Source organism: Pseudomonas sp. FW305-96 (genome assembly GCF_058783825.1).
Window position 1 is genome coordinate 1 of the sequence record NZ_JBYSYW010000019.1, and the last position, 57,475, is coordinate 57,475.

The 57,475-nt window shown below is 64.1% G+C and carries 50 protein-coding genes (1 of these 50 cut by a window edge); 35 read left to right on the forward strand and 15 right to left on the reverse strand.

Annotated elements, in window-relative coordinates; all coding sequences use genetic code 11:
* Positions 1–613: TetR/AcrR family transcriptional regulator (locus AC3WL2_RS15505; protein WP_102719676.1), on the reverse strand; the 613-nt coding region annotated here is incomplete at its 3' end.
* Between the two features lie 172 nt (positions 614–785).
* Here AC3WL2_RS15505 and AC3WL2_RS15510 point away from each other — a divergent pair.
* Together AC3WL2_RS15510 and AC3WL2_RS15515 are read left to right on the forward strand one after the other, a co-directional pair.
* Complete coding sequence (locus AC3WL2_RS15510) at positions 786–1,886, forward strand: efflux RND transporter periplasmic adaptor subunit (RefSeq protein ID WP_102684037.1); 1,101 nt, start codon at positions 786–788, stop codon at positions 1,884–1,886.
* 6 nt (positions 1,887–1,892) lie between these two features.
* Complete coding sequence (locus AC3WL2_RS15515) at positions 1,893–4,958, forward strand: efflux RND transporter permease subunit (RefSeq protein ID WP_102684038.1); 3,066 nt, start codon at positions 1,893–1,895, stop codon at positions 4,956–4,958.
* A 130-nt stretch (positions 4,959–5,088) separates the two neighbouring features.
* Here AC3WL2_RS15515 and AC3WL2_RS15520 read toward each other — a convergent pair whose 3' ends face one another.
* A complete protein-coding gene (locus AC3WL2_RS15520) occupies positions 5,089–5,775 on the reverse strand; it encodes a DUF4197 domain-containing protein (RefSeq protein WP_023631317.1) in 687 nt (228 codons plus the stop codon).
* A gap of 64 nt (positions 5,776–5,839) precedes the next feature.
* Complete coding sequence (gene plsB, locus AC3WL2_RS15525; protein ID WP_102684039.1) at positions 5,840–8,329, reverse strand: glycerol-3-phosphate 1-O-acyltransferase PlsB; 2,490 nt, start codon at positions 8,327–8,329, stop codon at positions 5,840–5,842.
* Between the two features lie 228 nt (positions 8,330–8,557).
* Between plsB and AC3WL2_RS15530 the strand changes: the two genes are divergently transcribed.
* The gene (locus tag AC3WL2_RS15530) at positions 8,558–8,767 is read left to right on the forward strand and encodes a cold-shock protein (RefSeq protein ID WP_011535295.1); all 210 of its coding nucleotides are present in this window, start codon (positions 8,558–8,560) and stop codon (positions 8,765–8,767) included.
* 64 nt (positions 8,768–8,831) lie between these two features.
* Here the strand turns inward: AC3WL2_RS15530 and AC3WL2_RS15535 are convergent, their stop codons facing one another.
* From AC3WL2_RS15535 to AC3WL2_RS15550, 4 genes are all read right to left on the reverse strand, one after another.
* Complete coding sequence (locus AC3WL2_RS15535; protein WP_102684040.1) at positions 8,832–9,209, reverse strand: hypothetical protein; 378 nt, start codon at positions 9,207–9,209, stop codon at positions 8,832–8,834.
* 17 nt (positions 9,210–9,226) lie between these two features.
* Positions 9,227–10,039 (reverse strand): putative RNA methyltransferase, encoded by an 813-nt coding sequence (locus tag AC3WL2_RS15540; protein ID WP_102684041.1) that lies wholly within the window; start codon positions 10,037–10,039, stop codon positions 9,227–9,229.
* Positions 10,039–11,190, reverse strand: coding sequence for a succinyl-diaminopimelate desuccinylase (gene dapE, locus AC3WL2_RS15545; RefSeq protein WP_102684042.1), 1,152 nt, complete (start codon positions 11,188–11,190; stop codon positions 10,039–10,041). Before dapE ends, AC3WL2_RS15540 begins: the two co-directional genes overlap by 1 nt.
* Before the next feature lie 114 nt (positions 11,191–11,304).
* A complete protein-coding gene (locus AC3WL2_RS15550; RefSeq protein ID WP_102684043.1) occupies positions 11,305–13,896 on the reverse strand; it encodes a glycosyltransferase in 2,592 nt (863 codons plus the stop codon).
* Between the two features lie 288 nt (positions 13,897–14,184).
* Here AC3WL2_RS15550 and tcdA point away from each other — a divergent pair, with 288 nt between their 5' ends.
* Positions 14,185–14,994 carry a tRNA cyclic N6-threonylcarbamoyladenosine(37) synthase TcdA gene (tcdA, locus tag AC3WL2_RS15555; protein WP_038706694.1) on the forward strand — a complete coding sequence of 270 codons (810 nt, stop codon included), beginning with the start codon at positions 14,185–14,187 and terminating at the stop codon, positions 14,992–14,994.
* A 19-nt stretch (positions 14,995–15,013) separates the two neighbouring features.
* Here tcdA and AC3WL2_RS15560 read toward each other — a convergent pair whose 3' ends face one another.
* The 4 genes from AC3WL2_RS15560 to AC3WL2_RS15575 all read right to left on the reverse strand — a co-directional run bounded on the left by AC3WL2_RS15560 (position 15,014) and on the right by AC3WL2_RS15575 (position 18,131).
* The gene (locus AC3WL2_RS15560; protein ID WP_102684044.1) at positions 15,014–15,424 is read right to left on the reverse strand and encodes a SufE family protein; all 411 of its coding nucleotides are present in this window, start codon (positions 15,422–15,424) and stop codon (positions 15,014–15,016) included.
* Positions 15,421–16,626: a cysteine desulfurase gene (locus AC3WL2_RS15565; protein ID WP_102684045.1), complete on the reverse strand. Its 1,206-nt coding sequence runs from the start codon at positions 16,624–16,626 to the stop codon at positions 15,421–15,423. Before AC3WL2_RS15565 ends, AC3WL2_RS15560 begins: the two co-directional genes overlap by 4 nt.
* 80 nt (positions 16,627–16,706) lie before the next feature.
* Entirely contained in the window at positions 16,707–17,741 is a 1,035-nt protein-coding gene (gene dapD, locus AC3WL2_RS15570) for a 2,3,4,5-tetrahydropyridine-2,6-dicarboxylate N-succinyltransferase (protein ID WP_102684046.1), read from the reverse strand.
* A 42-nt stretch (positions 17,742–17,783) separates the two neighbouring features.
* Entirely contained in the window at positions 17,784–18,131 is a 348-nt protein-coding gene (locus AC3WL2_RS15575) for an ArsC family reductase (protein WP_023631566.1), read from the reverse strand.
* Positions 18,132–18,414: 283 nt separating this feature from the next.
* Between AC3WL2_RS15575 and AC3WL2_RS15580 the strand changes: the two genes are divergently transcribed.
* Positions 18,415–20,061 carry a Na+/H+ antiporter gene (locus AC3WL2_RS15580; protein ID WP_102684047.1) on the forward strand — a complete coding sequence of 549 codons (1,647 nt, stop codon included), beginning with the start codon at positions 18,415–18,417 and terminating at the stop codon, positions 20,059–20,061.
* Positions 20,062–20,094: 33 nt separating this feature from the next.
* Here the strand turns inward: AC3WL2_RS15580 and dapC are convergent, their stop codons facing one another.
* From dapC to map, 3 genes are read right to left on the reverse strand one after another with little or no spacing between them, the layout of a single operon-like run.
* A complete protein-coding gene (gene dapC / locus AC3WL2_RS15585) occupies positions 20,095–21,291 on the reverse strand; it encodes a succinyldiaminopimelate transaminase (protein ID WP_102684048.1) in 1,197 nt (398 codons plus the stop codon).
* A 21-nt stretch (positions 21,292–21,312) separates the two neighbouring features.
* Positions 21,313–24,012: a [protein-PII] uridylyltransferase gene (locus tag AC3WL2_RS15590; RefSeq protein WP_102684049.1), complete on the reverse strand. Its 2,700-nt coding sequence runs from the start codon at positions 24,010–24,012 to the stop codon at positions 21,313–21,315.
* Positions 24,013–24,037: 25 nt separating this feature from the next.
* Positions 24,038–24,820 carry a type I methionyl aminopeptidase gene (gene map / locus AC3WL2_RS15595; RefSeq protein WP_094011637.1) on the reverse strand — a complete coding sequence of 261 codons (783 nt, stop codon included), beginning with the start codon at positions 24,818–24,820 and terminating at the stop codon, positions 24,038–24,040.
* Between the two features lie 347 nt (positions 24,821–25,167).
* Here map and rpsB point away from each other — a divergent pair, with 347 nt between their 5' ends.
* From rpsB to ispD, 23 genes are all read left to right on the forward strand, one after another.
* On the forward strand, positions 25,168–25,905 hold the full coding sequence (rpsB, locus tag AC3WL2_RS15600) for a 30S ribosomal protein S2 (RefSeq protein WP_023629884.1): 738 nt from the start codon (positions 25,168–25,170) through the stop codon (positions 25,903–25,905).
* A gap of 186 nt (positions 25,906–26,091) precedes the next feature.
* Complete coding sequence (gene tsf, locus AC3WL2_RS15605) at positions 26,092–26,955, forward strand: translation elongation factor Ts (protein ID WP_102684050.1); 864 nt, start codon at positions 26,092–26,094, stop codon at positions 26,953–26,955.
* 177 nt (positions 26,956–27,132) lie between these two features.
* Positions 27,133–27,876 carry a UMP kinase gene (gene pyrH / locus AC3WL2_RS15610; RefSeq protein ID WP_028690676.1) on the forward strand — a complete coding sequence of 248 codons (744 nt, stop codon included), beginning with the start codon at positions 27,133–27,135 and terminating at the stop codon, positions 27,874–27,876.
* Complete coding sequence (gene frr, locus AC3WL2_RS15615; RefSeq protein ID WP_046854394.1) at positions 27,873–28,430, forward strand: ribosome recycling factor; 558 nt, start codon at positions 27,873–27,875, stop codon at positions 28,428–28,430. Before pyrH ends, frr begins: the two co-directional genes overlap by 4 nt.
* 16 nt (positions 28,431–28,446) lie before the next feature.
* Positions 28,447–29,202 carry a polyprenyl diphosphate synthase gene (gene uppS, locus AC3WL2_RS15620; protein WP_102684051.1) on the forward strand — a complete coding sequence of 252 codons (756 nt, stop codon included), beginning with the start codon at positions 28,447–28,449 and terminating at the stop codon, positions 29,200–29,202.
* Positions 29,202–30,017 carry a phosphatidate cytidylyltransferase gene (locus AC3WL2_RS15625; protein ID WP_038706689.1) on the forward strand — a complete coding sequence of 272 codons (816 nt, stop codon included), beginning with the start codon at positions 29,202–29,204 and terminating at the stop codon, positions 30,015–30,017. Before uppS ends, AC3WL2_RS15625 begins: the two co-directional genes overlap by 1 nt.
* Entirely contained in the window at positions 30,014–31,204 is a 1,191-nt protein-coding gene (gene ispC, locus AC3WL2_RS15630) for a 1-deoxy-D-xylulose-5-phosphate reductoisomerase (RefSeq protein WP_102684052.1), read from the forward strand. The genes AC3WL2_RS15625 and ispC overlap by 4 nt, the downstream gene beginning before the upstream one ends.
* 42 nt (positions 31,205–31,246) lie before the next feature.
* Entirely contained in the window at positions 31,247–32,599 is a 1,353-nt protein-coding gene (gene rseP / locus AC3WL2_RS15635; RefSeq protein WP_102684053.1) for an RIP metalloprotease RseP, read from the forward strand.
* Positions 32,600–32,674: 75 nt separating this feature from the next.
* Positions 32,675–35,023 carry an outer membrane protein assembly factor BamA gene (bamA, locus tag AC3WL2_RS15640; protein ID WP_102684054.1) on the forward strand — a complete coding sequence of 783 codons (2,349 nt, stop codon included), beginning with the start codon at positions 32,675–32,677 and terminating at the stop codon, positions 35,021–35,023.
* A gap of 44 nt (positions 35,024–35,067) precedes the next feature.
* Positions 35,068–35,571 (forward strand): OmpH/Skp family outer membrane protein, encoded by a 504-nt coding sequence (locus AC3WL2_RS15645; protein ID WP_023629834.1) that lies wholly within the window; start codon positions 35,068–35,070, stop codon positions 35,569–35,571.
* 1 nt (position 35,572) lies between these two features.
* Positions 35,573–36,628 carry a UDP-3-O-(3-hydroxymyristoyl)glucosamine N-acyltransferase gene (gene lpxD / locus AC3WL2_RS15650; RefSeq protein WP_102684055.1) on the forward strand — a complete coding sequence of 352 codons (1,056 nt, stop codon included), beginning with the start codon at positions 35,573–35,575 and terminating at the stop codon, positions 36,626–36,628.
* Between the two features lie 112 nt (positions 36,629–36,740).
* A complete protein-coding gene (gene fabZ, locus AC3WL2_RS15655) occupies positions 36,741–37,181 on the forward strand; it encodes a 3-hydroxyacyl-ACP dehydratase FabZ (RefSeq protein WP_011535269.1) in 441 nt (146 codons plus the stop codon).
* Complete coding sequence (lpxA, locus tag AC3WL2_RS15660; RefSeq protein ID WP_102684056.1) at positions 37,178–37,954, forward strand: acyl-ACP--UDP-N-acetylglucosamine O-acyltransferase; 777 nt, start codon at positions 37,178–37,180, stop codon at positions 37,952–37,954. Before fabZ ends, lpxA begins: the two co-directional genes overlap by 4 nt.
* Before the next feature lies 1 nt (position 37,955).
* Complete coding sequence (gene lpxB / locus AC3WL2_RS15665; protein ID WP_046854401.1) at positions 37,956–39,083, forward strand: lipid-A-disaccharide synthase; 1,128 nt, start codon at positions 37,956–37,958, stop codon at positions 39,081–39,083.
* 1 nt (position 39,084) lies between these two features.
* A complete protein-coding gene (rnhB, locus tag AC3WL2_RS15670; protein ID WP_102684057.1) occupies positions 39,085–39,708 on the forward strand; it encodes a ribonuclease HII in 624 nt (207 codons plus the stop codon).
* A gap of 83 nt (positions 39,709–39,791) precedes the next feature.
* Positions 39,792–43,316 (forward strand): DNA polymerase III subunit alpha, encoded by a 3,525-nt coding sequence (dnaE, locus tag AC3WL2_RS15675; protein WP_102684058.1) that lies wholly within the window; start codon positions 39,792–39,794, stop codon positions 43,314–43,316.
* 105 nt (positions 43,317–43,421) lie between these two features.
* Positions 43,422–44,369, forward strand: a complete 948-nt coding sequence (locus tag AC3WL2_RS15680) for an acetyl-CoA carboxylase carboxyltransferase subunit alpha (RefSeq protein WP_023628729.1) — start codon at positions 43,422–43,424, stop codon at positions 44,367–44,369.
* 139 nt (positions 44,370–44,508) lie between these two features.
* The gene (gene tilS / locus AC3WL2_RS15685) at positions 44,509–45,804 is read left to right on the forward strand and encodes a tRNA lysidine(34) synthetase TilS (protein ID WP_102684059.1); all 1,296 of its coding nucleotides are present in this window, start codon (positions 44,509–44,511) and stop codon (positions 45,802–45,804) included.
* 270 nt (positions 45,805–46,074) lie between these two features.
* Positions 46,075–47,703 carry a CTP synthase gene (pyrG, locus tag AC3WL2_RS15690; RefSeq protein ID WP_046854404.1) on the forward strand — a complete coding sequence of 543 codons (1,629 nt, stop codon included), beginning with the start codon at positions 46,075–46,077 and terminating at the stop codon, positions 47,701–47,703.
* A 3-nt stretch (positions 47,704–47,706) separates the two neighbouring features.
* Positions 47,707–48,552 (forward strand): 3-deoxy-8-phosphooctulonate synthase, encoded by an 846-nt coding sequence (kdsA, locus tag AC3WL2_RS15695; RefSeq protein ID WP_102684060.1) that lies wholly within the window; start codon positions 47,707–47,709, stop codon positions 48,550–48,552.
* A gap of 153 nt (positions 48,553–48,705) precedes the next feature.
* A complete protein-coding gene (gene eno / locus AC3WL2_RS15700; protein WP_027920020.1) occupies positions 48,706–49,995 on the forward strand; it encodes a phosphopyruvate hydratase in 1,290 nt (429 codons plus the stop codon).
* 157 nt (positions 49,996–50,152) lie between these two features.
* Positions 50,153–50,434 (forward strand): cell division protein FtsB, encoded by a 282-nt coding sequence (gene ftsB / locus AC3WL2_RS15705; RefSeq protein ID WP_011535259.1) that lies wholly within the window; start codon positions 50,153–50,155, stop codon positions 50,432–50,434.
* Positions 50,431–51,138: a 2-C-methyl-D-erythritol 4-phosphate cytidylyltransferase gene (gene ispD, locus AC3WL2_RS15710; protein WP_046854406.1), complete on the forward strand. Its 708-nt coding sequence runs from the start codon at positions 50,431–50,433 to the stop codon at positions 51,136–51,138. The genes ftsB and ispD overlap by 4 nt, the downstream gene beginning before the upstream one ends.
* A gap of 87 nt (positions 51,139–51,225) precedes the next feature.
* Here the strand turns inward: ispD and AC3WL2_RS15715 are convergent, their stop codons facing one another.
* Positions 51,226–52,140: a LysR substrate-binding domain-containing protein gene (locus AC3WL2_RS15715; protein ID WP_102684061.1), complete on the reverse strand. Its 915-nt coding sequence runs from the start codon at positions 52,138–52,140 to the stop codon at positions 51,226–51,228.
* A 110-nt stretch (positions 52,141–52,250) separates the two neighbouring features.
* On the opposite strand from AC3WL2_RS15715, the gene AC3WL2_RS15720 reads away from it, so the two are divergent.
* The 7 genes from AC3WL2_RS15720 to AC3WL2_RS15750 all read left to right on the forward strand — a co-directional run.
* Complete coding sequence (locus AC3WL2_RS15720) at positions 52,251–53,363, forward strand: S-(hydroxymethyl)glutathione dehydrogenase/class III alcohol dehydrogenase (protein ID WP_016712915.1); 1,113 nt, start codon at positions 52,251–52,253, stop codon at positions 53,361–53,363.
* A gap of 10 nt (positions 53,364–53,373) precedes the next feature.
* Entirely contained in the window at positions 53,374–54,222 is an 849-nt protein-coding gene (gene fghA, locus AC3WL2_RS15725; protein WP_102684062.1) for an S-formylglutathione hydrolase, read from the forward strand.
* Positions 54,223–54,299: 77 nt separating this feature from the next.
* On the forward strand, positions 54,300–54,773 hold the full coding sequence (gene ispF / locus AC3WL2_RS15730; RefSeq protein WP_102684063.1) for a 2-C-methyl-D-erythritol 2,4-cyclodiphosphate synthase: 474 nt from the start codon (positions 54,300–54,302) through the stop codon (positions 54,771–54,773).
* Complete coding sequence (truD, locus tag AC3WL2_RS15735; RefSeq protein WP_102684064.1) at positions 54,770–55,828, forward strand: tRNA pseudouridine(13) synthase TruD; 1,059 nt, start codon at positions 54,770–54,772, stop codon at positions 55,826–55,828. The genes ispF and truD overlap by 4 nt, the downstream gene beginning before the upstream one ends.
* Positions 55,816–56,565 carry a 5'/3'-nucleotidase SurE gene (surE, locus tag AC3WL2_RS15740; RefSeq protein ID WP_046854410.1) on the forward strand — a complete coding sequence of 250 codons (750 nt, stop codon included), beginning with the start codon at positions 55,816–55,818 and terminating at the stop codon, positions 56,563–56,565. Before truD ends, surE begins: the two co-directional genes overlap by 13 nt.
* Positions 56,566–56,603: 38 nt before the next feature.
* Positions 56,604–57,242 carry a protein-L-isoaspartate(D-aspartate) O-methyltransferase gene (locus AC3WL2_RS15745; RefSeq protein ID WP_173862447.1) on the forward strand — a complete coding sequence of 213 codons (639 nt, stop codon included), beginning with the start codon at positions 56,604–56,606 and terminating at the stop codon, positions 57,240–57,242.
* A gap of 184 nt (positions 57,243–57,426) precedes the next feature.
* On the forward strand, positions 57,427–57,475 hold the 5' end (the start) of the coding sequence (locus AC3WL2_RS15750; RefSeq protein WP_102684066.1) for a peptidoglycan DD-metalloendopeptidase family protein. It continues 806 nt past the right edge of the window; 49 of the gene's 855 nt are visible here — the first part of the coding sequence; it begins with the start codon at positions 57,427–57,429; the stop codon falls past the right edge of the window.

Below are 57,475 nucleotides of genomic sequence, written 5' to 3' on the forward strand. Positions count from 1 at the left end.
CCACCGCCTCCCGCACATGCGCCTCAGCCTCATCCCCCTCCAGCGCCGGCGAGCACCCCAGCAGCAACCGATAATCCGGCGCCCCCTTCACCAGGCAGAAGAAATGCTCCGCCGCCTGCCACGGGTTGTCGATCCGCAACAGCCCGCGCTGGTCGACACAACGCAGCAACGCCTCCATCCCGCTCATCACCCGCTTGGGCCCCGCCGCATAGAAATACTGGCCAAACCCCGGATCCTGGCTACCCAGGGCAAAGATCAGGCGGCTCAGCTTGACGGCCTCGTCACTGCTGATCAAAGCCTGGAAACCACGGGCAATGTTCAGCAGCACATCTTCCACCGCCGCGCCTTCGGGATACTCGAACATCAGGTCGGGCAACTGGTTCTGGCAGGTGGCCATGACCGCCGCGCCGAACAGCGTCTGCTTGTCGGTGAAATGGCTGTAGACGGTGAGTTTCGAAACACCTGCCGCCGCAGCGACCGCATCCATGCTGGTGTTGGCATAGCCAAGGCTGAGAAACAGGCGCTTGGCGGCTTCGAGGATGGCCTCGCGCTTGGCCAGGTCCTTGGGCCGGCCGGGGCCGATGGGTGCGTCGTTGGACATGAGGGACCGCATTCTCTGTGAAAGGGGCACATCTTACCGGGTCCGGGGGCGGTCGGCTGCAGCGTACGTCGCACCACTAAATATCGATTTTCTCTGAAGCGCCCGCTTCCCCGACCCGATTCGCTGACTTAATATACTCGCCAGTATAAATATTCGATGCGCCCTCTGCCAAAGGTCATTCATCATGTTGCGTCGTGCGTTGTCCCTCGCCCTGCCGGCCTTTGCCGTGCTGCTGCTCACCGCCTGCGGCCAGGAGGCCGCGCCACCCGCCGCGCCGCGTCCGGCACTGGTGGTCCAACCCCAGCCGGCCGGGGCATCCGCCGACAGCTACCCGGGCGAGGTGCGGGCGCGTTTCGAGCCTGAACTGGCGTTCCGTATCGGAGGCAAGGTCAGCAAACGCCTGGTGGAGGAGGGGCAGCGGGTCAAGGCCGAGCAGCCGCTGGCCGAACTCGACCCGCAGGACGTGCGCCTGCAACTGGAGGCCAATCGCGCCCAGCTGGCGGCGGCCGAGGCCAACCTGGCGCTGGTACGCGCCGAGCGCGACCGCTACCAGAAACTGCTGGATCGGCAGATGGTCAGCCATTCCCAGTTCGACAATGCCGAGAACCTCTACCGCGCTGGCATGGCCCGCCTGAAGCAGGCCAAGGCCGAGTACGAGGTGGCGGGCAACCAGGCCGAGTACGCCGTGCTGCGCGCCCCCCAGGCCGGCGTGATCGCCAAGCGCCAGGTCGAGGTGGGCCAGGTGGTGGCGGCAGGGCAGACCGTGTTCACGCTGGCCGCCGATGGTGAGCGCGAAGTAGCCATCGGCCTGCCGGAGCAGCAGTTCGCCCGCTTCGCCGTCGGGCAGACGGTCAGCGTCGAGCTGTGGTCGCACCCGAACCAGCGTTTCGAAGGGCGGATCCGCGAGCTTTCCCCGGCGGCGGACCCGCGTTCGCGCACCTTCGCCGCGCGCATCGCCTTTACCTCCAACGCCACCCCGGCCGAATTGGGCCAGAGCGCGCGGGTGTTCATCGACCACGCCGAACGCTCGCCGCTGGCGGTGCCGCTGTCGGCGGTGACCGCCGAAGCGGGGCAGGCCTATGTCTGGCGGGTTGGCAAGGACAACCGCCTGGAGCGCGCCGCTGTGCGTCTGGGTGCCTATGGCGCGGACAGCGTGCCGGTGCTCGAAGGCCTGCAAGCCAGTGATTGGGTGGTGGCAGCAGGCGGCCATGTGCTGCGCGAGGGGCAACAGGTGCGGCCTGTGGACCGCAGCAACCGTGAAGTAAACCTGGCGGCCAAGGAGTAAGTCCCGATGGGTTTCAACCTTTCCGCCTGGGCGCTGCGCAATCGCCAGATCGTGTTGTTCCTGATGATCCTGTTGGCAGCAATTGGTGCCATGTCCTACACCAAGCTGGGGCAGAGCGAGGATCCGCCCTTCACCTTCAAGGCCATGGTCATCCGTACCCTGTGGCCAGGCGCGACCGCCGAGGAGGTGTCGCGCCAGGTCACCGAGCGTATCGAGAAGAAACTGATGGAGACCGGCGAGTACGAGAAGATCGTCTCGTTCTCCCGGCCCGGTGAGTCCCAGGTCACGTTCATGGCCCGTGACGCGATGCATTCCAAGGATATCCCCGAGCTGTGGTACCAGATCCGCAAGAAGGTCGCGGACATCAAGCACACCCTGCCCCCCGAGGCGCAGGGGCCATTCTTCAACGACGAGTTCGGCACCACCTTCGGCAATATCTACGCCCTGACCGGCGCCGGCTTCGACTACGCGGTGCTCAAGGACTACGCCGACCGTATCCAGATCCAGCTGCAGCGGGTCAAGGACGTGGGCAAGGTGGAGCTCATCGGCCTGCAGGACGAGAAGATCTGGATCGAACTGTCCAACGTCAAGCTGGCCACCCTCGGGGTGCCGCTCGCCGCCGTGCAGCAGGCGCTGCGCGAACAGAACGCGGTGAGTACCGCGGGTTTCTTCGAAACCTCGAGCGAGCGCCTGCAACTGAGGGTCAGCGGGCGCTTCGACAGCGTCGAGCAGATTCGCCAGTTTCCTATCCGCATTGGTGATCGCACCTTCCGCATCGGTGACGTCGCCGAGGTGCAGCGCGGTTTTAACGACCCACCCGCGCCGCGCATGCGCTTCATGGGCGAGGACGCCATCGGGCTGGCGGTGTCGATGAAGGACGGCGGCGACATCCTGGTGCTTGGCAAGGCTCTGGAAGGCGAGTTCGCCCGCCTGGCGCAGAGCCTGCCGGCAGGCATGGAACTGCGCAAGGTGTCCGACCAGCCGGCGGCGGTAAAGGCCGGGGTCGGTGAGTTCGTGCAGGTGCTGGTCGAGGCCCTGGCCATCGTCCTGCTGGTGAGTTTTTTCTCGCTGGGCCTGCGCACCGGCCTGGTAGTGGCGCTGGCGATCCCGCTGGTGCTGGCCATGACCTTTGCCGCCATGCACTACTTCGGCATCGGCCTGCACAAGATCTCGCTGGGAGCGCTGGTGCTGGCACTGGGCCTGCTGGTCGACGATGCGATCATCGCGGTGGAGATGATGGCGATCAAGATGGAGCAGGGCTACGACCGGCTCAAGGCTGCGAGCTACGCCTGGACCAGCACGGCGTTCCCGATGCTCACCGGCACCCTGATCACCGCGGCGGGCTTCCTGCCGATCGCCACGGCGGCGTCGAGCACAGGGGAATACACCCGTTCGATCTTCCAGGTGGTGACCATTGCCTTGCTCACGTCCTGGGTAGCAGCGGTGGTGTTCGTGCCTTACCTGGGCGAGCGCCTGCTGCCGGACCTGGCCAAGCTCCACGCCGCTCGCCACGGCGCCGACGGGCACGCCCCCGATCCCTATGCGACACCGTTCTACCAGCGTGTCCGACGCGTGGTGGAGTGGTGCGTGCGGCGGCGCAAGACGGTGATTGTGCTGACCATCGCCGCGTTCGTCGGCAGTATCCTGCTGTTCCGCTTCGTGCCGCAGCAGTTCTTCCCCGCGTCCGGGCGGCCGGAGCTGATGGTCGATCTGAAACTGACCGAAGGCGCTTCGCTGAACAACACCGCCGAGCGGGTCAAGCAGTTGGAGGCCTTGCTCAAGCAGCAGGACGGTATCGCCAACTATGTCGCCTATATCGGCACCGGTTCACCGCGTTTCTACCTGCCGCTGGACCAGCAACTGCCGGCGGCGAGCTTTGCCCAGTTCGTGGTGCTGGCCAAGTCGCTGGAGGACCGTGAGCGCCTGCGCAGCTGGTTGATTGGAACCCTGGACCAGCAGTTCCCCGACCTGCGTTCGCGGGTCACGCGCCTGGAAAACGGCCCGCCCGTAGGTTATCCGGTGCAGTTCCGTGTCACCGGCGAACATATCGAAAAGGTTCGCGCCCTGGCCCGCGAGGTGGCGGCCAAAGTGCGTGAGAACCCGCACGTGGTCAACGTGCACCTGGACTGGGAAGAGCCGAGCAAGGCGGTGTACCTGGATATCGACCAGGACCGTGCCCGGGCGCTGGGCGTGAGCACCGCGCACCTGTCGAGCTTCTTGCAGAGTTCGCTGACCGGCAGCAACGTCAGCCAGTACCGCGAAGACAACGAGCTGATCGAGATTCTCCTGCGTGGTACGCCAGAGGAGCGCCGTGAGCTGGGCAACCTGGGCAGCCTGGCGGTGCCCACCGACAACGGCCAGAGCGTGGCCCTGTCGCAGGTGGCGACCCTGGAATACGGCTTCGAGGAAGGCATCATCTGGCACCGCAACCGCCTGCCTACGGTCACCGTGCGCGCCGATATCTACGACAAGGAACAGCCGGCGACCTTGATCAAGCAGATCCAGCCGACGCTGGCACAGATCAAGGGCGAGCTGCCTGATGGCTACTTGCTCGAAGTGGGCGGCACGGTGGAAGACTCCGAGCGTGGCCAGCGTTCGGTGAACGCCGGCATGCCGCTGTTCATCGTGGTGGTGCTGAGCCTGCTGATGATCCAGCTGCGCAGTTTCTCGCGGATGTTCATGGTGTTCCTCACCGCGCCCCTCGGGCTGATTGGCGTGACCCTGTTCCTGCTGGTGTTCCGCCAGCCGTTCGGGTTCGTCGCCATGCTCGGGACCATCGCCCTGGCCGGCATGATCATGCGCAACTCGGTGATCCTGGTGGACCAGATCGAACAGGACATCGCCGGGGGGATGGAGCGTTGGCAGGCGATCATCGAGGCCACGGTGCGGCGCTTCCGGCCGATCGTGCTGACCGCGCTGGCGGCGGTGCTGGCGATGATTCCGTTGTCGAGGAGTGTGTTCTACGGGCCGATGGCGGTAGCGATCATGGGTGGATTGATCGTCGCCACGGTGCTGACCCTGCTATTCCTGCCAGCGTTGTATGCGGCGTGGTTCAGGGTCAGGAAAAACTGAGGAACGAGCGGGAGGGCTTTGCCCTCCTATCGCCGGCAAGCCGGCTCCCACACGAGTTGCGCAGTATCTGTGGGAGCTGGCTTGCCGGCGATAGGGCTACACAGCAGCCCCACTGGTTTTCAGCTCAACATCACAGCGCGCCGAACACCTTCTTGGCCAGGCTGGTAGCCGCACCGGCCGGGTTCTGGCGAATGCTTTCTTCCTGCTTGCCGATCATTTCGAACAAGCCGTCCAGCGCCTTCTCGGTCACATAGTTCTCGATATTGGCGTCATCCTTGATCAGGCCCAGGCCTTTGGCCTGCCCGGCAAAGCTGTTGTACTGCTGGGCCAGGCCGACCTTGTCGGTGGCCTGCTTGACGATCGGCAGGAACTTGGCGCGGATCTGCTCGCGGCTGCTCTTGTTCAGGTACTGGGTGGCCGAATCCTGGCCGCCGCTGAGGATGCCCTTGGCGTCGGTCACGGTCATCTTCTTCACCGCGTCCACCAGGATCGCCTGGGCTTGCGGCACGGCAGCCTCGGCGGCCTTGTTCATGCTGGTTTCCAGGGCATCGACCTGGTCACCCTTGCCGAACATCTTCATGGCTTTGGCCGCTTTGCCGAGGTTGCCCGGCAGCTCGATGCGCACGTCCGGGTTGTTGCTGAAGCCGCCGGGGGTGCTCAGTTGCTTGACGGCGATCTGCGCGCCTTGGGTAAGGGCGTCCTTCAGGCCGCCGGAGGCGTCGCTCTGGGACAGGTCGCCGAGCGACAGGGCCAGGGCGCTGGCCGACAACAGCAGGCCGGCGCACAGAGTGGTGAAGCGCAGGGAGGAGCGGATCATGGGGCTTTCCTTATGGGCAGAATGGAACAGGTTCAGCGTATCGTTCAGGCCGTGATCGGGCCAGTCAGGCAAGCGCGGCAGGTTCCGGTGTTTCATCGCGGTGCAAGGCCACCTGGCGGATCGACAGGCGCAGCTCCGCCGACAGCACGCGCTTGGCCACGCCTTCGGCCAGTTCGGCGAGCTTGTCGTGGTAGCCCAGCTTGCCGGTGCTGTCGGGTCGCAAGACCCCTTCGCGTACCAGCGTCTGGATGAAGTGGCGGAACAGAGTCTTGTCGAAGAACTCGGGCGCATTCAAGCCATGCAGGATCGACAGGCGCTGGGCCATCATCACGCACAGCTCCTCCAGTTCCTCGGCGCTCAGCGTGTGCTGGCCGCTGTTGAGCAGCAGCGAAGTGGCCATGTAGAAGCGCTGCAGGGTCTGGGTGATGGTGCGCGCCAGCAGCGTCAGCAGCACGAACTGCCGCGAGCTGGGCGCGGGGCGCATGTAGATGTCTTGCTCCTTGCGCAGCAGCCCCTGTTCGACCAGCGCCGCCAGCCACTGGTCGATCACCTCGTCCAGTTGCTCGGGCGTCCAGCGCAGGAACAGTTCGGCCTGTAGGTACGGATACAGCGCTCGCACGTACTGGCCCAGCAGTTCGCGGCTCATGCGCGAGCTGCTGAGGAAGAAGCTCGCCAGCAGCCCCGGCAGGGCGAAGATGTGCAGTACGTTGTTGCGGTAGTAGGTCATCAGTACCGCGTTGGCTTCGTCCAGGTAGAGGATGCGACCCAGCGCATCCTTCTGCTCGGCCAGCAGGTCCATGCCCAGTACGTGCTCGATAAGTGCCTTGCCGTCACCCTCGGGCAGGGTGGTGTGCGGCGAGTAGGGCACCTGGCGCAGCAGGGCCAGGTACAGGTCGAGCACGCGGGTCAGGGCTCGTTCGTCCAGGGCCAGGCGGCTGGTCGACAACAGGGCCAGCGCCACCAGGTTGACCGGGTTGATTGCCGCAGCCTCGTTGAGGTGGCGGGCAACCGTTTCGCCCAGGCGGGTGGTGGTTTCGTTGAGCCAGTCCGGGCGGAACTGCGGGCCCAGCGCCTGTTCGCGCCAGCCGGGTTGCTGCTGGTCGAGGAAGCTGTTCAGGCGGATCGGCTCGCCGAAGTTGACGTATACCTGGCCGAAGCGCTGCTTGAGCGCGCCGATGACCTTGAAGATGTCGAAGATCGATTCCTTCTTCTTGCTGGCGCCGCGCAGCTCGCCCAGGTAGGTGCGGCCTTCGAGCACCCGCTCGTAGCCGATGTACACCGGCACGAAGACGATCGGCGTGCGCGAGGAGCGCAGGAAGCTGCGCAGGGTGATTGCCAGCATGCCGGTGCGCGGCTGCAGCATGCGCCCGGTGCGCGAACGCCCGCCTTCGACGAAGTACTCCACCGGGAAGCCCTTGGTGAACAGGGTGTGCAGGTATTCGTTGAACACGGCGGTGTACAGCGGGTTGCCCTTGAACGTGCGGCGCATGAAGAACGCCCCGCCGCGGCGCAGCAGGCCGCCGATCACCGGCATGTTGAGGTTGATGCCGGCGGCGATGTGCGGCGGCGTCAGGCCGTTGCGGAACAGCAGGTAGGACAGCAGCAGGTAGTCGATGTGGCTGCGGTGGCAGGGCACGTAGATCACTTCGTGGCCGGGGGCGATACCCTGCACCTGCTCGATGTGGTTGACCTTGATGCCGTCGTAGATCTTGTTCCAGAACCAGCTCAGCACCACTTCAAGGAAGCGGATCGCGGTGTAGGTATAGTCCGAGGCGATCTCATTGCCATAGTGCAGCCCCTTGGCCTCGGCCTTGGCGTAGGGGATTTTCTCGCGGTCGGCCTCGTCGCTGATCGCCTGGCGCACCAACGGGTCGTGCACCAGCCCTTTGACCAGGTTGCGCCGGTGCGAGATGTCTGGCCCGATGACCGCGGTCTTCAGGTTGCGAAAATGCACGCGCATCATGCGTTGGGCCATGCGCACGGTGCGCTCGTGGCCCTTGTTGTGCTGCACCAGCTCGCGCAGGTGGATTGGCGCGGAGAACTGCACCCGGGTCTTGCGCCCGAGGATCAGCACGCTGAGCAGCCGGCGCAGGCGGCCGGTGACCGCCCAGCTGTCGGCGAACAGCAGTTTCCACGGGCTCGACTCGCTGGCCGGGGTCTGGCCCCAGAACACGCTGACCGGAATGATCTGCGCGTCTTCCTCGGCGTGCTGGCTGATCGCCGCGACCAGGCGTTCGAGGGTGGGCGGCGCGCCACGCTTGTCCTGGCGGCCGAGCCAGTCGGGGTCGGGGGTCAGGTAGAAGAATGCCGCGGGCTCCTGCAAGGGGCCGACGGCCACCGGCAGCACCGGGCGTGGCAGCCCTGCCTTGGTGCATTCGTGGTCAACCACGGCCAGGTCGGTCAGCGAAGGCGAGGAGAGGGCGTAGAACACCGGTCGGCTGCGGTCGAGCTTGAGTGTCAGCGAGGACTGGTTGATGGTTTCGGAGCGCACCCACAGGTAGAGAACGCGACGCAGGGCGCCGAAGATGAGGCGGCGCAGGGGAGAACGGGTCATGGGGTGGGCCCTGGGTGGAAGTTGCAGTGTCTTTTCAGCACGTTAGTCTGCCGTATCTGCGTAAGTTCAGCAAAATTCCGCCAAAAATGACCCTGTCATGAATTTTTTTTGTTCCCTGTCATATACTCGGCCTGCCGCTTGCAGGATATTCGCGCAAGCTGCGTCGGCACGGGCGGTGAGCCCATGCCAGCAAGGCGATCTTCAAAATAAAAATCCGGAGTAGTTCAGATGTCGTCTCGTGAGACTGGGAATGTGAAGTGGTTCAACGATGCCAAGGGTTATGGCTTCATTCAGCGCGAAGGTGGTGCGGACGTGTTCGTCCACTATCGGGCTATCCGCGGTGAGGGGCATCGCACCCTGGTCGAGGGACAGCAGGTGGAGTACGCACTCGTGCAGGGCCAGAAAGGCCTGCAGGCAGAGGATGTAGTCGGGCTCTGAGTCTTCCGGCTGCACGCTCAAGCTGCAAGTTGTCCGTGGAACTTGCAGCCTGATGCGAACGGCCTCAGCTGGTACGCCAGGTGATTTCTTCTTCACCGTCGGCGCTGATGCGGATCCAGCGATCGGCATCTTCTTCCCCGTCTTCTTCCGCCCAGCTACCTGGCGCGCAACGCACTTCGACGTTCAGCGCGGCGAATGCCGCACGCGCGCAGGCGATGTCGTCGACCCAGGGGGTCTGGTCACTTTCCAGGTACAGGCTGTTCCATTTCCCCACAGCCTTTGGCAACCAGGTAACCGGGATGTTACCGGCTGTGCACTTGAAGGTCTGGCCTTTCTGCTTCCATTCGCTGCACGGGCCCAGGGCCTGGGTCAGCCAGTCGGCGATCTGCTTGTGATCGACCTCGGCGTCCTTGAGGTAGATCTCGATATCGGGTTGACGCATGGGTGGCTCCAGTGTGCTCAGTCTTGGCGCACGAAATAGTCATAACGCATGGAAACGGTGACCACGAAAGGTTCGGGTTGGTCGATCACTTGTGCGCGCTTCTCGGCGCTGGCCCGCCAGCCGTGCGGGGTCATCGCCAGCAGATCGGCGCGGGCCTTGGCCTCGACCAGGCTCAGGCGGAACTCGAGGACCTCGCTGTGGGCGTGGGTCATGCCTTCAGGGACCAGGGCAAGGTGCTTGTCGTCGGCGTAGGGACGCACTTCATCGTAGAGCACCTCGCGCAGCTCCATCAGGTGACCGCTGGTCGGGCCGACCCGCATCAGCCCGCCGCCCGGGGCGAGCAGGCGCCTGGCCTCCTGCCAGTCGAGCGGGCTGAACACGCTGGCGATGAAGCCACAGCTGGCATCGGCCATGGGAACGCGGGCCATGCTGGCCACCATCCAGGTCACTTCAGGGGCTCGGCGGCACGCGCGCTTCACCGCTTCGCGGGAGATGTCCAGGGCGTAGCCGTCGGCCGCAGGCAGCGCCTGGGCAATCTTCGCGGTGTAGTAGCCTTCGCCGCAGCCGATGTCCAGCCAGGCCTGCGGCTGGCGCTCGGCAGCCAGTTGCGCCAGGCGACTCGCCACCGGGGCGTAGTGCCCGGCGTCGAGGAAGTCACGACGGGCTTCGACCATGGCCTGGTTGTCACCCGGGTCACGGCTGTTCTTGTGTTGCACCGGCAGCAGGTTCAGGTAACCCTGGCGGGCGCGGTCGAAGCGGTGGCCGGCGGGGCAGGCCACGCCGTTGTCGAGCTGCGCCAGGGGCGCCAGGCAGAGAGGGCAGGCGAGCATCAGGCGAGCAACCGTACCAGGGTCTGATAGTAGATCTCGGTCAGCAGGTCGAGGTCGCTGGCCAGGATACGCTCGTCCACCTGGTGGATGGTGGCGTTGACCGGGCCGAGCTCGACCACCTGGGTACCCATGGTGGCGATGAAACGGCCATCGGAGGTACCGCCGCTGGTGGATGGGCGGGTCTCGCGACCAGTGACGGCCTTGATGCTCGACGACACCGCATCGAGCAGTTCGCCCGGCTCGGTGAGGAACGGCAGGCCCGACAGCGCCCAATCGATGCTCCATTCCAGCTGGTGCTTGTCGAGGATCGCCGCGACGCGTTGCTGCAGGCCCTCGACCGTCGATTCGGTGGAGAAACGGAAATTGAACAGCGCCGTCAGTTCGCCAGGGACCACGTTGGTGGCGCCAGTGCCGGAGTTGAGGTTGGAGATCTGGAAGCTGGTCGGCGGGAAGAACGCGTTACCTTCGTCCCAGTGCTCGGCGGCAAGTTCCGCCAGGGCCGGCGCGGCCAGGTGGATAGGGTTGCGCGCCAGGTGCGGGTAGGCCACGTGGCCCTGCTTGCCGCGCACGGTCAGCTTGGCGCCGAGCGAGCCGCGACGGCCATTCTTGACCACGTCACCGAGCAGGGTGGTGCTGGACGGCTCGCCGACGATGCACCAGTCCAGGCGCTCGTTGCGCGCCTTCAGACGCTCGACCACGGCCTTGGTGCCATGGTGGGCCGGGCCTTCCTCGTCGCTGGTGATCAGGAACGCGACCTTGCCGCGGTGGTTCGGGTAGTCGTGCACGAAGCGTTCGCTGGCCACCACCATAGACGCCAGGCTGCCCTTCATGTCGGCGGCGCCACGGCCGCAGAGCATGCCGTCGGCATCGATCAGCGCTTCGAACGGCTCATGCTGCCACTGCTGCACTGGGCCGGTGGGCACCACGTCGGTGTGGCCGGCGAAGCACAGCACCGGGCCTTCCTGGGTGCCATGGCTGGCCCAGAAGTTGTCTACGTCTTCGATGCGCATCGGCTCGAGCTGGAAGCCGACGGCGCCCAGGCGGTTCATCATCTGGGTCTGGCAGTCGGCATCGACCGGGGTGACCGACGGGCGGCGGATCAGGTCGCAGGCCAGTTGCAGGGTAGGCGAAAGCTCGGCAGGGGCCGTCATTGCAAGACTCCGGGGGCAAGGCAGGGCAGGAAACTGGGCGTTATCTTATATCAAATGATGTTTGCGGACACGATGTGCTTGGCGGGGGCGGCGTACCGCCGCTCCCACGCTGCATCAAACGACTTGTGCTTCGCTGACCTTGTCCGCCGGCTTGGGCAGCGACGACAGCAGCGCCATCACCAACGCCGCCAGGTACGGCAACGACTGCACCAGCAGCATCGCCACCCAGAAGCGCATGTCCGAACTCGGCAGCCCCTGAACCAGATAGATCCCTAGCGCCGCGCCCCACAGCATCAGCATGATGAACAGCTCTTCGCGGGCCTCGGCAATCGCCACCAGTAGCCCATGGCTATCAGCATTCTTTGGCGTGCGGAAGAACGGCATGCTGCTGGTGAAGAAACCGTACAGCACCGCCTTGGCGATGGTATGCGACAGCGCCAGCCCAGCCAGGGCGGCGGCGAAGGCGTCCTTCAGGTCGACACCCACCGCGCGGCGATAGAGGAACAGGATCTTGCCGACCTTGAAGAAGAACAGCGCCAGCGGCGGGATGGCGAACATCATCAGCGGCGGATCGACCCGATGCGGCACGATGATCATCGCCGCCGACCACAGCAGCGCGCCGACGGTGAAGAAGATGTTCATGCCATCGGCGATCCATGGCAGCCAGCCGGCCAGGAAGTGGTAGCGCTGGCCGCGGGTCAGCTCGCTGCCCTTGCCGCGCAGCAGGGCGCCGGCGTGGTGCTTGATGATCTGGATGGCGCCGTAGGCCCAGCGGAAGCGCTGCTTCTTGAAGTCGATGAAGGTGTCGGGCATCAGGCCCTTGCCGTAGCTGTTGTGGGCGTAGGCCGCCGACAGGCCTTTCTCGAATACCCGCAGGCCCAGCTCGGCGTCTTCGCAGATGCACCACTCGGCCCAGCCTAGCTCCTCGAGCACGCTGCGCCTGGTCATGGTCATGGTGCCGTGCTGGATGATCGCGTCACGGTCGTTGCGGGTGACCATGCCGATATGGAAGAAGCCCTTGTACTCGCTGTAGCACAGCTTCTTGAAGGCGCTCTCGTGCTGGTCGCGGTAGTCCTGCGGCGACTGCACCACGGCGATCTTCGGGTCGGCGAAGTGCGGCACCATGTGTTTTAGCCAATTACGGTCGACGCAGTAGTCCGAGTCGATCACCGCGATCACCTCGGCGTCCTTGGCGGTGTGCGGGATCAGGTAGTTCAGCGCCCCGCCCTTGAAGCCGGCCAGGGGCGCGACGTGGAAGAACTTGAAGCGCGTGCCGAGCTTCTCGCAGTGGGCCTTGAGCGGCTCCCACACGGCTGGGTCCTTGGTGTTGTTGTCGATCACCAGCACTTCGTAATCCGGGTAGTCCAGCGCGGCGAGGGCGTCGAGGGTCTGCTTGACCATCTCCGGCGGCTCGTTGTAGCACGGCACATGCACCGAGACTTTGGGGCGATAGGCGCTGTCGCCCTGCACGGGCAGGAATTCGCGTCGGCGTTTGTGGATCCACACCGCCTCGGCCAGTTCGTGGGCCTCGGTCAGCAGCACGATGAAAACGCCGAGGGCACCGAGCGCCAGCAGCACGCCCACGGTGAGGCTGAACCAGGTGCTGTACTGCTGGCTGTAGTCGTAGGCGATCCATACCAGCACCGACCCGCACAGGAAGGTGATGAAGGTGAGGAAGGTACGCCCACGCTGGCGCAGGGCCGAGCCGTCGATCAGCAGGACGGCCAGGGCGATCATCGCCAGCACCACCGAGGCCACGGCCAAGGCGCGCCATTGCGGGATCGCCACGATCGGCCCCTCGAAGTTGAACTTCTGCTGGCGCTCGGCGTTGTACACGCCCCAGTAGGCGCCCACCGAACCTTCGTCGCTGGCCTTCCACGGCTGGTCGTAGGCCTCGATGACGAAGTAGTTGTAGCCACGGCGGTTGAGGGTGTTGACCAGGGTACGCAGGTAGATGGCCTGGTCGGCCTGGGTGGCGTCGGCGCCGCCGCGCATGCGGCCATTGCTCGGCCAGCCGACCTCCGAGAGCAGCAGAGGCTTGCGTGGGAACTGCTTGCGCAGCTCGCGGGCACGGTCGAGGACGAACTGCACCGAGTCCTTCATGGGCACGAATTCCCAATAGGGCAGGATGTGCGCGGCGATCAGGTCGACGTGTTTCGCCAGCTCCGGGTGTTCCTTCCAGATGTGCCACTGCTCGCTGGTGGTCACCGGCACCTTCACCGCGGCGCGCACCCGGTCGAGGTAACCGATCAACTGTTCGGCGGTGACTTCCTCGCGAAACAACGCTTCGTTGCCGACCACCACCCGCACCACGCTGCGCGAGGTATTGGCCAGGCCGATGGCCTTTTCGATCTCGCGCTCGTTGCGCGCCTGGTCGTTGCTGATCCAGATGCCCAAGGTCACGCGCAGGCCGAGCTCTTCGGCCAGGCGCGGTACCTCGGCCTGGGTGCCTTCAACGGTGTAGATGCGCACGTTGTCGGTCAGCTTGTTCAGTTGCTCGAGGTCCTGGCGGATCTCGTCCTCACTGGGGTACTGGCCTTTCTGCGGGCTTTGCCCCAGGCGGAAGGGCGAATAGGAAAAACCGGAGATCTGTTCCGGCCAGGCGGGGGCGGAAACCGGGCGGTTGATCAAGGCCCAGAACCCGGTGAACAGCGCGGCGATCGCCAGGACCACCACCAGGTTGAGACCGAATTTACGTGATGACATAGGTGTTCGAGGTTCCGAAGAGGGGAGCGAGGGTCGCTGTCGCAGGCCGTGGGTCCTACAAGTGCCGGAGAAGGTAATCTGTTGGATTATCGACAAGGAATGTAGTTCTGAGGCCGTTCGCTTGTCGTCCAGATATATTTGCTTGATAGGACATTAAAGCAGGCTCGGTAGGTTTTGTTCCAACCCCGGGCCGCTCTGCCACGCCCTTGCGGCGTGTTCACGCGCTGTGCTCCCCCCGGAGCGCATGCCTTGGCATATAATGCGCGCCGGTTTTTTCGAGGTACCCACATGAGCACAGAAGATCCACGCTTCGCCGGCGTCGCCCGGCTCTACGGCGACGATGGCCTGCAGCGCCTGCGCCAGGCCCATGTGGCCATCGTCGGTATCGGCGGGGTCGGCTCGTGGGCAGCCGAGGCCCTGGCGCGCAGTGGCGTGGGCGAGATCAGCCTGTTCGACCTCGACGATGTCTGCGTGAGCAACACCAACCGCCAGGCCCACGCCCTCGAAGGGCAGGTGGGCCGCCTCAAGGTGGAGGTGATGGCCGAGCGTCTGCGGGCGATCAACCCGGCCTGCACGGTGCACGCGGTGGCCGATTTCGTCACCCGCGAAACCATGGCCGAGTACATCACCGAGCAGATGGACTGCGTGATCGACTGCATCGACAGCGTGATGGCCAAGGCCGCGCTGATTGCCTGGTGCCGCCGGCGCAAGATCGCCATCGTCACCACCGGTGGCGCCGGTGGGCAGATCGACCCGACCCAGATCCAGGTCGGCGATCTCAACAAGACCTTCAACGACCCGCTGGCTTCACGGGTGCGCTCGACCTTGCGCCGCGACTACAACTTCTCGCGCAACACCAGCCGCAACTATGGCGTGCCATGCGTGTTCTCCAGCGAACAGCTGCGCTACCCCAAGGGCGACGGCAGTGTGTGCCTGCAGAAGAGCTTTGTCGGTGAAGGCGTACGCCTGGACTGCGCCGGTGGTTTCGGCGCGGTGATGATGGTGACCGCGACCTTCGGCATGGTGGCGGCGAGCAAGGCCGTTGAAAAACTGGTGGCCGGGGCGCGGCGACCTTCGGAGCGGGTCAAGGCTGATTAGGCTATCGCGGGGCAGCGATTCAGGCCTGGGTGGCGAGTTCGGCCATCCTCAGTAGCACCGCATGCAGCCCATTGCTGCGCGACGGTGACAACTGCCGCTCCAGCCCCAGTTGGGTAAACCAGGCGCTCAGGTCGAGCGCTGCCAACTGATCGCTGGCCAAGCCTTGTACTCGCACAAGAAGAAGTGCCAGCAACCCCCGCAGCATCCGCGCATCGCTGCCTGCCTTGAACCGCCACTGGCCGTCGTCCTGCACCGCCACCAGCCATACCAGGCTCTCGCAGCCATGCACCCGGTTGGCTTCGGTTTTTTCGCTGTCGCCCAGTGGCTCCAGGCGGTCGCCCCACTGCATCAGCAACCGCGCCCGTTGTTCCCAGCCACGCGCCTGTTCGAAAGCTTCCAGCGCTTGGCTGGCCTCTGGCGAAAGGTTCATCGCAACAGCTCCAGGCCTTTGTCGAGCGCCGCGAAGAAGCGCTGCAGGTCGTCACTGTCGGAGTACAGCCCCAGCGAAACGCGGATCGCGCCATCGAGCCCCAGGTGCCTGAGCAGTGGCATGGCGCAATGGTGCCCGGCGCGCACGGCGATGCCCTGTTCGGTCAGCAGGTGGGCGATATCGGCGTTGTGCACGCCATCGATGACGAAACTGGCCAAAGCCGCCTCGGGCGAGCCGAGCAGGCGAACCCCCTCGCGATCGGTCAGGCCCCGTACCAGGTACTGGTGCAGGCTGCTTTCATGGGCAGCCACGGCATGTACGTCGAGGCTGGCCAGGTAGTCCAGGGTGGCCCCCAGGCCGATCACCCCGGCAATCGGCGGGGTGCCGGCTTCGAAACCCAGTGGCGCGGGGCGGAAGCTGGCGCTCTGGTAGTCCGCCATCTGCACCATTTCTCCGCCGTACTGCCAGTGACGCAGCAACGCCAGCGCATCCTGGCGGCCGTAAAGTACGCCCACCCCGTCGGGACCATAGAGTTTGTGGCTGGAGAACACATAGAAGTCGCACGCCAGTTGCTGCACGTCATGCCGGCCATGGACCACGCCCTGGGCGCCATCGACGACACTCAGCGCGCCCTGGGCGCGAGCGTGTGCCAGCAACGGCGCCAGCGGTTGCCAGGTACCCAGCACGTTGGACAGTTGGCTGATCGCCAGCAGGCGAGTGCGCGGGCCGATCAGTTGCAGGGCCTGCTCCAGGTCGACATGTCCCTGGTCGGTGACCGGCAGGACCACCAGTCGCAGGTTGCGGCGGTGCGCCAGTTGCTGCCAGGGCAGCAGGTTGGCGTGGTGCTCCAGGCCGCTGACGGCGATTTCGTCGCCTGCCTCGAAGCGATGTTCCAGGCCATAGGCCAGCAGGTTCAATGCAGAGGTAGCGCCGTGGGTGAATACGATCTGACGCGCATCGACTGCATTGAGCCAGGCGGCGACCTTGTCCCGTGTGCCCTCGAAGGCCTGTGTCGCCAAGGCGCCGGGCAGGTGCTGGGCGCGGTGCACGTTGGCTGCGCCATGGCCGTAGTAATGGCTCAGGGCATCGAGCAGGGCCTGGGGTTTCTGCGAGGTAGCGGCGCTGTCCAGGTAGGTCTGGTGCTGCCGTTGCAGGGCGGCGATGGCCGGGAAATCGGTACGCCAGGGGGAGGGCTGGAACATGTTCGCGGGGCCTGGAATGAAAAATCGGGTCTGCCCGTAGGAGCAGACCCGATCTTATCACCTCAAACCCAGGCAGAGCCTCAGTTGTGAGCGTGCAATGCCTCGTTCAGCTCGATGGCCGACTTGTGGGTCTTGCACTCCACGGCGCCATTGAGCGAGTTGCGGCGGAACAGCAAGTCGGTCTGGCCGGCCAGATCGCGTGCCTTGACCACCTTGACCAGCTGGTTGTTCTCGTCCAGCAGGTTCACCTTGGTACCGGCGGTGATGTACAGGCCGGCTTCGACGGTGTTGCGGTCGCCCAGCGGTATGCCGATACCGGCGTTGGCGCCGATCAGGCAGCCTTCGCCGACCTTGATGACGATGTTGCCACCGCCGGACAGGGTGCCCATGGTCGAGCAGCCGCCGCCCAGGTCGGAACCCTTGCCGACGAACACGCCGGCGGAGACGCGGCCTTCGATCATGCCCGGGCCTTCGGTGCCGGCGTTAAAGTTGACGAAGCCTTCGTGCATGATGGTGGTGCCTTCGCCGATGTAGGCGCCCAGGCGCACACGGGCGGTGTCGGCGATGCGCACGCCGGCGGGCACCACGTAGTCGGTCATCTTCGGGAACTTGTCCACCGAGAATACTTCCAGCAGTTCGCCTTTCAGGCGCGCTTCCAGTTGCCGCTCGGCAAGCTCCGCCAGGTCGACCGCGCCCTGGTTGGTCCAGGCGACGTTGGGCAGCAGCGGGAAGATGCCGGCCAGCGACACACCGTGCGGCTTGACCAGGCGGTGCGACAGCAGGTGCAGCTTGAGGTAGGCCTCGGGGGTGGAGGTCAGGGCGCCGTCTTCGGCCAGCAGGGTGGCGACCAGCGGCTTGTGGCTTTCGGCCAGGCGGGTCAGCAGGGCGGCCTGGGCGGCGTCGATGCCCTTGAGCGCGTCGGCCAGCTGGGCGGCCTGGGCAGTGCTGAAGGCGATGGCCTGGTTGCCCCCTTCATAACCGAGGACCGGTGCGATGGCCGCGACCAGTTCGGCGGACGGCTTGAGCACAGGCTGTGCGTAGAAGACTTCCAGCCAGGCGCCCTGGCGGTTCTGGGTGCCGACGCCGAAGGCCAGGCTGAACAGCGATTGAGACATGCGATTACCTCATGCGAAAAGGGGATGGAGCGTAATGCGTGATCAGGCCAGCGCCGCCGCGTACAGGTCGGGCTTGAAGCCGACCAGCGTGCGCTCGCCGAGGTCGAGCACCGGGCGCTTGATCATCGACGGTTGGGCGACCATCAGTTCGACGGCCTTGGCCTGGTCGAGGTTGGCCTTGCTGGCGTCGTCGAGCTTGCGGAAGGTGGTCCCGGCACGGTTCAGCACGACTTCCCAGCCATGCTCGTCGCACCAGCGGTTCAGGCTGTCGCGGTCGATGCCCTGGGTCTTGTAGTCGTGGAAGTCGTAGCCAATGGCCTTTTCTTCAAGCCAGGTACGGGCTTTTTTCATGGTGTCGCAGGCTTTGATGCCGTAGAGAGTGTAAGCCATTGAAATGCCTGGGGCTGCCGGCAGGGGGCTGGCGTCCCCGATACTCCTTGAAGATTGGGTGGGAGCGATTATGCGGTATCGATGGGGTTGGCGCCACGGCTGCGGGCCCGAAGGTACGGGGGGATGTATGTCACATCGTCTCAAGTAGCATTGTGTTACATATTTGGCGGTGGGTTGCGACTAACGTGCAGCGGTCCACAATAGAAGGTCCTCGCTAACATATTGTTTCAATGGAGATGTTTCGCTTTGCTGTCGTTTCTCCGATTACACAGGAAGCTTGCCGATGCAGTCAGCCTATACCGTTCTTATCCTGCTGATGCTGGTGAGCATGTCGAAACTGGTGGGGCGCGTGTTGCCGCTGCCGCTGCCGCTGGTGCAGATTGGCGCGGGTGCCTTGCTGGCCTGGCCAACCCTGGGCCTGCATGTGGCGCTGGACCCGGAGTTGTTTCTGTTCCTGTTCTTGCCGCCGTTGCTGTTCGCTGATGGCTGGCGCATGCCCAAGCGCGAGCTGTGGCGCATACGCGGGCCGGTGGTGGCACTGGCAGTGGGACTGGTGCTGTTCACCGTGGTCGGCGCCGGGTACTTCATCCACTGGCTGCTGCCGAGCATTCCCCTGCCGGTGGCCTTTGCCCTGGCGGCGGTGCTGTCGCCCACCGATGCGGTGGCGGTCTCGGCCATCACCCAGGACCGCCTGCCCACGCCCCTGATGCACATGCTCCAGGGCGAGGCATTGATGAACGACGCCTCGGGCCTGGTAACCTTCAAGTTCGCCCTGGCCGCCGCCATCACCGGCGTGTTCTCGCTGACCGAGGCCAGCCTGACCTTCGTGCTCGTCGCCCTTGGCGGCCTGGCGGTGGGCGTGGCGCTGAGCTGGCTGGTGGGGCGCCTGCGCATGTGGATGATCACCCGCGGTTGGGACGATCCGGCCACTCACGTGGTGTTCATGCTGCTGCTGCCGTTCGCCGCCTACGTGCTGGCTGAGCGCCTGGGTGTGTCGGGCATCCTCTCGGCGGTGGCCGCGGGCATGATGCAGAGCTGGCTCGACCTGCTGCCGCGTCAGACCAGCACCCGCCTGCTCAATCGCAGTGTCTGGTCGTTGCTGGAGTTCGCTTTCAACGGCCTGATCTTCCTGCTGCTCGGCCTGCAGTTGCCGGACATCATCAAGGCGGTGGTCACCGACGAGGCGACGGTGTGGCCGACCCTGGCCTGGCGCTGCCTGGACGTGGTGGCGATCTTCGCCGCGCTGGTGCTGCTGCGTTTTGTCTGGGTGCAGAGCATCTGGCGGGCGATCGGCGTGGTGCGGCGCTGGCGCGGCAAGCCGGCGCTGGTGCTGATGCCGACCGCGCGCTCCTGCTGGCTGCTGACCTTTGGCGGCGTGCGCGGGGCGGTGACCCTGGCGGGCGTGATGTCGGTGCCGTTGCTGATGGGAGCGGGCACGGCGTTCCCCGAGCGCGACCTGCTGATCTTCATTGCCGCCGGGGTGATCCTGCTGTCGCTGGTCAGCGCGGTGATTGCCCTGCCGATTTTGCTGCGTGGCGTTACCAAGAGTCCCGATGAGCGCTTGCACCAGGAGGTGCAGGAGGCCTGGCGGCGCACCGCCGAAGCGGCTATCCATGCCCTGGAAGCCGAGGAAGTGATCGATGCCAATGCGCCCCAGGACGCCGCCCAGGCCACCCTGGCGACCGAGCTGAAAGCGCGGCTGATGGCCGAATACCGGGATGAACTGGACAGCTACAACGACACTGCCGAGGCCCGCGCGCTGGCGGAGCAGATGGATCTGCTGGAGCGTCGCCTGCGTCTGCGGGCATTACGTGCTCAGCGCCTGGAACTGTACGAGCTGCATCGCCAGCATCTAGTGGGTGATGAGGTGGTGCGACAGGTGCTGGGGGAATTGGACATGAGCGAGGCGAACCTGGGGCAGGTTCGCTAGTGAAGCAGGGGGCGCAGGGCGCCCCCTTGCAACTCAACGGTTGTGCAGGAAGTCGCGAATCCTCTCGGCCGCCTCGATGCACTCGGCCAGCGGAGCAACCAGCGCCATGCGCACGCGGCCGGCGCCTGGGTTTACGCCGTTCACCTCGCGGGACAGGTACGACCCCGGCACCACAGTGACATGCTCTGCCTCGAACAAGTCGCGGGTGAATTCTGCGTCGCTGCCCGGTACCTTGGCCCACAGGTAGAAGCTGCCATCCGGGCGCTGCACATCCATTACCGGCTGCAGGATGTCGAGCACCGCGTCGTACTTGGCGCGGTACTGGTCGCGGTTCTCGCGCACGTGGGCCTCGTCCTGCCAGGCGGCGATGCTGGCCAGCTGGGTTTGCACCGGCATTGCGCAACCGTGATAGGTCCGGTACAGCAGGAATGGTTTGATGATCTCGGCGTCGCCAGCCACGAAGCCCGAACGCAGGCCGGGCAGGTTGGAGCGCTTGGACAGGCTGTGGAACACCACGCAGCGCTTGAAGTCACTGCGACCAAGCGCAGCGCATGCGCTCAGCAGGCCCGGTGGCGGCGCGTCCTCGTCGAAGTACAGCTCGCTGTAGCACTCGTCGGCGGCGATCACGAAGTCGTGCTTGTCAGCGAGGGCGATCAGCTTCTTCAGGGTATCCATCGGCACCAGGGCGCCGGTGGGGTTGCCCGGGGAGCACAGGAACAGGACCTGGCAGCGTTCCCAGGTCTCGTCCGGCACGGCGTCGAAGTCGGGGTTGAAACCGTTGCTTTCCAGGCATGGCAGGTAGTGCGGGGTGGCGCCCGCCAGCAGGGCCGCGCCTTCGTAGATTTGGTAGAAGGGGTTGGGACTGACCACCAGGCCGTCGTCGTCGCGGTTGACCACGGCCTGGGTGAAGGCGAACAGTGCTTCGCGGGTGCCATTGACCGGCAGGATATGACGGTCGGCGTCCAGCCAGCCCGTTGGCACGCCGAAGCGCCGTTCGCACCACTGGCCGATGGCCTGGCGCAGGGCCGGCAGGCCGATGGTGCTGGGGTAGACCGCCAGCTTGTCGAGGTTGTCGGCCATGGCCCTGGCGACGAACGCCGGCGATTCATGTTTCGGCTCACCGATCGACAAGGCGATGGCGCGCTTGTCGGCTGCCGGTTTCACGGTGCCCAGCAGGGCGCGCAGTTTCTCGAACGGGTAGGGCTGGAGCTGGGTCAGGGCGTGGTTCATCGGCGCAAGGTCTCGTTAGCGTCAAAAGGTCATGCGGGTAGGGCTGGCGTCGCTGGCCTGGCCGGCCTGCAACTGCTGGACGATGGCTTCCTGCAGGCGGCTGCACAGCTGCGGGTCGGACAGCGGCTGGTTGTCGGCGTCGGTGATGAAGAACACGTCTTCCACGCGCTCGCCTAGGGTGGCGATCTTGGCGTTCTGCAGCGAGATGTCGAATTCGAGGAAGATCCGCCCGATCCTGGCCAGCAGGCCGGGGCGATCGGGCGCGGTGATCTCGAGGATGGTCACCGGGCGTTGGGCGTCGTTGAGGATGGTCACCTGCGGCGGGAAGTCGAAGTGCTTGAGCTGACGCGGCACCCGACGCTGGATGATCGCCGGGTAGTCCTCGGGGTTGCGCAACGCGTCGGTCAGGCCGTCACGGATCTGCCTGACCCGCTGTGGATTGTCACCGATCGAGCCGCCGTCGTTGTCGAGCACAATATAGGTGTCGAGGGTGAACTGGCTGCTCGAGGTGATGATCCGGGCATCGTGGATGTTCAGGTTGAGCTGGGCCATGGCGGCCACGGTCACGGCGAAGAAATCGTGCTGGTCGGGGGCGTAGATGAAGATCTGCGTGCCGCCCTCGAATTCGCGCTGGGTGGTCTCCTTGATCAGCACCAGCGGGCCGCCATCGGCCGGTTGCTGGAGGATCGCATCGCTGTGCCAGGCCACATCGGCGGCAGTGTGCTTGAGAAAGTAGTCGTCGCCCAGTTGCGACCAGAGCTGCTCGACGTCATCCGGGTCGGTGCCCTCGCGCACCAGGATGTCCAGCGCCGCGCTTTGCGTCTGGCGGATCTGCTCTTCGCGGTCCAGCGGGTTTTCCAGGCCACGGCGCAGGGCGCGCTTGGTTTCGGTATAGAGCTGGCGCAGCAGGCTCGCCCGCCAGGAGTTCCACAGACTGGGGTTGGTGGCGTTGATGTCGGCCACGGTCAGCACGTAGAGGTAATCCAGGCGCGTCTCGTCACCGACATGCAGCGCGAAATCGTTGATCACCTGTGGGTCGGAGAGGTCCTTGCGCTGGGCGGTGGTGGACATTACCAGGTGGTTCAGCACCAGCCAGACAATCAGGCGGCTGTCCCAGGCCGGCAACTGGTGGCGCTGGCAGAACGCTTGCGCGTCGACGGCGCCCAGTTCGGAGTGGTCACCCTGGCGACCCTTGCCTATGTCATGGTAAAGCCCTGCCAGGTAAATCAGCTCGGGCTTGGGCAGGCGGCCCATGAGCTTGCTGGCCAGCGGGAATTTCTCCGAGACGGGCGTGTATTGCAGTTTGCGCAGGTGCTTGATCAGGTTGAGGGTGTGGGCATCGACCGTGTAGATGTGGAACAGGTCGTGCTGCATCTGCCCGACGATCAGGCCGAACTCTGGCAGGTAGCGGCCGAGGATGCCGTAGCGGTTCATTCGCCGCAGGTTGCGATGGATGCCGATCTCGCACTTGAACAGCTCGATGAACAGGCTGGTGTTGCGGATATCGTGGCGGAACTTGTCGTCGATCAGGTGGCGATGTTCGCGCAGCAAGCGCACGGTGTCGGCGCGCACGCCCTTGATTTCAGGGTGCTGGGCCATCAGCACGAAGATTTCCAGCATGGCGAAAGGAGTGCGCCGGAAAACGTTCGGGTTGACCGCTTCTATATAGCCATCGTGCAGGCGGAACCGCGCATTGACCGGCTGCGTGGCGCCGCTGTCATCGGCCAGAATCACCTCTTCAAAATGCTGGATGATCAGGTCGCACAGCTGGCTGATGCTCATCACCACCCGGTAGTACTGCTGCATGAATTGTTCGATGGCGCGCTTGGGGTTCTCGTCGGTGTAGCCCAGCAGCGCGGCGATGCTGCGCTGGTGGTCGAACAGCAGGCGGTCTTCGGCGCGCCCGGCCAGCATGTGCAGGGCGTAACGCACACGCCAGAGGAAGGCCTGGGACGAGGCCAGCAGCTCGTTTTCGCTCTCCAGCAGGAAGTCTTCACCGGCCAGCGCGTGCAGGTTCAGCGTGCCGTACTGGCGCCTGGCTACCCAGAGCACGGTCTGGATGTCGCGCAGGCCGCCCGGGCCGCCCTTTACGTTGGGTTCGAGGTTGTACTCGGTATCGTTGTACTTGTGATGGCGGGCCTTGAGTTCGGCACGTTTGGCCAGGAAGAACTCCTTGCTGGGCCACATGTGCGCGGTGCTGGTGGCGTCGAGCATGCGCTGGCGCAGGGGCTCGGGGCCGGCGATGGTGCGGCTTTCCATCAGGTTGGTGATGACCGTGAGGTCGGCCCGGGCCTGCTCGGCGCACTCGTCGACGGTGCGCACGCTCTGGCCGACCTCCAGGCCGATGTCCCAGAGCAGGGTGAGGAAGCGCTCGATGGCATCGCGGTACTGCTCGTGCTCGGCGGCGTCGAGCAGGATCAGCAGGTCGATGTCCGAATACGGATGCAGCTCGCCACGGCCGTAGCCGCCAACCGCCACCAGGGCGATGCCGTCTGGCGTGCCCCAGCTGAACTGGTGCCAGGCCTGTTGCAGGATGTTGTCGACGAACCAGGCGCGGTCCTCGATCAGCCGACGGATCTCGCGGCCTTCGCGAAAACGCTTGTCGAGCACCTCGCTGGCCATGCGGATGGCCTTCTTGAAAGCGGCGATGGGGCTTGCCTTGAGGGCCAGTTCCGCCTGGAACTGGCCGCGGTCGAACAGTTCGGGATCCACCTGGGGCATCGAGTCGCGTTCCTGTCGTTCAGTATCAGGCCGAGGTGCGCGGGATGGTGTCGTCCTTGCGCAGGGTGAAGATCTCGTAGCCGGTGGCGGTCACCACCAGGGTGTGTTCCCACTGGGCCGAGAGCTTGCGATCCTTGGTGATGGCGGTCCAGCCGTCGCCCAGTACCTTGGTGTCGGCCTTGCCCTGGTTGATCATCGGCTCGATGGTGAAGGTCATGCCTTCCTTGAGCTCCATGCCGGTGCCGGCGCGGCCGTAGTGGACGATCTGTGGCTCTTCGTGGAACACCTTGCCGATGCCGTGGCCGCAGAACTCGCGTACCACCGAGAAGCCGTTCTTTTCGGCGTGCTTCTGGATCACCTCGCCGATGTCGCCCAGGCGGCAGCCGGGCTTGACCAGTTCGATGGCCTTGTACAGGCACTCCTGGGTGACCTTGGACAGGCGTTCGGCCCACGGCGCGACGGTGCCGACATGGAACATCCGGCTGGTGTCGCCGTGGTAGCCGTCCTTGATCACGGTCACATCGATGTTGATGGTGTCGCCATCCTTGAGTGCCTTGTCATTGGGGATGCCATGGCAGACCACGTGGTTGATCGAGGTGCAGATCGACTTGGGGAAGCCTTTGTAGTTCAGTGGCGCCGGGATGGCCTTCTGCTCGTTGACGATGTAGTCGTGGCAGAGGCGGTCGAGCTCCTCGGTGGTGATACCGGGCTTGACGTGTGGCTCGATCATTTCCAGCACTTCGGCGGCCAGGCGGCCGGCGATGCGCATCTTCTCGATGTCTTCTGCGGTCTTGATGGTGACGGTCATTACAGGCTCTCTACGGCGCCGCGGGCGGCGCGAACAAACGGGAAAGGCCGGATTCTACCAGAGCGCGGCGTCGATCTGTCGGGATAGTCCAGCAGATCCGGTGGTCTATTGAGGGCATTCTGGCCCCAAAAGGCGGGGGCTGCAAAAGCCGCTGACGGACGAAGCATTATCCGGGTTCCGTTCGCTCGCCGGCTGTGGTATAAAATGCGCCGCTTTCGGGGGATGTCCTCCGTCAGCTCAAACCCACACACGTGTCGACACGATGGCCTGGGTGCCCGGTTTCCCTGGAAACACGGGTTGGTCATTGGGATACGTGGAGGCCCAACCCGACTTATCAAGGAACTATCATGTCCCAAGTCAACATGCGCGATATGCTGAAGGCCGGTGTGCACTTCGGCCACCAGACCCGTTACTGGAACCCGAAAATGGGCAAGTACATTTTCGGCGCGCGCAACAAGATTCACATCATCAACCTGGAAAAAACCCTGCCGATGTTCAACGAGGCTCTGTCCTTCGTAGAGCGCCTGGCCCAGGGCAAGAACAAGATCATGTTCGTCGGCACCAAGCGTTCCGCCGGCAAGATCGTCGCCGAGCAAGCTGCTCGTTGCGGTTCGCCATACGTTGATCACCGTTGGTTGGGCGGCATGCTGACCAACTACAAGACCATCCGCGCTTCGATCAAGCGTCTGCGTGACCTGGAAACCCAGGCCGAAGATGGTACTTTCACCAAGCTGACCAAGAAAGAAGCCCTGATGCGTTCGCGCGATCTGGAGAAACTGGACCGCAGCCTGGGTGGTATCAAGGACATGGGCGGCCTGCCTGATGCCCTGTTCGTGATCGACGTCGACCACGAGCGCATTGCCATCACCGAAGCCAACAAGCTGGGCATTCCGGTTATCGGCGTTGTCGATACCAACAGCAGCCCTGAAGGTGTTGACTACATCATCCCAGGTAACGATGACGCCATCCGCGCTATCGAGCTGTACATGACTTCGATGGCCGACGCCGTCATCCGCGGCCGCAACAACGTTGCCGGCGGCACTGAAGTCTATGTTGAAGAAGCGGCTGCACCTGCTGCCGAGTAATTGACGCTTAGCGTCTACTTGGCACGCAAAAAGGGGGCTTTGCCCCCTTTTTGCCACCTTGAAATCCTGCTGTCAGCGAAGGCCCCGCATCATGGGCCGGCTGAGGTAAAAACAGCGGATTTGCAGAATTTAACGCCCGTGACGAACGGGTGGAATGGTTGAAAAACTTTCCAAGAGGATTTTGAAATGGCAGCAATTACTGCAGCGCTGGTCAAAGAACTGCGCGAGCGTACCGGCGAAGGCATGATGGATTGCAAGAAGGCCCTGGAAAAGGCCGGCGGCGACATCGAGAAAGCCATTGACGACATGCGTGCCTCGGGCGCCATCAAGGCCGCCAAGAAGGCTGGCAACGTTGCCGCCGAAGGCGCCATCGCCGTCAAGACCGACGGTAAATCCGCCGTCCTGCTGGAAGTGAACTCGCAGACCGACTTCCTGGCCCTGCAAGACGACTTCAAGAACTTCGTCGCCGAAAGCATCGAGCAGGCCTTCGCCGATAAGCTGACCGACGCCGCTCCGCTGATCGCTTCGCGTGAAGCCGCTCGTGAAGCCCTGGTCGCCAAGTGCGGTGAGAACGTCAACATCCGTCGCCTGGTGCGCGTTGAAGGTGACGTTGTCGGTGCCTACCTGCACGGTAACAAGATCGGTGCAGTTGTTGTCCTGAAAGGCGGTGACGTCGATCTGGCCAAGAACATTGCCATGCACGTTGCCGCTTCGAACCCAGAGTTCCTGGATGCGTCGGAAATCTCTGCCGAGGCCATCGAGCGCGAGAAGAATGTCTTCCTGCAGCTGAACGCTGACAAGATCGCCGGCAAGCCGGAAAACATCGTTGAAAACATGATCAACGGTCGTATCTCCAAGTTCAAAGCCGAAGCCTCGCTGAAAGAGCAAGCCTTCGTGATGGACCCGGAAGTCAAAGTCGGCGCGCTGGCCAAGAAAGCCGGTGCCGAAATCGTTTCCTTCACCTACTTCAAGGTTGGCGAAGGCATCGAGAAGCCGGTTGACGACTTCGCTGCCGAAGTTGCCGCACAGGTAGCTGCCGCCAAGCAGTAAGACGGACTCGTCTGTCGCCCCAAAGAGGCTGCCCGCTCACGCGCGCAGCCTCTTTGTCAAAGCGGGAGTGGTTTACCAGACCGCTGCTCGCTGACGCAGTAGCTGCGTCACGCTAGAGTTACGCGCAGGCTGAAGCAGCCCGCCAGATTTTTACAAACGCCGCAGGAGAGATTCGCAATGGCTCAGCAGGGCAGTGGTCATCAGGCTCGCTATAAACGCATTCTACTCAAACTTAGCGGCGAGGCCCTGATGGGCTCGGAAGAGTTCGGGATCGACCCCAAGGTCCTGGATCGCATGGCGCTGGAAGTCGGCCAGCTGGTCGGCATCGGCGTCCAGGTCGGCCTGGTGATTGGTGGTGGCAACCTGTTCCGTGGCGCGGCGCTCAGCGCAGCCGGCATGGATCGGGTCACTGGCGACCACATGGGCATGCTGGCCACCGTGATGAATGGCCTGGCCATGCGCGATGCGCTGGAGCGGGCGAATATCACCGCGATCGTCATGTCGGCCATCTCCATGGTCGGCGTCACCGATCACTATGATCGCCGCAAGGCCATGCGCCACCTGAACTCGAAAGAAGTCGTGATCTTCGCTGCCGGTACCGGCAACCCGTTCTTCACCACCGACTCCGCCGCTTGCCTGCGCGCCATCGAAATCGATGCCGACGTGGTATTGAAGGCAACCAAGGTCGATGGTGTATACACTGCAGATCCATTCAAGGACCCGCATGCCGAGAAGTTCGATCATCTGTCCTACGATGAAGTGCTGGATCGCAAGCTGGGTGTAATGGACCTGACGGCAATCTGCCTGTGCCGCGATCACAAGATGCCGTTGCGCGTCTTCAACATGAACAAACCCGGCGCCCTGCTGAACATCGTGCATGGCGGCGCGGAAGGAACTCTGATCGAGGAAGTTCAAAAATGATCAACGAAATCAAGAAAGACGCCCAGGCGCGCATGCAAAAGTCGCTGGAGTCGCTGATCCACGCATTTGGCCAGATCCGCACTGGCAAGGCGCACCCGAGCGTCCTGGGTAGCGTGATGGTGCCTTACTATGGCACCGACACCCCGCTGACCAGCGTGGCCAACGTGACCGTGAAAGACAACCAGACCCTGCAAGTGGTGCCTTTCGAGCGCAACATGCTGGGCGCCATCGACAAGGCTATCGGCAGTGCCGGCTTGAACCTCAACCCGACCAACCTGGGTGAGTTGCTGCTGGTCAACATGCCCCCGCTGACCGAAGAAACCCGCAAGGGCTTCACCAAGCAGGCACGTGCCGCAGCCGAAGATGCCCGCGTTGCCGTGCGCAACATTCGTCGTGACGCCATGGGTGACCTGAAGAAGCTGTCCAAGGACAAGGAAATCAGTGAAGACGAAGAGCGTCGTGCCAGTGCCGACATCGACAAGCTGATCAAGGATTTCGAGGCGCAGATCGCCAAGGCCACCGAAGCAAAAGAAAAGGACCTGATGGCCATCTAAGGGTCAGGACGCCTTCATGGAAAAGACCAAGCAGACTGTGCCCTCCGTGGTGCCGCGTCACGTGGCGATCATCATGGATGGGAATAATCGCTGGGCGAAGAAGCGCTTTATGCCCGGCGTTGCCGGGCATAAAGCGGGTGTCGATGCGGTGCGCGCCGTAATTGAAGTGTGCGCCGAGGCCAAGGTCGAGGTGCTCACGCTTTTTGCGTTCTCCAGTGAGAACTGGCAGCGACCGGCGGACGAAGTCAGTGCCCTCATGGACCTGTTCTTCAAGGCGCTGCGCCGAGAGGCCAAGCGCCTGAACGACAATAACATCAGCCTGCGCATCATCGGCGACCGCTCACGCTTCCACCCTGAACTCCAGGCTGCTATGCGCGAGGCTGAGGCTGCGACCGCCGGCAGCAACCGCTTCATCCTGCAGATCGCCGCCAACTACGGTGGCCAGTGGGATATTGCCCAGGCTGCCCAGCGCCTGGCGCGTGAAGTGCAGGCCGGCCATCTGCGGCCGGAGGACATCACGCCGGATCTGCTGCAGACCTGCCTGGTGACGGGTGACCTGCCATTGCCTGACCTGTGCATCCGCACCGGTGGCGAGCACCGCATCAGCAATTTCCTCTTGTGGCAGCTGGCCTACGCCGAGCTGTACTTCTCCGACCTCTATTGGCCGGACTTCAAACACGAGGCCATGCGCAATGCGCTGGCCGATTTCGCTTCGCGCCAGCGCCGCTTCGGTAAGACCAGCGAGCAGGTCGAAGCCGGAGCCCGTGCTTAATGCTTAAACAACGCATCATTACCGCGCTGATCCTGCTGCCGATCGCGGTGGGTGGTTTCTTCCTGCTCAATGGTGGGGATTTCGCCCTCTTCATCGGTTTCGTGGTGACGCTCGGTGCCTGGGAGTGGGCGCGTCTGGCCGGCCTGGTGGCGCAACCGTTGCGCATCGCCTATGCCGCCGTGGTCGCGGGCGGGCTGATGCTGCTCTACCTGATGCCGGATCTCGCGCCCTGGGTGCTGGGCGCTTCGGTGATCTGGTGGGCGCTGGCCACGTGGCTGGTGCTGACCTATCCGCGCAGCGGCGAGCTATGGAGCAGTGCCGCCTGCCGCCTGCTGATCGGCCTGCTGGTGTTGCTGCCCGCCTGGCAGGGGCTGGTGCTGCTCAAGCACTGGCCGCTGGGCAACTGGCTGATCCTGGCGGTCATGGTGCTGGTCTGGGCGGCCGACATCGGTGCCTATTTCTCCGGCCGTGCCTTCGGCAAGCGCAAGCTGGCGCCACAGGTCAGCCCGGGCAAGAGCTGGGAGGGCGTGTATGGCGGCCTCGCGGTCAGCCTGCTGATCACCCTGGGCGTGGGCATTGCCCGTGACTGGAGTGTCGGCCAGGTGCTGCTGGGCTTGCTGGGCGCCGTGGTGGTGGTGATGTCTTCGGTGGTCGGCGACCTGACCGAAAGCATGTTCAAGCGCCGTGAAGGCATCAAGGACAGCAGCAACCTGCTGCCGGGCCATGGCGGCGTGCTTGATCGTATCGACAGCCTGACCGCGGCGATTCCGATGTTTGCCGTATTGTTGTGGGCGGCTGAGTGGGGTGTGATGTGAGTCGCGTGCAACGCATTACCGTGCTGGGGGCCACCGGCTCCATTGGCTTGAGCACGTTGGACGTCATCGCTCGCCATCCTGACCGTTACCAGGTGTTCGCCTTGAGCGGCTATTCGCGCATCGACGAACTGCTGGCCCTGTGCGAGCGCCATCGCCCGGCGTACGCCGTGGTACCGAGCGCCGAGGCGGCCGGGCGGCTGCGCGCGGGGCTGGCCAGGAGCGGATGTGCCACCGAGGTGCTGGAAGGTGAGGCCGGGCTGTGCCAGGTCGCCTCCGCATCGGAGGTCGATACCGTGATGGCCGCCATCGTCGGTGCTGCCGGCCTGCGTCCAACCCTGGCCGCGGTCGAGGCGGGCAAGAAGGTACTGTTGGCCAACAAGGAAGCCCTGGTGATGTCCGGGGCCCTGTTCATGCAGGCGGTGCAGCGTAGCGGCGCGGTGCTGCTGCCGATCGACAGCGAGCACAACGCGATATTCCAGTGCATGCCCGGCGACTACGCCCGGGGCCTGGGCGCTGTCGGCGTGCGCCGCATCCTGCTGACGGCCTCCGGCGGCCCGTTCCGCGAAACCCCGGCTGAAGCCTTGCTGGATGTCACGCCGGAACAGGCCTGCGCCCACCCGAATTGGTCCATGGGGCGCAAGATCTCGGTCGACTCGGCGAGCATGCTGAACAAAGGCCTGGAGCTGATCGAGGCCTGCTGGCTGTTCGACGCCAAGCCTTCGCAGGTCGAAGTGGTGGTGCACCCGCAGAGTGTCATCCACTCGTTGGTGGACTATGTCGATGGCTCGGTGCTCGCCCAGTTGGGCAACCCCGACATGCGCACGCCGATCTCCAATGCCCTGGCCTGGCCGGAGCGCATCGATTCGGGCGTGGCGCCGCTGGACCTGTTCGCCATCGCCCGTCTGGATTTCCAGGCCCCCGACGAACAGCGCTTCCCATGCCTGCGCCTGGCGCGTCAGGCTGCCGAGGCGGGCAACAGTGCGCCGGCGGTGCTCAATGCCGCCAACGAAGTGGCTGTCGAAGCGTTTCTCCAGCGGCGTATCCGCTTCCCGGAGATCGCGGGTATGATCGAACAAGTGCTCGACCAGGAGCCTGTGGTGGCATTGCCCACGCTCGACGCGGTATTCGCCGCCGACCAGCGTGCCCGGGAGCTGTCCCGGGAATGGTTGCGACGCCACGGCCGCTGAAGCCTGCGGCCGGCTCCGCCGAATGTCATCCGGAGATAGGACATGACTGCGCTCTACATGATTGTCGGCACGCTGATTGCGCTCGGCGTGCTGGTCACCTTCCACGAGTTCGGCCACTTCTGGGTCGCGCGGCGCTGCGGGGTCAAGGTCCTGCGCTTCTCGGTGGGCTTCGGTACGCCGTTGCTGCGCTGGCACGATCGCCAGGGCACCGAGTTCGTCGTTGCCGCGATTCCCCTGGGCGGCTACGTCAAGATGCTCGACGAGCGCGAGGGCGAGGTGCCGCCGGCGCTGGTCGAGCAATCGTTCAACCGTAAATCGGTGCGCCAGCGCATCGCCATCGTGGCGGCCGGCCCGGTTGCCAACTTTCTCCTCGCGATCCTGTTCTTCTGGGTGCTGGCCATGCTCGGCTCGCAGCAGGTGCGCCCGGTCATCGGCGCGGTCGAGGCGGGCAGCCTGGCGGCCAGTGCCGGTCTGGGCGTCGGCCAGGAAATCGCTTCCATCGATGGCAAACCGACCAATGGCTGGTCGGCGGTCAACCTGCAGTTGGTGCGTCGCCTCGGCGAGAGCGGCACGCTGCGAGTAGGTGTGCTCGATGAAGGGGCAACGGTCGAGCGCCAGCTCGACATTACCCTGAACAATTGGCTCAAGGGCGCCGATGAGCCTGATCCGATCCAGTCCCTGGGCCTGCGCCCGTGGCGACCTGCGATGGTTCCGGTGCTGGCGGAGATCGATCCGAAAGGGCCGGCCGCCGCCGCCGGGCTCAAGACCGGTGACAAGCTGCTGGCGCTCGACGGCGTGGCGCTGGGCGACTGGCAGCAGGTGGTCGACGCGGTCCGTGCCCGCCCCGAGCGTACGGTGAACCTGCGCATCGAGCGCGACGGCGCAACCCTCGAAGTACCGGTCACCCTGGCGCGCAAGGGCGAAGGCCAGGCATCCGGTGGCTACCTCGGGGCTGGGGTCAAGGCGAGCGAATGGCCGGCGAAGATGCTTCGCGAGGTCAGTTACGGGCCGCTGGAGGCGGTGGGCGAGGGCTTGTCCCGCACTTGGAACATGAGTGTCCTGACCCTCGAATCGCTGAAGAAAATGCTGTTCGGTGAGCTCTCGGTAAAAAACTTGAGCGGACCGATAACCATTGCTAAAGTGGCGGGCGCTTCAGCCCAGTCGGGCGTTGGGGATTTCCTGAATTTCCTGGCCTACCTGAGCATAAGCCTGGGGGTTCTGAACCTGCTGCCCATCCCGGTACTGGATGGGGGGCATTTGCTGTTCTACCTGATCGAGTGGGCGCGCGGTCGTCCGCTCTCGGATCGGGTGCAAGGTTGGGGGGTCCAGATCGGTATCAGTTTGGTCGTCGGGGTGATGTTGCTCGCCCTGATCAACGATCTGGGTCGACTATAAAAGCTTCGCTCAATCGCGAAACCTGCCGCTTTCTCGCGGCGGGTTGTTTATTGCCAGTTGGAATAAAAGGACTTCATGAAACGTCTGCTGCTAACTGCGGTGCTCTCCGCACTGATGATCGCTGAAGTTCACGCCGAGTCCTTCACCATCTCCGATATTCGTGTCAACGGCCTGCAGCGGGTTTCCGCCGGCAGCGTGTTCGGCGCGTTGCCGCTGAACGTCGGTGACCAGGTCGACGACCGCCGTCTGGTCGAGTCCACCCGCTCGCTGTTCAAGACCGGCTTCTTCCAGGACATCCAGCTGAACCGCGACGGCAATGTCCTGATCATCAACGTGGTCGAGCGCCCTTCGGTGTCGAGCATCGAGATCGAAGGCAACAAGGCGATCAGCACCGAAGACCTGATGAAGGGCCTGAAGCAGTCGGGCCTGGCCGAAGGCGAGATCTTCCAGCGCGCGACGCTCGAAGGCGTGCGTAACGAGCTGCAGCGCCAGTACGTGGCCCAGGGCCGCTACTCCGCCGAAGTCGACGCCGAAGTCGTGCCGCAGCCGCGCAACCGCGTCGGCCTGAAGATCAAGATCAACGAAGGCACCGTGGCCGCGATCCAGCACATCAACGTGGTGGGCAACACGGTCTTCGACGACGAGACCCTAGGCCAGCTGTTCGAGCTCAAGACCACCAACTGGCTGTCGTTTTTCAAGAACGACGACAAGTACGCCCGCGAAAAACTGTCCGGTGACCTGGAGCGCCTGCGTTCCTACTACCTGGACCGCGGCTACATCAACATGGACATCGCCTCCACCCAGGTGTCGATCACCCCGGACAAGAAGCACGTCTACATCACTGTCAACATCAACGAGGGCGAGAAGTACACCGTCCGCGACGTGAAGTTGTCCGGTGACCTGAAAGTGCCGGAAGACCAGGTCAAGTCGCTGCTGCTGGTGCAGCCGGGCCAGGTGTTCTCGCGCAAGGTGATGACCACCACCTCTGACCTGATCACCCGTCGCCTGGGTAACGAAGGCTATACCTTCGCCAACGTCAACGGCGTGCCGCAACCGAACGACCAGGATCACACCGTCGACATCATGTTCGTCGTCGATCCGGGCAAGCGTGCCTACGTCAACCGCATCAACTACCGCGGCAACACCAAGACCGAAGACGAAGTGCTGCGCCGCGAAATGCGCCAGATGGAAGGCGGCTGGGCTTCGACCTACCTCATCGACCAATCCAAGACCCGCCTCGAGCGCCTGGGCTTCTTCAAGGAAGTCAACGTCGAGACGCCGCCGGTGCCGGGCACCGACGACCAGGTCGACGTCAACTACAGCGTCGAAGAGCAAGCCTCCGGCTCGATCACCGCCAGCGTCGGTTTCGCCCAAAGCGCGGGCCTGATCCTGGGTGGCTCGATCAGCCAGAACAACTTCCTGGGTACCGGTAACAAGGTCTCCATCGGCCTGACCCGTTCCGAATACCAGACCCGCTACAACTTCGGCTACGTTGATCCCTACTTCACCCCCGACGGTGTGAGCCTGGGTTACAACGCCTTCTACCGCAGCACCGACTACGACGACCTCGACGTCGACGTGGCCAGCTATGCGGTGGACAGCCTGGGTGCCGGCGTCAGCCTCGGCTACCCGATCAGCGAGACTTCGCGCCTGACCTACGGCCTGACCGTGCAGCAGGACAAGCTGAAGACCGGCCGCTACACCGTCGATGAGATCTTCAAGTTCATCCAGGACGAAGGCGACAACTTCCTCAACTTCAAGGCGTCGATCGGCTGGTCCGAGTCGACCCTTAACAAGGGCGTGCTGGCCACCCGTGGTCACTCGCAGAGCCTGACCCTCGAGACCACCGTGCCGGGCAGCGACCTGTCGTTCTACAAGCTCGACTACCGTGGTCAGCTGTTCAAGCCGATCAACAACGACTACACCCTGCGCCTGCACACCGAGCTGGGCTACGGTGACGGTTTTGGCGGCACTTCGGGGCTGCCGTTCTACGAGAACTACTACGCGGGCGGCTTCAACTCCGTGCGCGGCTTCAAGGACAGCACCCTGGGCCCACGCAGCACGCCTAGTAGCGGCAAGAACCCGGGCACCATCGCCGACCCGGACCAGGATCCGCTGCCGTTCGGTGGCAACGTCCTCGTCCAGGGCGGTGTGGAGCTGCTGTTCCCGCTGCCGTTCGTCAAGGACCAGCGTTCGCTGCGCACCTCCGTGTTCTGGGACGTGGGTAACGTGTTCGACACCAACTGCGGTTCCAAGCCGGACTGCACCAAGGTCGGTTTCTCGGACATGGCCAGTTCCGTCGGTCTGGGCGTAACCTGGATCACCGCGCTGGGCCCGCTGAGCTTCAGCCTGGCGATGCCGATCAAGAAGCCGGACGACGCCGACACGCAAGTGTTCCAATTCTCTCTGGGCCAGACCTTCTGAGGTCGGCCCTTGCATAACGACAACGGATTATCCAGGAGTGCATCGTGCGTAAGTTGACTCAACTGGCCCTCGTGGCCGCGGCGCTGGTCGCCACCCCGGCTTTCGCCGAAATGAAGGTTGCCGTGCTGAACTATCAGATGGCCCTGCTGGAATCCGACGCGGCCAAGAAATACGCCGTTGACGCCGAGAAGAAGTTCGGCCCGCAACTGACCAAGCTCAAGGGCCTGGAAAGCAGCGCCAAGGGCATCCAGGATCGCCTGATCAAGGGCGGCGACAAGATGCCTCAGCCAGAGCGCGAGCGCCTCGAGCTCGAGTTCAAGCAAAAGGCCCGCGACTTCCAGTTCCAGTCCAAGGAACTCAACGAAGCCAAGGCCGTGGCGGATCGCGACATGCTCAAGCAGCTCAAGCCCAAGCTTGATGGCGCCGTCGAGGAAGTGATCAAGAAGGGCGGCTTCGACCTGGTGCTCGAGCGTGGCGCGGTCATCGATGTCAAGCCGCAGTACGACATCACCCGCCAGGTCATCGAGCGCATGAACCAAGCCCGTTGATATGACCGTAACCATGACACTCGGCCAGCTGGCCGAAGCCCTCGGCGCCGAGCTCAAAGGCCCCGAGGCGCTGGAAATCACCGGGTTGGCCACCTTGCAGGAGGCCGTTTCCGGGCAGCTGAGTTTCCTCGCCAACAAGCAGTACCGCAAGTTTCTGGACGATTCCACGGCCAGCGCGGTATTGCTCAAGGCCGAGGACGCCGAAGGTTTCTCCGGCAATGCCTTGATCGTGGCCGACCCGTATTTGGCTTACGCACGCATCTCGCACCTGTTCGATCCGAAGCCCAAGGCTGTGGCGGGAATTCATCCCAGCGCCGTGGTTGCCGAGGATGCCCAGGTGGATGCCAGCGCCAGCATCGGTCCGTTCGCGGTGGTCGAAAGCGGCGCGCGAATCGACGCCAACGTGACGGTCGGCGCGCACTGTTTCATCGGTGCCCGTTGCGTCATCGGTGAGGGTGGCTGGTTGGCACCCCGTGTCACGCTGTATCACGACGTGACCATTGGCAAGCGCGTGGTCATCCAGTCCGGCGCGGTGATCGGTGGCGAGGGCTTCGGCTTTGCCAACGAGAAAGGCATCTGGCGCAAGATTGCGCAGATCGGCGGCGTCACCCTGGGCGACGATGTCGAGATTGGCGTGAACACCGCGGTGGACCGCGGCGCCCTGTCGGACACGCGCATCGGTGATGGCGTCAAGCTCGACAACCAGATCCAGATCGCCCATAACGTGCAGGTCGGTGACCACACGGCGATGGCGGCCTGCGTCGGTATCTCGGGCAGCACCCGTATCGGCAAGCACTGCATGATTGCCGGTGGTGTCGGGATGGTCGGTCACATCGACGTCTGCGACAATGTTTTCGTCTCCGGCATGACCATGGTGACCCGTTCGATTACCGAACCGGGTGGCTACTCTTCCGGAACTGCCATGCAACCCTTGGCCGAATGGCGCAAGAGCGCCGCTCGCATTCGCCAGCTGGACGAGATGTCCAAGCGTCTCCAGCAGCTGGAAAAGCGTGTCGACACCGTGACCTCAGGTGGCCAGCCGACATCAGAAGGCTGATACCATTTACTGAGCGAGCGTTACAGTCGCTAGCTGGCTCCTCTTTGGATCTGCAAAAGGAGCGTGTGGTCAGCACCTGCGCTCCCTATTCTTATACAGGCTTCCCCCCGAAATGATGGACATCAACGAGATTCGCGAATACCTGCCTCACCGTTACCCGTTCCTGCTGGTGGACCGGGTGACGGAGCTGGACTTCGAGGCCCAAAGCATTCGTGCCTACAAGAATGTCAGCATCAACGAGCCGTTCTTCAATGGCCACTTCCCGGCGCATCCGATCATGCCGGGCGTGCTGATCATCGAGGCGATGGCCCAGGCGGCCGGAATTCTCGGATTCAAGATGCTCGACGCCAAACCGGCTGACGGCACGCTTTATTACTTTGTCGGCTCCGACAAGCTGCGTTTCCGCCAACCGGTACTGCCGGGTGACCAGCTGGTCCTGGAAGCCAAGTTCCTCAGCCGCAAGAGCATGATCTGGAAGTTCGAATGCCGTGCCCTGGTGGACGGCAAGCCAGTCTGCTCGGCCGAGATCACCTGTGCGGAACGCTCCCTATGAGTTCGATTGATCCACGGGCGATCATCGACCCCTCGGCCAAGCTGGCCGAGGGCGTCGAGGTTGGCCCCTGGTCGATCGTAGGCCCCGATGTGGAAATCGGGGAGGGTACCGTCATTGGCCCGCACGTCGTGCTTAAAGGGCCGACTCGTATTGGCAAGCACAACCGTATCTACCAGTTCTCCTCGATCGGTGAAGACACCCCTGACCTGAAGTACAAGGGTGAGCCGACGCGCCTGGTGATCGGTGACCACAATGTGATCCGCGAGGGTGTCACCATCCATCGCGGCACCGTGCAGGACCGTTCGGAAACGACGCTGGGCGATCACAACCTGATCATGGCCTATGCCCACATCGGCCATGACAGCGTCATCGGCAACCACTGCATCCTGGTCAACAACACCGCGTTGGCCGGGCACGTGCACGTGGGCGACTGGGCGATCCTGTCGGGCTACACACTGGTGCACCAGTACTGCCATATCGGCGCGCATGCCTTTTCCGGCATGGGTACCGCGATCGGCAAGGACGTGCCGGCTTATGTGACGGTGTTCGGCAGCCCGGCCGAGGCGCGTAGCATGAACTTCGAAGGCCTGCGCCGTCGTGGTTTCAGCGACGAGGTGCTGCATGCACTGCGCCGCGCCTACAAAGTTGTCTATCGCCAGGGCCTGACCGTCGAAGAGGCGCTCAAGGAGCTGGACGAGCTGGTGAGCCAGTTCCCGGAAGTCGACCTGTTCCGTCAATCGATCGCCAACTCCGCCCGCGGCATCACGCGCTGACATGGCCCAGCTTTGCGTGGCGCTGGTCGCGGGCGAGGCCAGCGGCGACATCCTCGGTTCCGGCTTGATGCGTGCCATCAAGGCGCGCCACCCCGATGTGCGGTTCATCGGCGTCGGCGGGCCATTGATGGAGGCCGAAGGCATGACCTCCTACTTCCCGATGGAACGCCTGGCCGTCATGGGCCTGGTCGAGGTGCTTGGGCGTCTGCGCGAGCTGCTCAAGCGGCGCAAGCTGTTGATCGAGACACTGATCGGTGAAAAGCCTGACGTGTTCATCGGTATCGATGCACCTGATTTCACCCTGAATATCGAACTCAAGCTGCGCCAGGCCGGGATCAAGACAGTGCACTATGTCAGCCCGTCGGTCTGGGCCTGGCGGCAGAAACGTGTGCTGAAGATCCGCGAGGGGTGCGACCTGATGCTCACCCTGCTGCCGTTCGAGGCGCGCTTCTATGAAGAGCAGGGTGTGCCGGTGCGCTTCGTCGGCCACCCGTTGGCGGACACCATTCCCCTCGAGGCTGACCGTGGCGCGGCGCGTGCCGAGCTGGGCCTGGGTGATGGCCCGGTGATCGCTCTGATGCCCGGCAGTCGCGGCGGCGAAGTGGGGCGCCTGGGCGCCTTGTTCCTTGATGCGGCCCAGCGCCTGCGCGAGCTGGTGCCTGGCGCACGTTTCGTGCTGCCGTGCGCCAATGCCGCGCGCCGCGCCCAGGTCGAGCAGATGCTCGAAGGGCGCGAGCTGCCGCTGACCCTGCTCGACGGCCAGTCGCACAAGGCTCTGGCGGCGTGCGACGCGGTGCTGATCGCCTCGGGTACCGCCACCCTGGAAGCGATGCTGTACAAGCGGCCGATGGTGGTGGCTTATCGCCTGGCACCGTTGACGTACTGGATCCTCAAACGCATGGTCAAGAGCCCCTACGTGTCGCTGCCCAACTTGCTTGCCCAGCGGCTGTTGGTACCCGAGCTGCTGCAGGACGCCGCCACCAGCGAGGCCTTGGCGCAAACCCTGGCACCGCTGGTCAAGGATGGCGCGCAGCAGACCGACAGCTTCGACCAGATTCACCGCACCCTGCGCCGTGACGCCTCCAACCAGGCGGCCGACGCGGTGCTTGCCTTGTTGAAGGACCGCTGACATGCAGATTGGACTGGATTTCAACCTGGTCGAGGAACTGGTGGCAGGTGTAGACGAAGTGGGGCGGGGTCCGCTGTGCGGCGCGGTGGTAACCGCAGCGGTTATTCTCGACCCGCGCCGGCCGATCCTCGGTCTGAACGACTCGAAGAAACTCACCGAGGCCAAGCGCGATGCGCTGTTCGACGAGATCTGCGAAAAGGCGCTGAGTTTCTGCATCGCTCGCGCCGAGGTCGAGGAAATCGACCGACTGAACATCCTCCATGCGACCATGCTGGCCATGCAGCGTGCGGTCGAAGGGCTGCACGTCACGCCGAAACTGGCGCTGATCGATGGCAACCGCTGTCCGAAGCTTTCGGTACCGGCGGCTCCGGTGGTCAAGGGTGATTCGCAGGTGCCGGCAATCGCCGCCGCCTCGATTCTGGCCAAGGTCACCCGTGACCGCGAGATGAGCGCGTTCGAGCTGATCTACCCGGGTTATGGGATCGGCGGGCACAAGGGGTATCCGACTCCAGTGCACCTTGAGGCCCTGGCCCGTCTAGGGCCGACGCCCATTCATCGGCGTTCGTTCGCGCCTGTTCGAGCTGCCTGGGAAGCCCGTGAGGGCGTTTCCACTCTGCTGATCTGATCGTCGCCACTCATCGCGGGGCAAGCGCAGAGCAATACGCTACAATCCCGCCCTTGTCGTTCAGCACTGCTACAGGATCCTCCATGTCGGTCTCCTTCGTTCACCTTCGCGTGCACTCCGAATTCTCCCTGGTCGACGGCCTGGTGCGGATCAAGCCGCTGGCCAAGGCCCTGGCCGGGATGAACATGCCGGCGGTGGCGATCACCGACCAGAGCAACATGTGCTCGCTGGTGAAGTTCTACAAGACCGCCATGGGCGCCGGCATCAAGCCGATCTGCGGCGCCGACCTGTGGCTGGCTGGGGTTGACCCGGAGGCGCCACTGTCGCGCATCTGTTTCCTGGCCATGAACCCCAAGGGTTACCGCAATCTCACCGAGCTGATCTCGCGTGGTTGGACCGATGGCCAGCGCAATGGGCTGGTGATCATCCAGCGCGACTGGATCGCCCCGGCCAGCGAGGGGCTGATTGCCCTGTCCGCGGGCAAGGAAGGCGACATCGGCATGGCGCTGATGGCCAATCGTCAGGACGAAGCCCAGGTACTGCTCGCCGACTGGATGAGCATGTTCCCCGAGCGCTTCTACGTCGAGGTGCAGCGTACCAACCGCGCTGGTGACGAGGAATACGTGCACGCTGCCGTGGCCTTGGCCGACAAGCTCGGCGCGCCGCTGGTGGCGACTAATGACGTGCGCTTCGTCAAGCAGTCGGACTTCGACGCCCACGAGACCCGCGTGTGCATCGGCGAGGGCTGGACCCTGGACGACCCGCGCCGCCCGCGTGGCTACAGCGACCAGCAGTACCTCAAGTCCGCCGAAGAGATGGCCGAGCTGTTCAGCGACCTGCCGGATGCCATTGCCAACACCGTGGAGATCGCCAAGCGCTGCAACATCACCGTGCAGTTGGGCAAGTACTTCCTCCCCGACTTCCCGACGCCCAACGGCATGGGTATCGACGACTACCTGCGGCATGTCTCCCACGAAGGCCTGGAAGAGCGCCTGGCGGTGCTTTGGCCGAAGGAGACCACGCCCAATTATGAAGAGAAGCGCCAGGTTTACCTGGACCGCCTTAAGTTCGAGCTGGATATCATCATCCAGATGGGCTTCCCCGGTTACTTCCTGATCGTTATGGACTTCATCAAGTGGGCGAAGAACAACGACGTGCCGGTCGGCCCGGGCCGGGGTTCGGGTGCCGGTTCCTTGGTGGCCTACGTGCTGAAGATCACCGACCTCGACCCGTTGGCCTACGACCTGCTGTTCGAGCGCTTCCTCAACCCTGAACGTATTTCCATGCCCGACTTCGACGTCGACTTCTGCATGGATGGCCGCGACCGGGTGATCGACTACGTGGCCGAGGCCTACGGGCGCAATGCGGTGAGCCAGATCATCACCTTCGGCACCATGGCCGCCAAGGCGGTGGTGCGTGACGTGGCGCGGGTGCAGGGCAAGTCCTACGGCCTGGCCGACCGCCTGTCGAAGATGATCCCGTTCGAAGTGGGCATGACCCTGGAGAAGGCCTACGAGCAGGAAGAGATCCTGCGCGACTTCCTCAAGGGCGACGAGGATGCCCGCGAAATCTGGGACATGGCCCTCAAGCTCGAGGGTGTCACCCGCGGTACCGGCAAGCACGCCGGTGGCGTGGTGATCGCCCCGACCAAGCTTACCGACTTTTCGCCGATCGCCTGTGATGAAGAAGGCGGCGGCCTGGTGACCCAGTTCGACAAGGACGACGTCGAGGCCGCGGGCCTGGTGAAGTTCGACTTCCTCGGCCTGCGCACGCTGACGATCATCAAGTGGGCGATGGAAATCATCAACCGCGAGCAGGCCAAGAAGAACCTGCCCGACGTCAACATCGACTTCATTCCGCTGGACGACCGCAAGACCTACGAGTTGCTGCAGAAGGCTGAAACCACCGCAGTGTTCCAGCTCGAATCGCGCGGCATGAAAGAGCTGATCAAGAAGCTCAAGCCTGACTGCCTGGAAGACCTTATCGCACTGGTGGCACTGTTCCGCCCCGGTCCGCTGCAGTCGGGCATGGTGGACGACTTCATCAACCGCAAACACGGCCGCGCCGAGTTGGCCTACCCGCATGCGGACTACCAGTACGAAGGCCTCAAGCCCGTTCTTGCGCCGACCTACGGCATCATCCTGTACCAGGAACAGGTGATGCAGATCGCCCAGGTGATGGCGGGCTATACCCTGGGTGGCGCCGACATGCTGCGCCGGGCCATGGGTAAGAAAAAGCCCGAGGAAATGGCCAAGCAGCGTGGCGGTTTCATCGAAGGCTGCGTGGCCAACAACATTGATGCGGATCTGGCCGGTAACATCTTCGATCTGGTAGAGAAATTCGCCGGTTACGGGTTCAACAAATCTCACTCTGCGGCCTATGGCCTGGTCTCTTACCAGACAGCGTGGTTGAAGACCCACTACCCGGCGCCGTTCATGGCCGCGGTCCTGTCGGCGGATATGCACAACACCGACAAGGTCGTGGTGCTGGTCGAGGAAGTACGCAGCATGAAGCTGCGCCTCGACGCGCCGGACGTGAACTTCTCCGACTTCAAGTTCACCGTCAACAACGATGGCCGCATCGTCTATGGCCTGGGGGCGATCAAGGGCGTGGGCGAAGGCCCGGTGGAGGCGATCGTCGAGGCGCGCGCACAGGGTGGACCGTTCAAGGACCTGTTCGACTTCTGTGAGCGCATCGACCTCAAGCGCGTCAACAAGCGTACCCTCGATGCGTTGATCCGCAGTGGCGCACTGGATCGTCTCGGCCCGCACTTCCATGATGAGATCAAGGCCTACCAGGCCAACATCGACATCAACCGCGCGACCCTGCTCTCGGCGCTGGGTGAGGCCGTCAAGGCTGCCGAACAGGCGGCCCATACCGCCGACAGTGGCCATGTCGACCTGTTCGGCGGCATGTTCGACGAGGCGGATGTCGACGTCTACGCCAACCACCGCAAGGTGCGGGAGTTGACGCTCAAAGAGCGCCTGAAAGGCGAAAAGGACACGCTCGGCCTGTACCTCACCGGGCATCCGATTGATGAGTACGAGACCGAGATCCGTCGTTTCGCCCGCCAGCGCATTGTCGATCTGAAGCCCGCGCGGGATACCCAGACCATCGCCGGGATGATCATTGCCCTGCGCGTGATGAAGAACAAGAAGGGCGACAAGATGGGCTTCGTCACCCTCGACGACCGTTCCGGGCGCATCGAGGCCTCGTTGTTCGCCGATGCCTTCATGGGCGCCCAGGCCTTGCTGCAGACCGACGCCATGGTGGTGGTGGAGGGGGAGGTCAGTAACGACGATTTCTCCGGTGGCCTGCGCCTGCGGGTCAAGACGGTGATGACCATGGAGGATGCCCGTACCAAGCTGGCCGAAAGCCTGCGCCTGAAGGTCGCCCACGACGCGCTCAAGGGTGACCGCCTGAACTGGCTGGGCGAGCTGATCACCCGTCACCGTGGTGGCTGCCCGATCACCCTGGAGTACACCGGCAGCGACGCCAAGGCCATGCTGCAATTCGGCGACCAGTGGTCCATCGACCCGGCTGACGGCCTGATTCAGGCACTGCGTGACCAGTTCGGACGTGAGAACGTCTTCCTGCAATACCGTTGAAACGACGAATTTTAATCTCGACCTATATGCGCCTGATCCCTTAAGGTAGGGCGCCAAACGGATCAACCGGCCGGCCGCCTGGCCGTAGACCCAAGACGGAAGCCTATGAACCCGAATTTCCTCGATTTCGAACAGCCGATTGCCGACCTGCAAGCCAAGATCGAAGAGCTGCGCCTGGTGGGTAACGACAACTCGCTGAACATCAGCGATGAAATTGCCCGTCTGCAGGACAAGAGCAGCACCCTGACCGAGAGCATCTTCGGCAACCTGACCAGCTGGCAGATCGCCCGTCTGGCCCGTCACCCGCGCCGCCCCTACACCCTCGACTATATCGACCACCTCTTCACCGAGTTCGAAGAGCTGCACGGCGACCGTCACTTCTCCGACGATGCCGCCATCGTCGGTGGCACCGCGCGCCTGGACGACAAGCCGGTCATGGTCATCGGCCATCAGAAGGGCCGCGAGGTGCGTGAGAAGGTGCGCCGCAACTTCGGCATGCCGCGTCCCGAAGGCTATCGCAAGGCCTGTCGCCTGATGGAAATGGCCGAGCGTTTCAAGATGCCGATCCTGACCTTCATCGACACCCCGGGTGCCTATCCGGGCATCGACGCAGAAGAGCGCAACCAGAGCGAGGCCATCGCCTGGAACCTGCGCGTCATGGCGCGTCTGAAGACGCCGATCATCGCCACCGTGATCGGTGAGGGTGGTTCCGGCGGCGCACTGGCCATCGGCGTGTGCGATCAGCTGAACATGTTGCAGTACTCCACCTACTCGGTGATCTCGCCGGAAGGCTGCGCCTCGATCCTGTGGAAGACCGCCGACAAGGCCGCCGACGCCGCCGAGGCCATGGGCATCACCGCCGAGCGCCTGAAGAGCCTGAACATCGTCGACAAGGTCATCCAGGAGCCGCTGGGTGGCGCCCACCGTGATCCGGCCAAAATGTCTGCGAGCATCCGCGCCGACCTGATCGAACAGCTGGACATGCTCGGCAAGCTCGACAACGACGCGCTGCTCAAGCGCCGTTACGATCGCCTGATGAGCTACGGTCTCTGATGGATTCCAGGGGCCGCTTTGCGGCCCTTTCGCCGGCAAGCCGGCTCCCACAAGGGAATGCATATTTCTGTGGGAGCCGGCTTGCCGGCGAAAGGGGCGTGAAACGCCCCCCCGCGATCTCCATCACGGTGAGGCCCAGATGATCAACCTCACCCGCCAGTTTGCCCGTTGGCTCGATGCCCCCGCCTGGCACGTCGCCTTCTCCGGCGGCCTCGACTCCACCGTCCTCCTGCACCTGCTGGCCGATTACGCCCGTAATCACCCCGCGCCTCCCCTGCGTGCCGTCCATGTGCATCATGGTCTGCAAGCTGCCGCTGATGCATGGCCCGCCCACTGCAAGACCGTCTGTGATGCCCTGGGCATCGAACTCGACGTTGTTCGCGTTCAGGTAGCCCCGGGCGCCAGTCTTGAGCAGGCTGCCCGCGATGCCCGTTACACAGCGTTCGAAAAGCAGCTCGCTCCAGGCGCCGTCCTGTTCACCGGCCAGCACCGTGACGATCAGGCCGAGACCTTGCTGTTTCGTCTGCTGCGCGGTGCCGGCTTGCGTGGTCTGTCGGCCATGCCCGAGGCGCGCTCGTTGGGGCAGGGCAGGCTCGTGCGCCCGCTGCTGAAGGTTTCGCGTGAGCGCTTGCACGCTTATGCCCAGAGCAGGGGGCTGGTGTGGGTTGACGATCCCTCAAATACCGACACCACCTTCGCCCGCAACTTCCTGCGCGCAGAGGTCTTCCCGCTGCTGCGCGGTCGCTGGCCCCAGGCTGAGGGCAACCTGGCGCGCAGCGCCGAGCACCTGGGCGAGGCCCTCGGCCTGCTTGACGAGCTGGCCGCCACTGACCTGGCTCCGGCGTGCGACAATGCGCCGCTGCCCTGGCTCGGTCTTGCCTCCCTCGACCTCGCCGTACTCGAGGCGCTGTCACCGGCGCGCCAGCGCAATGCCCTGCAATGCTGGCTCGGTCGCCGCACCCGCCTGCCTGACAGTCGCCACTGGGCCGGTTGGGATGACCTGCGTGGCGCGGCAGGCGATGCCTGCCCGATCTGGCGCCTGACCGACGGTCAGTTGCAGCGCAGCCACGGGCGCATCTGGTGGCTGGACGGGCAATGGCTCCAAGCTCCGACGGGTGAATGGGCGTGGCCGAACCCGTCCACGCCCCTGACGCTGCCGGGCAACGGCCAGGTGTGGCTGGAAGGCTGCATGGACAACACAGGCCTGCGCATCGCCTACCGTCAAGGCGGCGAAATGCTGGAGGTCAGTGGCCGTGGCCGGCGTGACCTCAAGCGTCTGCTCAACGAGCTGCAGGTCCCGCACTTCGTGCGCTCGCGCCTGCCACTGCTGTACCGGGGCGAGCAATTGCTGGCGGTGGCCAATCTGCCCGGACTCGCTCAGGCCGAATGTCAACTGCACTGGCAACCGCCGATGAACGTGCAAGGTTTGAGCTGAAGGGTACATTCCGGTAGACTACCCTCCCTTCTTGATACAACTTCTGTGGGTTCCGCGAAAACACAGCAGTTGCCGATTACCAAGCAGTTTTTTGCTGGGCTGATTTCTTAAAATGACGAGCGAGCTCCATGCCGGGGACACCCCTGGTCTGTACAGACGCGGCAGTTTTTCGAGATGCACTGTGATTGACGCAGGTGATCGGGGGCTTCGGCCTTCCTTCGCTTTCTCCGGCGGCGCTGACCGCCTTAACGCAGACTTCTAGGGTTTTTCATGACGCGCTACATATTCGTCACGGGCGGTGTTGTTTCTTCATTGGGGAAAGGCATTGCCTCGGCTTCCCTGGCGGCCATCCTGGAAGCGCGGGGGCTTAAAGTCACCATGCTCAAGCTGGACCCGTACATCAACGTCGACCCGGGCACCATGAGCCCGTTCCAGCACGGTGAAGTGTTCGTCACCCACGACGGCGCCGAGACCGACCTCGACCTGGGCCACTACGAGCGGTTCATCCGCACCACGATGACCCAGAACAACAACTTCACCACCGGCCGCATCTACGAGCACGTGCTGCGCAAGGAGCGCCGTGGTGATTATCTGGGCGCGACCATCCAGGTCATCCCGCACATCACCGACGAAATCAAGCGCCGCATCATCAAGGGCGCCGGCGATGCCGACGTCGCGCTGGTCGAGATCGGCGGCACCGTGGGCGACATCGAGTCGCAGCCGTTCCTCGAGGCCATCCGCCAGTTGCGCGTCGAAGTGGGCTCCAAGCGCGCCATGCTGATGCACCTGACCCTGGTCCCGTACATCGCCACCGCCGGCGAGACCAAGACCAAGCCGACCCAGCACTCGGTCAAGGAACTGCGCTCCATCGGTCTGCAGCCTGACGTGCTGATCTGCCGCTCCGACCACCCGGTCGACGCCTCGTCGCGCCGCAAGATCGCGCTGTTCACCAACGTCGAAGAGCGTGCGGTGATTTCGCTGGAAGACGTCGACACCATCTACAAGATCCCAGGCGTGCTGCATGCCCAGGGCCTGGACGACTTCGTCGTCGAGCGCTTCGGCCTGCAGTGCAATAGCGCCGACCTGTCCGAGTGGGACAAGGTCGTCGACGCCAAGCTCAACCCTGAGCAGGAAGTGACCATCGCCATGGTCGGCAAGTACATGGAGCTGCTGGACGCGTACAAGTCGCTGATCGAAGCGATGAGCCACGCCGGCATCACCAACCGCACCAAGGTCAACCTGCGCTACATCGACTCCGAAGATATCGAGAACCAGGGCACCAGCCTGCTCGAAGGCGCCGATGCCATCCTGGTCCCGGGCGGTTTCGGCCTGCGCGGCGTTGAAGGCAAGATCACCGCGGTGCAGTACGCCCGTGAGAACAAGGTCCCGTACCTGGGCATCTGCCTCGGCATGCAGGTTGCCGTGATCGAATTCGCCCGTAACGTGATGGGCTGGAAAGACGCCAACTCCACCGAGTTCGACCGCAACAGCGGCCACCCGGTCGTTGGTCTGATCACCGAGTGGGCCGATGCCACCGGCGCGGTCGAGACCCGTACCGAAGCGTCCGACCTGGGCGGCACCATGCGCCTGGGCGCTCAGGACTGCCAACTGGCTGCCGGCTCCAAGGTGCACGACTGCTACGGCAAGGACATCATCACCGAGCGTCACCGCCACCGCTACGAAGTCAACAACAACCTGCTGCCGCAGCTGGTCGAAGCTGGCCTGCAGGTGTCCGGTCGCTCCGAAGACGGCGCGCTGGTTGAAGTGGTCGAGTCCAAGGACCACCCATGGTTCGTCGCCTGCCAGTTCCACCCGGAGTTCACCTCGACGCCACGTGACGGTCATCCGCTGTTCAGCGGTTTCGTCAAGGCTGCCCTGGCACAGAAGAACAAGGCCTGATCCATGACTCAGAAGATCATTCGCGTCGGTAACATCGAGATCGCCAACGACAAGCCGTTCGTCCTTTTCGGCGGCATGAACGTCCTGGAGTCCCGTGACCTGGCCCTGAAGGTCTGCGAGGAGTACGTGCGGGTAACCGAGAAGCTCGGTATCCCGTACGTGTTCAAGGCCAGCTTCGACAAGGCCAACCGTTCGTCGGTCAGCTCGTACCGCGGCCCGGGCATGGAAGAGGGCCTGAAGATCTTCGAGGAGATCAAGCAGACCTTCAACGTGCCGGTGATCACCGACGTGCACGAACCCTACCAGTGCGAACCGGTGGCCAAAGTGTGCGACATCATCCAGCTGCCGGCCTTCCTGTCGCGCCAGACCGACCTGGTCGTGGCGATGGCCAAGACCGGTGCGGTGATCAACATCAAGAAGGCGCAGTTCCTGGCGCCCCACGAGATGAAGCACATCCTCGCCAAGTGCGTCGAGGCCGGCAACGACCAGCTCATCCTCTGTGAGCGCGGCTCGAGCTTCGGCTACAACAACCTCGTTGTGGACATGCTCGGCTTCGGCATCATGAAGCAGTTCGAGTACCCGGTGTTCTTCGACGTGACCCACTCGTTGCAGACCCCGGGCGGTCGCGCCGACTCCGCCGGTGGCCGCCGCGCCCAGGTTACCGACCTGGCCAAGGCTGGCATGAGCCAGGGCCTGGCCGGCCTGTTCCTCGAAGCGCATCCGGACCCGGACAACGCCAAGTGCGATGGCCCGTGCGCCCTGCGCCTGGACAAGCTTGAGCCGTTCCTGGCACAGCTCAAGCAGCTGGACGACTTGGTGAAAAGTTTTCCGACGGTAGAAACCGCGTAAAGCTCATTTCTCGGGTAAAGTACCGCCCGTTCCACCCCTGACCTTTCGGTCAGGGGCTCCCTTCGCCAGGCCTGCCCGTGCCATGTCGCCTGGTGAACGGCAAGAATTCCCAAAAGCTGCGTTGTTTTCGTCAATTCTGGAGTGCTTACAACAATGGCAAAGATCGTCGACATCAAAGGTCGTGAAGTTCTCGATTCGCGTGGCAACCCCACCGTGGAAGCCGATGTACTGCTCGACAACGGCATCATCGGCAGCGCCTGCGCGCCGTCGGGTGCTTCCACTGGCTCGCGCGAAGCGCTGGAGCTGCGTGATGGCGACAAGAGCCGTTACCTGGGCAAGGGCGTGCTGAAGGCCGTCGCCAACATCAACGGCCCGATCCGCGACCTGCTGCTGGGCAAGGACCCATCGGACCAGAAAGCCCTGGACCGCGCGATGATCGAGCTGGACGGCACCGAGAACAAGGCCAAGCTGGGCGCCAACGCCATCCTCGCCGTGTCCCTGGCTGCCGCCAAGGCCGCCGCCCAGGATCAGGACCTGCCGCTGTACGCGCACATCGCCAACCTCAACGGCACGCCGGGTCAGTATTCCATGCCCGTGCCGATGATGAACATCATCAATGGCGGCGAGCACGCCGACAACAACGTCGACATCCAGGAGTTCATGGTCCAGCCAGTTGGCGCCAAGACCTTCTCCGACGGCCTGCGCATGGGCACCGAGATCTTCCACCACCTCAAGGCCGTACTGAAGGCCCGTGGCCTGAATACCGCCGTCGGTGACGAAGGTGGCTTCGCCCCGAACCTGGCTTCCAACGAAGACGCCCTGGGCGCCATCGCCGAAGCTGTCGAGAAAGCCGGCTACAAGCTGGGCACCGACGTGACCCTGGCCCTGGACTGCGCGGCTTCCGAGTTCTACGAAGACGGCAAGTACAACCTGTCCGGTGAAGGCAAGTCGTTCGACGCCGAAGGCTTCGCCGAATACCTGAAGGGCCTGACCGAGCGCTTCCCGATCATCTCGATCGAAGACGGCCTGGACGAGTCCGACTGGGCTGGCTGGAAGATCCTCACCGACAAGATCGGCGAGAAAGTCCAGCTGGTCGGCGACGACCTGTTCGTGACCAACACCAAGATCCTGAAGGAAGGCATCGAGAAGGGCATCGGCAACTCGATCCTGATCAAGTTCAACCAGATCGGCTCGCTGACCGAAACCCTCGAAGCCATCCAGATGGCCAAGGCCGCTGGCTACACCGCGGTGATTTCGCACCGTTCCGGTGAAACCGAGGACTCGACCATCGCCGACCTGGCCGTGGGTACTGCCGCTGGCCAGATCAAGACCGGCTCGCTGTGCCGCTCCGATCGCGTCAGCAAGTACAACCAACTGCTGCGCATCGAAGAGCAACTGGGCGCCAAAGCCGTGTATCGCGGCCGTGCCGAGTTTCGCGGCTGAGCAAGAGATGGTAAAAAGGCAGCAGCCGGGGCCTGCTGAACGTTCGTACTGATCGTTCGGTTGCCTCCACGGGTTTCTGTCGACGAAGCCTGGCCTCGGCCAGGCTTCGTGCTATCGGAAGCTCGCTGCGGCGGCCTTTTTTACCCTGGATATCTTCATGCGCAGTCCCTATTGGTTGTTCCTCGTCCTGCTCCTGCTGCTCGGCGGCCTGCAATATCGCCTTTGGGTAGGTAATGGCAGCCTGGCGCAAGTGACCGAACTCAAGCAGCAGATCGCCGACCAGCATGCGGAAAACGAACGCCTGCTGGAACGCAATCGCGTGCTCGATGCCGAGGTCCTGGAGTTGAAGAAAGGTATGGAGACCGTGGAAGAACGGGCTCGTCATGAACTGGGGATGGTCAAGGAGGGCGAAACCCTCTACCAGCTGCCACAGAAATGACAAACGAACTGCCGGCCTTCTGGGCCGTGATTCCCGCCGCGGGCATTGGCGCCCGCATGGCTGCCGACCGGCCCAAGCAGTATCTGCAACTGGGCGGGCAGACCATTCTCGAGCATAGCCTCGACTGTTTCCTCGACCATCCCATGCTCAAGGGCGTGGTGGTCAGCATTGCCGAACACGACCCTTACTGGCCCGGCCTGCGCTGTGCCAGCGATCCGCGTATCCAGCGTGCCCCGGGTGGTGACGAGCGCGCTGACTCGGTGCTCAATGCGCTATTGCTGCTGCATGCCCAGGGCGCGTCGGATGACGACTGGGTGCTGGTGCACGACGCCGCGCGGCCGAATCTGGCGCGTGGCGATCTGGACAAGTTGCTGTCAGCCCTGGCTGAAGATCCCGTCGGTGGATTGCTCGCCGTACCCGCTCGGGACACGCTCAAGCGTGCCGACGGCGAGGGCAGGGTGGCGGCGACGGTCGATCGCAGCACCGTCTGGCAAGCCTACACCCCGCAGATGTTCCGCCTCGGCATGTTGCACCGGGCACTGGCCGAGTGCCTGGTGTCCGATGTAGCAGTCACCGATGAGTCGTCCGCCATCGAGTGGGCCGGGTATGCGCCGCGCCTGGTCGAAGGGCGCAGCGACAATATCAAGGTGACCCGGCCAGAGGACTTGGAGTGGTTGCGCCAGCGCTGGGCTGGGCGTCGCTGAGCGACGGTCTGACGCCGTACCTGTAGGAGCGGCTTCAGCCGCGATCACCCGCGCAGCGGGTGCCTGACCGCGTTGCCCGCATCGCGGCTAAGGCCGCTCCTGCAAAGGCGTGGTGCGATACTCCGGCAACTGCGCCAACCCTTCCTTGAGATAGTCCACCAACCGCCGCACCTTCGGCGACAGATGCCGTTGTTGCGGATACAACGCCCATACCGCTGTATTCGGCGGTTGGTGCCCCTCCAGCAACGACACCAGCGCCCCGCTATGCAGGTGCTCGAGCACGTAGTAATCCGGCAACTGGCACAGGCCCATCCCCTGCAGCGCCGCATCCAGCACCGCCTGGCCGCTGTTGCAGCGCCAGTTGCCCTGTACCCGCTGGCTGATCTCGCGACCCTCCTGCTGCAGCGCCCACAGGTCGGAGCTGCCGACCAGGCAATTGTGCCGCGCCAACTCCGACACGCTGTGCGGCCGCCCATAGCGTGCCAGGTAGGCCGGTGATGCGCACAGGTACATGCGTCGCGGCGCCAGGCGCGTGGCCACCAGCCGGGAATCCTGCAGGCGGCCCAGGCGGATCGCCAGGTCCATGCCCTCATGCAGCAGGTCGAGGGTGCGGTTGCTCAACTCCACCTCCACCCGCAACTGCGGGTACAGCGCCATGAAGCGCGTCACCAGCGGCACGATGAAGCGCTCGCCATAGGCTACCGCGCAGGTCAGGCGCAGCAGGCCTTTGGGTTCGCTGGCCAGGTCGCCCATGGCGCGCAACGCTTCCTCGCGGCCATCCTGCAGGCGCTGGCAGTGCTGGAGAAAGGTCTGCCCGGCTTCGCTGAGGGTCACCCGCCGCGTGCTGCGGTACAGCAGGCGGGTCTGCAAGCGTTCCTCCAGGCGGGCGATCTGCCGACTGATGTGCGACGAAGACACTCCGAGGCGTTCGGCGGCGGCGGTGAACTGGCCCATTTCTGCCACGGCGACGAATTCGTCGATGCCTTCCCAGCGGCTGCTCAATGGATTGTCCCTGTGTGGCAATAATGTTTTGTGAATGGCCGGATTATTCATCAAAAGGCAGTGAATTACACTGCTTGCCTGCAATCGACACTCTTGTCTGGAGACCTTTGATGATCAAGTCCCGCGCTGCTGTAGCCTTCGAGGCCAAGAAACCCCTGGAAATCGTCGAAGTGGACGTGGCCATGCCCAAGGCCGGCGAAGTGCTGCTGCGCGTCGTCGCCTCGGGTGTCTGCCATACCGACGCCTATACCCTGTCTGGCGCCGACCCGGAAGGCATCTTCCCGTCGATTCTCGGCCATGAGGGCGGGGCGATCGTCGAGGCGGTTGGCGAGGGCGTGACCTCGGTGGCGGTCGGCGACCACGTGATCCCGCTGTACACCCCGGAATGCGGCAAGTGCAAATTCTGCCTGTCGGGCAAGACCAACCTGTGCCAGGCCATCCGCGCCACGCAGGGCAAGGGCCTGATGCCCGACGGCACCACCCGCTTCAGCTACAAGGGCCAGCAGCTGTTCCACTACATGGGCACCTCGACCTTCTCCGAGTACACCGTGCTGCCGGAAATCTCCGTGGCCAAGATCCAGAAAGAGGCCCCGCTGGAGAAGGTCTGCCTGCTCGGCTGCGGCGTGACCACCGGTATCGGCGCGGTGCTCAACACCGCCAAGGTCAAGCCGGGTGACACTGTGGCCATCTTCGGCCTCGGCGGCATCGGTCTGTCGGCAGTGATCGGCGCGGTCAAGGCCAAGGCTTCGCGCATCATCGCCATCGACATCAACCCGGCCAAGTTCGAGATCGCCCGCCAGCTGGGCGCCACCGATTGCATCAACCCGAAAGACTACGACCGCCCGATCCAGGAAGTGATCGTCGATCTCACCGACGGCGGCGTGGACTTTTCCTTCGAGTGCATCGGCAATGTGCAACTGATGCGCGCGGCGCTGGAATGCTGCCACAAGGGCTGGGGCGAGTCGGTGATCATTGGCGTGGCCGGTGCCGGCCAGGAAATCGCCACCCGTCCGTTCCAGCTGGTCACCGGTCGCGTCTGGCGCGGTTCGGCCTTCGGCGGCGTGCGTGGCCGCAGTGAGCTGCCGAGCTACGTGGAAATGTCCGAGAAAGGCGAGATCCCGCTGGACACCTTCATTACCCATACCATGGGCCTGGAGGACATCAACAAAGCTTTCGACCTGATGCACGAAGGCAAGAGCATCCGCAGCGTAATCCACTTCTGAGGCCCTCGCCATGACGCTGGAAAACATCTCTTGCCAGAAAAGCTTTGGCGGCTGGCACAAGCGTTACCGGCACAGCTCCAAGGTGCTTGCCTGCGACATGGTGTTCGCGGTGTACCTGCCGCCCCAGGCCGAGCAGGGCGAAAAGCTGCCGGTGCTGTACTGGCTCAGCGGCCTGACCTGCACCGACGAGAACTTCATGCAGAAGGCCGGCGCCCAGCGCCTGGCCGCGGAGCTTGGGCTGATCATCGTCGCCCCGGACACCAGCCCGCGTGGCGAGCAGGTGCCGGGTGATCCGGACGGTGCCTGGGACTTCGGCCTCGGCGCGGGGTTCTACCTCAATGCCACCCAGCAGCCCTGGGCGCGCAACTACCAGATGCACGACTACGTGGTGCACGAGTTGCCGGAGTTGATCGAGGAGCATTTCCCGGCGTCAAGCCAGCGCAGTATCAGTGGCCACTCGATGGGCGGGCATGGCGCGCTGGTCTGCGCCTTGCGCAACCCGGGGCGCTACCGCTCGGTGTCGGCGTTCTCACCGATCAGCAATCCAATGGATTGCCCTTGGGGTGAGAAGGCCTTCAGCCGCTACCTGGGCGAAGACCGGGCGCAGTGGCGCGATTGGGATGCCAGTGTGCTGCTGGCCGAGGCGGATGAATGCCCGCCGCTGCTGGTGGACCAGGGGGATCGCGATGACTTCCTTGAAAAGCAGCTCAAGCCAGAGGCGCTGGAGCAGGCGGCCCGTAAGGGCGGCCATGGGCTGACCCTGCGCCTGCAGCCAGGCTACGACCATAGCTACTACTTCATCGCCAGCTTCATCGATGAACACCTGCGCCATCATGCGGTGGCACTGGGCAGGGTCTGAGCCGCAGGGCCGTGAAGCAGCCCCAATACCGCAAAAGCAGGTAGAATCACGCCCTGACTCAATCAGGGCGTTCTTCTATGCGTATTGGCCACGGCTACGATGTCCATCGTTTCTGCGACGGTGATTTCATTACCTTGGGCGGGGTGCGTATCCCCCACAAGTTCGGCCTGCTGGCCCACTCCGACGGCGACGTGCTGCTGCACGCCCTGAGCGATGCCTTGCTGGGTGCCGCGGCGCTGGGCGACATCGGCAAGCATTTCCCCGACACCGACCCGCAGTTCAAGGGCGCCGACAGCCGGGTGCTGCTGCGCCACGTGGTCGCTGTCGTGCGTGACAAGGGCTGGAAGGTCGGCAATGTCGACGCCACCATTGTCGCCCAGGCACCAAAGATGGCCCCGCACATCGAGACCATGCGCCAGCACATCGCCGCAGACCTGCAGGTCGAGCTCGACCAGGTCAACGTCAAGGCCACTACCGAAGAAAAGCTGGGCTTCACCGGCCGCGAGGAGGGCATCGCCGTGCATGCGGTCGCCCTGCTGCTGCCAGCATGACCGAACTGGAACTGCTAGGCCCTCGGGCCTCGGGCGATGTCTTGGGCACCGCGGTGCTCAAGGCGGTGGCTGAAGACTTCCAGGTCGATGAAGTCCTCGATATCCCGCTGTCCGGCCAGGGCGAGCACCTGTGGCTGTGGGTCGAGAAGCGTGACCTCAACACCGAGGAGGCGGCTCGCCGCCTGGCCCGCGCCGCCGGCGTGCCGGTGCGTGCCATCAGCTATGCCGGCCTCAAGGACCGTCAGGCCCTGACCCGCCAGTGGTTCAGCCTGCACCTGCCGGGCAAGGCCGACCCAGACCTGTCCCGTGCCGAGGACGACACCCTGCGCGTGCTCAAGCAGGTGCGCCACCAACGCAAGCTGCAGCGTGGCGCGCATTCGGCCAATGGCTTCACCTTGCGCCTGACCGCGCTGGAGGCCGACCACCAGGCCCTTGATGCCCGCCTGGAGCAACTCAAGCAGCAGGGCGTGCCCAACTACTTCGGCAGCCAGCGCTTCGGCCATGCCGGTGGCAATGTGCACGACGCACAGGGCTGGGCCGCTCGCCAGGCGCTGCCCGAGCAGCGCAACCTGCGTTCGCGGCTGCTGTCGGCCGGGCGCAGCTACCTGTTCAACCAGGTGCTGGCCGCCCGTGTCGCCGACGGCAGCTGGCTGCGCGCCCAGGTCGGCGACCTGCTGGCCTTCACCGACAAGCGCAGCTTCTTCGTGGCCGGCGAGGCCGAGTGCAACGACCCGCGCCTGGCCATTCTCGACCTGCACCCGACGGGCCCGCTGTGGGGCGCCGGTGCGGCACCGAGCCAGGGCGCGACCCTCGACCTGGAGTCCACGGTCGCCGGACGTCATCCGGCGCTGTGCGATTGGCTGGCGCGAGCGGGCATGGATCACGAACGGCGCATCCTGCGGCTCCCTATTGGGCGGCTGACGTGGCATTATCCCGAGCCTGATATCCTGCAACTGGAATTCGTCCTTCCGGCCGGATGCTTCGCCACCGTGGTGGTGCGCGAACTCGTCGATCTGGTGCCGGCAGGGCAGACGGACAGCCCATGCGTATTCTGATTTCGAATGACGACGGTGTTACCGCACCCGGCCTCGCCGCGCTGCATGAAGCGTTGGTGGACTATGCCGAGTGCGTGGTGATTGCCCCGGATCAAGACAAGAGCGGTGCCGGCAGCTCGCTGACACTGGACCGGCCGCTGCATCCGCAGACGCTGGCCAACGGCTTCATCAGCCTCAACGGCACGCCGACCGACTGCGTGCACCTGGGGCTCAACGGCCTGCTGCCGGAAACCCCCGACATGGTGGTGTCCGGCATCAACCTGGGCGCCAACCTGGGGGATGACGTGCTCTATTCGGGCACGGTGGCTGCGGCGTTGGAGGGGCGCTTCCTCGGCGGCACCTCGCTGGCCTTCTCGCTGCTGTCGCGCCTGCCCGACAACTTGCCGACCGCCGCCTACATCGCCCGGCGCCTGGTCGAGGCGCAGTCGCGCCTGGAGTTGCCGCCGCGCACCGTGCTCAACGTCAATATCCCCAACCTGCCGCTGGAGCATATACGTGGCATCCAGCTCACCCGCCTGGGGCACCGCGCGCGTGCCGCGGCACCGACCAAGGTGGTCAACCCGCGGGGCAAGGAAGGCTACTGGATCGCCGTGGCCGGCGATGCCGAAGATGGCGGCCCGGGCACCGACTTCCATGCCGTGATGCAGGGTTACGTGTCGATCACCCCGCTGCAACTGGACCGCACCTTCAACGATGCCTTCGAGCGCCTCGACGGTTGGCTGGAGGGCCTGCTCTGATGCGCGAACAGGACGATCTGCAGCGCCGCGGCATCGGCATGACCTCCCAGCGTACCCGGGAGCGGCTGATCCAGCGGCTCTATGAAGAAGGCGTGTCGAACGCCAAGGTACTCGAGGTCATTCGTCGCACCCCGCGCCACCTGTTCGTCGATGAAGCCCTGGCCCATCGCGCCTATGAAGACACGGCGCTGCCGATCGGCCACAACCAGACGATCTCCCAGCCGTTCATGGTCGCGCACATGAGCGAGCTGTTGCTGGAGGCAGGCCCCCTGGACAAGGTGCTGGAGATCGGCACCGGCTCGGGCTACCAGACCGCGATCCTGGCCCAGCTGGTCGAGCGGGTGTTCTCGGTGGAGCGCATCAAGGTGCTGCAGGACCGGGCCAAGGAGCGCCTGGTCGAGCTCAACCTGCGCAACGTGGTGTTCCGTTGGGGCGACGGCTGCGAAGGTTGGCCGGCGTTGGCGCCTTACAACGGCATCATCGTCACCGCAGTCGCGCCTGAAGTGCCGCAGGCACTGCTCGATCAGTTGGCGCCGGGCGGACGCATGGTGATCCCGGTCGGGCCGGCGGGGGAGACCCAGCAACTGATGCTGATCGTGCGCGAAGAGCATGGCTTCTCGCGGCGGGTACTCGGCGCCGTGCGCTTCGTGCCGCTGCTCAATGGCCCACTGGCCTGAGCGGCGTCACGGAATATTTGCGGCGACGACGAATTCTTGCGCCTGGGCCCTGTCTATCTGGCGTGGCGCTTTTCGTACTGGATCAGGCCAACAGCGAGTCACCCCAAGCAGGGTGGCTCGGTTATAATTGAAACAATATTGCATTTTTGTATCGTCATTTTTTGACAGCATGAGGGGAGCGCGGGTGGGTCACACAGGCATGCGGCAGCGCAAGGATCGGTCGGTTTTGAAGC

Coding starts and splice junctions, on each gene's coding strand:
- AC3WL2_RS15510 (WP_102684037.1), top strand. CDS start 786: ATGTTGCGTCGTGCGTTGTCCCTCGCCCTGCCGGCCTTTGCCGTGCTG.
- AC3WL2_RS15515 (WP_102684038.1), top strand. CDS start 1,893: ATGGGTTTCAACCTTTCCGCCTGGGCGCTGCGCAATCGCCAGATCGTG.
- AC3WL2_RS15520 (WP_023631317.1), bottom strand. CDS start 5,775: ATGATCCGCTCCTCCCTGCGCTTCACCACTCTGTGCGCCGGCCTGCTG.
- plsB (WP_102684039.1), bottom strand. CDS start 8,329: ATGACCCGTTCTCCCCTGCGCCGCCTCATCTTCGGCGCCCTGCGTCGC.
- AC3WL2_RS15530 (WP_011535295.1), top strand. CDS start 8,558: ATGTCGTCTCGTGAGACTGGGAATGTGAAGTGGTTCAACGATGCCAAG.
- AC3WL2_RS15535 (WP_102684040.1), bottom strand. CDS start 9,209: ATGCGTCAACCCGATATCGAGATCTACCTCAAGGACGCCGAGGTCGAT.
- AC3WL2_RS15540 (WP_102684041.1), bottom strand. CDS start 10,039: ATGCTCGCCTGCCCTCTCTGCCTGGCGCCCCTGGCGCAGCTCGACAAC.
- dapE (WP_102684042.1), bottom strand. CDS start 11,190: ATGACGGCCCCTGCCGAGCTTTCGCCTACCCTGCAACTGGCCTGCGAC.
- AC3WL2_RS15550 (WP_102684043.1), bottom strand. CDS start 13,896: ATGTCATCACGTAAATTCGGTCTCAACCTGGTGGTGGTCCTGGCGATC.
- tcdA (WP_038706694.1), top strand. CDS start 14,185: ATGAGCACAGAAGATCCACGCTTCGCCGGCGTCGCCCGGCTCTACGGC.
- AC3WL2_RS15560 (WP_102684044.1), bottom strand. CDS start 15,424: ATGAACCTTTCGCCAGAGGCCAGCCAAGCGCTGGAAGCTTTCGAACAG.
- AC3WL2_RS15565 (WP_102684045.1), bottom strand. CDS start 16,626: ATGTTCCAGCCCTCCCCCTGGCGTACCGATTTCCCGGCCATCGCCGCC.
- dapD (WP_102684046.1), bottom strand. CDS start 17,741: ATGTCTCAATCGCTGTTCAGCCTGGCCTTCGGCGTCGGCACCCAGAAC.
- AC3WL2_RS15575 (WP_023631566.1), bottom strand. CDS start 18,131: ATGGCTTACACTCTCTACGGCATCAAAGCCTGCGACACCATGAAAAAA.
- AC3WL2_RS15580 (WP_102684047.1), top strand. CDS start 18,415: ATGCAGTCAGCCTATACCGTTCTTATCCTGCTGATGCTGGTGAGCATG.
- dapC (WP_102684048.1), bottom strand. CDS start 21,291: ATGAACCACGCCCTGACCCAGCTCCAGCCCTACCCGTTCGAGAAACTG.
- AC3WL2_RS15590 (WP_102684049.1), bottom strand. CDS start 24,012: ATGCCCCAGGTGGATCCCGAACTGTTCGACCGCGGCCAGTTCCAGGCG.
- map (WP_094011637.1), bottom strand. CDS start 24,820: ATGACCGTCACCATCAAGACCGCAGAAGACATCGAGAAGATGCGCATC.
- rpsB (WP_023629884.1), top strand. CDS start 25,168: ATGTCCCAAGTCAACATGCGCGATATGCTGAAGGCCGGTGTGCACTTC.
- tsf (WP_102684050.1), top strand. CDS start 26,092: ATGGCAGCAATTACTGCAGCGCTGGTCAAAGAACTGCGCGAGCGTACC.
- pyrH (WP_028690676.1), top strand. CDS start 27,133: ATGGCTCAGCAGGGCAGTGGTCATCAGGCTCGCTATAAACGCATTCTA.
- frr (WP_046854394.1), top strand. CDS start 27,873: ATGATCAACGAAATCAAGAAAGACGCCCAGGCGCGCATGCAAAAGTCG.
- uppS (WP_102684051.1), top strand. CDS start 28,447: ATGGAAAAGACCAAGCAGACTGTGCCCTCCGTGGTGCCGCGTCACGTG.
- AC3WL2_RS15625 (WP_038706689.1), top strand. CDS start 29,202: ATGCTTAAACAACGCATCATTACCGCGCTGATCCTGCTGCCGATCGCG.
- rseP (WP_102684053.1), top strand. CDS start 31,247: ATGACTGCGCTCTACATGATTGTCGGCACGCTGATTGCGCTCGGCGTG.
- bamA (WP_102684054.1), top strand. CDS start 32,675: ATGAAACGTCTGCTGCTAACTGCGGTGCTCTCCGCACTGATGATCGCT.
- lpxD (WP_102684055.1), top strand. CDS start 35,573: ATGACCGTAACCATGACACTCGGCCAGCTGGCCGAAGCCCTCGGCGCC.
- fabZ (WP_011535269.1), top strand. CDS start 36,741: ATGATGGACATCAACGAGATTCGCGAATACCTGCCTCACCGTTACCCG.
- lpxA (WP_102684056.1), top strand. CDS start 37,178: ATGAGTTCGATTGATCCACGGGCGATCATCGACCCCTCGGCCAAGCTG.
- lpxB (WP_046854401.1), top strand. CDS start 37,956: ATGGCCCAGCTTTGCGTGGCGCTGGTCGCGGGCGAGGCCAGCGGCGAC.
- rnhB (WP_102684057.1), top strand. CDS start 39,085: ATGCAGATTGGACTGGATTTCAACCTGGTCGAGGAACTGGTGGCAGGT.
- dnaE (WP_102684058.1), top strand. CDS start 39,792: ATGTCGGTCTCCTTCGTTCACCTTCGCGTGCACTCCGAATTCTCCCTG.
- AC3WL2_RS15680 (WP_023628729.1), top strand. CDS start 43,422: ATGAACCCGAATTTCCTCGATTTCGAACAGCCGATTGCCGACCTGCAA.
- tilS (WP_102684059.1), top strand. CDS start 44,509: ATGATCAACCTCACCCGCCAGTTTGCCCGTTGGCTCGATGCCCCCGCC.
- pyrG (WP_046854404.1), top strand. CDS start 46,075: ATGACGCGCTACATATTCGTCACGGGCGGTGTTGTTTCTTCATTGGGG.
- kdsA (WP_102684060.1), top strand. CDS start 47,707: ATGACTCAGAAGATCATTCGCGTCGGTAACATCGAGATCGCCAACGAC.
- eno (WP_027920020.1), top strand. CDS start 48,706: ATGGCAAAGATCGTCGACATCAAAGGTCGTGAAGTTCTCGATTCGCGT.
- ftsB (WP_011535259.1), top strand. CDS start 50,153: ATGCGCAGTCCCTATTGGTTGTTCCTCGTCCTGCTCCTGCTGCTCGGC.
- ispD (WP_046854406.1), top strand. CDS start 50,431: ATGACAAACGAACTGCCGGCCTTCTGGGCCGTGATTCCCGCCGCGGGC.
- AC3WL2_RS15720 (WP_016712915.1), top strand. CDS start 52,251: ATGATCAAGTCCCGCGCTGCTGTAGCCTTCGAGGCCAAGAAACCCCTG.
- fghA (WP_102684062.1), top strand. CDS start 53,374: ATGACGCTGGAAAACATCTCTTGCCAGAAAAGCTTTGGCGGCTGGCAC.
- ispF (WP_102684063.1), top strand. CDS start 54,300: ATGCGTATTGGCCACGGCTACGATGTCCATCGTTTCTGCGACGGTGAT.
- truD (WP_102684064.1), top strand. CDS start 54,770: ATGACCGAACTGGAACTGCTAGGCCCTCGGGCCTCGGGCGATGTCTTG.
- surE (WP_046854410.1), top strand. CDS start 55,816: ATGCGTATTCTGATTTCGAATGACGACGGTGTTACCGCACCCGGCCTC.
- AC3WL2_RS15745 (WP_173862447.1), top strand. CDS start 56,604: ATGACCTCCCAGCGTACCCGGGAGCGGCTGATCCAGCGGCTCTATGAA.